At 69.1% G+C, this 57,671-nt stretch carries 51 protein-coding genes and 1 pseudogene (1 of these 52 running past the window's edge); 33 read left to right on the plus strand and 19 right to left on the minus strand.

Annotation, left to right across the window (positions count from 1 at the left end; genetic code table 11):
• Window positions 1–11: 11 nt before the first annotated feature.
• Window positions 12–1,949 (minus strand): TniQ family protein, encoded by a 1,938-nt coding sequence (locus OOK38_RS29780; protein WP_266755516.1) that lies wholly within the window; start codon window positions 1,947–1,949, stop codon window positions 12–14.
• Window positions 1,950–2,033: 84 nt separating this feature from the next.
• Between OOK38_RS29780 and OOK38_RS29785 the strand changes: the two genes are divergently transcribed.
• Complete coding sequence (locus tag OOK38_RS29785; RefSeq protein WP_266755514.1) at window positions 2,034–2,513, plus strand: hypothetical protein; 480 nt, start codon at window positions 2,034–2,036, stop codon at window positions 2,511–2,513.
• A 68-nt stretch (window positions 2,514–2,581) separates the two neighbouring features.
• Window positions 2,582–4,110: pseudogene (locus OOK38_RS29790) on the plus strand (UvrD-helicase domain-containing protein).
• Between the two features lie 188 nt (window positions 4,111–4,298).
• Here OOK38_RS29790 and OOK38_RS29795 read toward each other — a convergent pair.
• Window positions 4,299–5,327: a zinc-binding dehydrogenase gene (locus OOK38_RS29795; protein ID WP_266755512.1), complete on the minus strand. Its 1,029-nt coding sequence runs from the start codon at window positions 5,325–5,327 to the stop codon at window positions 4,299–4,301.
• Window positions 5,320–5,757, minus strand: coding sequence for a tautomerase family protein (locus OOK38_RS29800; protein ID WP_266755510.1), 438 nt, complete (start codon window positions 5,755–5,757; stop codon window positions 5,320–5,322). The genes OOK38_RS29795 and OOK38_RS29800 overlap by 8 nt, the downstream gene beginning before the upstream one ends.
• A 78-nt stretch (window positions 5,758–5,835) precedes the next feature.
• On the opposite strand from OOK38_RS29800, the gene OOK38_RS29805 reads away from it, so the two are divergent.
• Complete coding sequence (locus tag OOK38_RS29805) at window positions 5,836–6,420, plus strand: TetR/AcrR family transcriptional regulator (RefSeq protein WP_266848955.1); 585 nt, start codon at window positions 5,836–5,838, stop codon at window positions 6,418–6,420.
• A gap of 188 nt (window positions 6,421–6,608) precedes the next feature.
• Here OOK38_RS29805 and OOK38_RS29810 read toward each other — a convergent pair whose 3' ends face one another.
• From OOK38_RS29810 to OOK38_RS29855, 10 genes are all read right to left on the minus strand, one after another.
• Window positions 6,609–7,259, minus strand: coding sequence for a CoA transferase subunit B (locus OOK38_RS29810; RefSeq protein WP_266755507.1), 651 nt, complete (start codon window positions 7,257–7,259; stop codon window positions 6,609–6,611).
• Window positions 7,259–8,014, minus strand: a complete 756-nt coding sequence (locus OOK38_RS29815; protein ID WP_266755505.1) for a CoA transferase subunit A — start codon at window positions 8,012–8,014, stop codon at window positions 7,259–7,261. The genes OOK38_RS29810 and OOK38_RS29815 overlap by 1 nt, the downstream gene beginning before the upstream one ends.
• A gap of 11 nt (window positions 8,015–8,025) precedes the next feature.
• Window positions 8,026–8,805 carry an SDR family NAD(P)-dependent oxidoreductase gene (locus OOK38_RS29820; RefSeq protein ID WP_266755504.1) on the minus strand — a complete coding sequence of 260 codons (780 nt, stop codon included), beginning with the start codon at window positions 8,803–8,805 and terminating at the stop codon, window positions 8,026–8,028.
• Window positions 8,802–9,557, minus strand: a complete 756-nt coding sequence (locus tag OOK38_RS29825; protein ID WP_266755501.1) for an SDR family NAD(P)-dependent oxidoreductase — start codon at window positions 9,555–9,557, stop codon at window positions 8,802–8,804. The genes OOK38_RS29820 and OOK38_RS29825 overlap by 4 nt, the downstream gene beginning before the upstream one ends.
• Window positions 9,554–10,525: a fumarylacetoacetate hydrolase family protein gene (locus OOK38_RS29830; protein ID WP_266755500.1), complete on the minus strand. Its 972-nt coding sequence runs from the start codon at window positions 10,523–10,525 to the stop codon at window positions 9,554–9,556. Before OOK38_RS29830 ends, OOK38_RS29825 begins: the two co-directional genes overlap by 4 nt.
• 91 nt (window positions 10,526–10,616) lie before the next feature.
• Entirely contained in the window at window positions 10,617–11,555 is a 939-nt protein-coding gene (locus OOK38_RS29835; RefSeq protein WP_266755498.1) for a VOC family protein, read from the minus strand.
• A 12-nt stretch (window positions 11,556–11,567) separates the two neighbouring features.
• Entirely contained in the window at window positions 11,568–12,572 is a 1,005-nt protein-coding gene (locus OOK38_RS29840) for an amidohydrolase family protein (RefSeq protein ID WP_266848956.1), read from the minus strand.
• Entirely contained in the window at window positions 12,569–13,699 is a 1,131-nt protein-coding gene (locus tag OOK38_RS29845; protein WP_266755495.1) for an FAD-dependent oxidoreductase, read from the minus strand. The genes OOK38_RS29840 and OOK38_RS29845 overlap by 4 nt, the downstream gene beginning before the upstream one ends.
• 23 nt (window positions 13,700–13,722) lie before the next feature.
• Complete coding sequence (locus tag OOK38_RS29850) at window positions 13,723–14,688, minus strand: cyclase family protein (RefSeq protein ID WP_266755493.1); 966 nt, start codon at window positions 14,686–14,688, stop codon at window positions 13,723–13,725.
• Window positions 14,685–15,686: a fumarylacetoacetate hydrolase family protein gene (locus tag OOK38_RS29855; protein ID WP_266755491.1), complete on the minus strand. Its 1,002-nt coding sequence runs from the start codon at window positions 15,684–15,686 to the stop codon at window positions 14,685–14,687. The genes OOK38_RS29850 and OOK38_RS29855 overlap by 4 nt, the downstream gene beginning before the upstream one ends.
• A 126-nt stretch (window positions 15,687–15,812) precedes the next feature.
• On the opposite strand from OOK38_RS29855, the gene OOK38_RS29860 reads away from it, so the two are divergent.
• A complete protein-coding gene (locus OOK38_RS29860; RefSeq protein WP_266755489.1) occupies window positions 15,813–16,736 on the plus strand; it encodes a LysR family transcriptional regulator in 924 nt (307 codons plus the stop codon).
• A gap of 336 nt (window positions 16,737–17,072) precedes the next feature.
• Window positions 17,073–18,218, plus strand: a complete 1,146-nt coding sequence (locus OOK38_RS29865) for an MFS transporter (RefSeq protein ID WP_266765555.1) — start codon at window positions 17,073–17,075, stop codon at window positions 18,216–18,218.
• 10 nt (window positions 18,219–18,228) lie between these two features.
• Here OOK38_RS29865 and OOK38_RS29870 read toward each other — a convergent pair whose 3' ends face one another.
• Together OOK38_RS29870 and OOK38_RS29875 are read right to left on the minus strand one after the other, a co-directional pair.
• Window positions 18,229–19,320: a LacI family DNA-binding transcriptional regulator gene (locus tag OOK38_RS29870; RefSeq protein ID WP_266755487.1), complete on the minus strand. Its 1,092-nt coding sequence runs from the start codon at window positions 19,318–19,320 to the stop codon at window positions 18,229–18,231.
• A 15-nt stretch (window positions 19,321–19,335) separates the two neighbouring features.
• Window positions 19,336–20,349: a LacI family DNA-binding transcriptional regulator gene (locus OOK38_RS29875; protein WP_266755486.1), complete on the minus strand. Its 1,014-nt coding sequence runs from the start codon at window positions 20,347–20,349 to the stop codon at window positions 19,336–19,338.
• 296 nt (window positions 20,350–20,645) lie between these two features.
• Here OOK38_RS29875 and OOK38_RS29880 point away from each other — a divergent pair, with 296 nt between their 5' ends.
• The 16 genes from OOK38_RS29880 (at window position 20,646) to OOK38_RS29950 (ending at window position 39,350) form a co-directional block, all read left to right on the plus strand.
• Window positions 20,646–21,962: an ABC transporter substrate-binding protein gene (locus OOK38_RS29880; protein ID WP_266755485.1), complete on the plus strand. Its 1,317-nt coding sequence runs from the start codon at window positions 20,646–20,648 to the stop codon at window positions 21,960–21,962.
• A gap of 101 nt (window positions 21,963–22,063) precedes the next feature.
• Window positions 22,064–22,948, plus strand: coding sequence for a carbohydrate ABC transporter permease (locus OOK38_RS29885; protein WP_266755484.1), 885 nt, complete (start codon window positions 22,064–22,066; stop codon window positions 22,946–22,948).
• Window positions 22,949–22,953: 5 nt separating this feature from the next.
• Window positions 22,954–23,868: a carbohydrate ABC transporter permease gene (locus OOK38_RS29890; protein WP_266755482.1), complete on the plus strand. Its 915-nt coding sequence runs from the start codon at window positions 22,954–22,956 to the stop codon at window positions 23,866–23,868.
• Between the two features lie 44 nt (window positions 23,869–23,912).
• The gene (locus OOK38_RS29895; RefSeq protein ID WP_266755480.1) at window positions 23,913–26,510 is read left to right on the plus strand and encodes an alpha-L-rhamnosidase; all 2,598 of its coding nucleotides are present in this window, start codon (window positions 23,913–23,915) and stop codon (window positions 26,508–26,510) included.
• Window positions 26,511–27,010: 500 nt separating this feature from the next.
• Window positions 27,011–29,446 carry a glycoside hydrolase family 3 protein gene (locus OOK38_RS29900; RefSeq protein ID WP_266755478.1) on the plus strand — a complete coding sequence of 812 codons (2,436 nt, stop codon included), beginning with the start codon at window positions 27,011–27,013 and terminating at the stop codon, window positions 29,444–29,446.
• 167 nt (window positions 29,447–29,613) lie between these two features.
• Window positions 29,614–30,444: an ABC transporter substrate-binding protein gene (locus OOK38_RS29905; protein ID WP_266755476.1), complete on the plus strand. Its 831-nt coding sequence runs from the start codon at window positions 29,614–29,616 to the stop codon at window positions 30,442–30,444.
• Window positions 30,441–30,824 (plus strand): hypothetical protein, encoded by a 384-nt coding sequence (locus OOK38_RS29910; protein ID WP_266755475.1) that lies wholly within the window; start codon window positions 30,441–30,443, stop codon window positions 30,822–30,824. Before OOK38_RS29905 ends, OOK38_RS29910 begins: the two co-directional genes overlap by 4 nt.
• Window positions 30,825–30,875: 51 nt before the next feature.
• Entirely contained in the window at window positions 30,876–31,640 is a 765-nt protein-coding gene (locus tag OOK38_RS29915; RefSeq protein ID WP_266755473.1) for an IclR family transcriptional regulator, read from the plus strand.
• Window positions 31,641–31,824: 184 nt separating this feature from the next.
• On the plus strand, window positions 31,825–32,760 hold the full coding sequence (locus tag OOK38_RS29920; protein WP_266765554.1) for a PDR/VanB family oxidoreductase: 936 nt from the start codon (window positions 31,825–31,827) through the stop codon (window positions 32,758–32,760).
• A 44-nt stretch (window positions 32,761–32,804) separates the two neighbouring features.
• A complete protein-coding gene (locus OOK38_RS29925; protein ID WP_266755471.1) occupies window positions 32,805–34,022 on the plus strand; it encodes a cytochrome P450 in 1,218 nt (405 codons plus the stop codon).
• Window positions 34,023–34,081: 59 nt separating this feature from the next.
• Window positions 34,082–35,167, plus strand: a complete 1,086-nt coding sequence (locus OOK38_RS29930; RefSeq protein ID WP_266755470.1) for an S-(hydroxymethyl)mycothiol dehydrogenase — start codon at window positions 34,082–34,084, stop codon at window positions 35,165–35,167.
• Window positions 35,167–35,799 (plus strand): MBL fold metallo-hydrolase, encoded by a 633-nt coding sequence (locus OOK38_RS29935; RefSeq protein WP_266755468.1) that lies wholly within the window; start codon window positions 35,167–35,169, stop codon window positions 35,797–35,799. Before OOK38_RS29930 ends, OOK38_RS29935 begins: the two co-directional genes overlap by 1 nt.
• A 678-nt stretch (window positions 35,800–36,477) precedes the next feature.
• Window positions 36,478–36,678, plus strand: a complete 201-nt coding sequence (locus tag OOK38_RS34645) for a hypothetical protein (protein WP_354006130.1) — start codon at window positions 36,478–36,480, stop codon at window positions 36,676–36,678.
• Window positions 36,626–36,982 (plus strand): hypothetical protein, encoded by a 357-nt coding sequence (locus OOK38_RS29940; protein WP_266755466.1) that lies wholly within the window; start codon window positions 36,626–36,628, stop codon window positions 36,980–36,982. The genes OOK38_RS34645 and OOK38_RS29940 overlap by 53 nt, the downstream gene beginning before the upstream one ends.
• 13 nt (window positions 36,983–36,995) lie before the next feature.
• Window positions 36,996–37,739, plus strand: a complete 744-nt coding sequence (locus OOK38_RS29945; RefSeq protein ID WP_266755465.1) for a hypothetical protein — start codon at window positions 36,996–36,998, stop codon at window positions 37,737–37,739.
• 474 nt (window positions 37,740–38,213) lie between these two features.
• On the plus strand, window positions 38,214–39,350 hold the full coding sequence (locus OOK38_RS29950) for an FAD-dependent oxidoreductase (protein WP_266755464.1): 1,137 nt from the start codon (window positions 38,214–38,216) through the stop codon (window positions 39,348–39,350).
• A gap of 263 nt (window positions 39,351–39,613) precedes the next feature.
• On the opposite strand, the gene OOK38_RS29955 is transcribed toward OOK38_RS29950, so the two are convergent.
• Genes OOK38_RS29955 through OOK38_RS29965 form a run of 3 tightly spaced genes read right to left on the minus strand, consistent with a single transcriptional unit; the run spans window position 39,614 to window position 41,911 of the window.
• Window positions 39,614–40,447 carry a fumarylacetoacetate hydrolase family protein gene (locus OOK38_RS29955; protein ID WP_266848959.1) on the minus strand — a complete coding sequence of 278 codons (834 nt, stop codon included), beginning with the start codon at window positions 40,445–40,447 and terminating at the stop codon, window positions 39,614–39,616.
• Between the two features lie 10 nt (window positions 40,448–40,457).
• The gene (locus OOK38_RS29960) at window positions 40,458–41,339 is read right to left on the minus strand and encodes a fumarylacetoacetate hydrolase family protein (RefSeq protein WP_266848961.1); all 882 of its coding nucleotides are present in this window, start codon (window positions 41,337–41,339) and stop codon (window positions 40,458–40,460) included.
• The gene (locus OOK38_RS29965; RefSeq protein ID WP_266848962.1) at window positions 41,336–41,911 is read right to left on the minus strand and encodes a carboxymuconolactone decarboxylase family protein; all 576 of its coding nucleotides are present in this window, start codon (window positions 41,909–41,911) and stop codon (window positions 41,336–41,338) included. The genes OOK38_RS29960 and OOK38_RS29965 overlap by 4 nt, the downstream gene beginning before the upstream one ends.
• A 130-nt stretch (window positions 41,912–42,041) precedes the next feature.
• Here OOK38_RS29965 and OOK38_RS29970 point away from each other — a divergent pair, with 130 nt between their 5' ends.
• From OOK38_RS29970 to OOK38_RS30000, 7 genes are all read left to right on the plus strand, one after another.
• Entirely contained in the window at window positions 42,042–42,800 is a 759-nt protein-coding gene (locus OOK38_RS29970) for an SDR family NAD(P)-dependent oxidoreductase (RefSeq protein WP_266848963.1), read from the plus strand.
• 11 nt (window positions 42,801–42,811) lie between these two features.
• Complete coding sequence (locus OOK38_RS29975) at window positions 42,812–43,591, plus strand: SDR family NAD(P)-dependent oxidoreductase (protein ID WP_266848964.1); 780 nt, start codon at window positions 42,812–42,814, stop codon at window positions 43,589–43,591.
• A 1-nt stretch (window position 43,592) separates the two neighbouring features.
• The gene (locus tag OOK38_RS29980; protein WP_266848965.1) at window positions 43,593–44,876 is read left to right on the plus strand and encodes an amidohydrolase family protein; all 1,284 of its coding nucleotides are present in this window, start codon (window positions 43,593–43,595) and stop codon (window positions 44,874–44,876) included.
• Window positions 44,873–45,649, plus strand: a complete 777-nt coding sequence (locus OOK38_RS29985) for an alpha/beta hydrolase (protein ID WP_266848967.1) — start codon at window positions 44,873–44,875, stop codon at window positions 45,647–45,649. The genes OOK38_RS29980 and OOK38_RS29985 overlap by 4 nt, the downstream gene beginning before the upstream one ends.
• Window positions 45,646–47,118: a glycoside hydrolase family 43 protein gene (locus OOK38_RS29990; protein WP_266848969.1), complete on the plus strand. Its 1,473-nt coding sequence runs from the start codon at window positions 45,646–45,648 to the stop codon at window positions 47,116–47,118. Before OOK38_RS29985 ends, OOK38_RS29990 begins: the two co-directional genes overlap by 4 nt.
• An 82-nt stretch (window positions 47,119–47,200) precedes the next feature.
• Window positions 47,201–48,163: an alpha/beta hydrolase gene (locus OOK38_RS29995; RefSeq protein WP_266755447.1), complete on the plus strand. Its 963-nt coding sequence runs from the start codon at window positions 47,201–47,203 to the stop codon at window positions 48,161–48,163.
• Complete coding sequence (locus tag OOK38_RS30000) at window positions 48,160–50,760, plus strand: family 78 glycoside hydrolase catalytic domain (protein WP_266848970.1); 2,601 nt, start codon at window positions 48,160–48,162, stop codon at window positions 50,758–50,760. Before OOK38_RS29995 ends, OOK38_RS30000 begins: the two co-directional genes overlap by 4 nt.
• Here the strand turns inward: OOK38_RS30000 and OOK38_RS30005 are convergent.
• Entirely contained in the window at window positions 50,750–51,571 is an 822-nt protein-coding gene (locus OOK38_RS30005; RefSeq protein ID WP_266755443.1) for an IclR family transcriptional regulator, read from the minus strand. The genes OOK38_RS30000 and OOK38_RS30005 overlap by 11 nt on opposite strands.
• 129 nt (window positions 51,572–51,700) lie before the next feature.
• Here OOK38_RS30005 and OOK38_RS30010 point away from each other — a divergent pair, with 129 nt between their 5' ends.
• The 5 genes from OOK38_RS30010 to OOK38_RS30030 all read left to right on the plus strand — a co-directional run.
• Window positions 51,701–53,242, plus strand: a complete 1,542-nt coding sequence (locus OOK38_RS30010) for an ABC transporter substrate-binding protein (protein ID WP_266755441.1) — start codon at window positions 51,701–51,703, stop codon at window positions 53,240–53,242.
• Between the two features lie 95 nt (window positions 53,243–53,337).
• Window positions 53,338–54,279 carry an ABC transporter permease gene (locus tag OOK38_RS30015; RefSeq protein WP_266755439.1) on the plus strand — a complete coding sequence of 314 codons (942 nt, stop codon included), beginning with the start codon at window positions 53,338–53,340 and terminating at the stop codon, window positions 54,277–54,279.
• Window positions 54,276–56,237, plus strand: coding sequence for a dipeptide/oligopeptide/nickel ABC transporter permease/ATP-binding protein (locus OOK38_RS30020; RefSeq protein WP_266848971.1), 1,962 nt, complete (start codon window positions 54,276–54,278; stop codon window positions 56,235–56,237). Before OOK38_RS30015 ends, OOK38_RS30020 begins: the two co-directional genes overlap by 4 nt.
• A complete protein-coding gene (locus OOK38_RS30025) occupies window positions 56,234–57,217 on the plus strand; it encodes an ABC transporter ATP-binding protein (RefSeq protein WP_266848973.1) in 984 nt (327 codons plus the stop codon). Before OOK38_RS30020 ends, OOK38_RS30025 begins: the two co-directional genes overlap by 4 nt.
• Before the next feature lie 25 nt (window positions 57,218–57,242).
• Window positions 57,243–57,671, plus strand: the 5' end (the start) of a protein-coding gene (locus tag OOK38_RS30030; RefSeq protein WP_266848975.1) for a family 1 glycosylhydrolase. 807 nt of this gene lie beyond the right edge of the window; the window shows 429 of its 1,236 coding nt (coding positions 1–429); the start codon lies at window positions 57,243–57,245; the stop codon falls past the right edge of the window.

A 57,671-nucleotide genomic window follows, 5' to 3' on the forward strand; every position in this document is an offset into this window, starting at 1 on the left:
GTGCCCCGCTTCTACGGAGACGGGGCCTCGCGCAGGTGCGCCTCGAGGTCGCCTGTCTGCACCGAGGCAACGGGCCGGTCGCAGGCGGTGGCGAGGACGTCGGAGTACGTTTCGAGGCGGCGTAGCAGTTCGCGTTTGCCGCCCTTGCGGTTGGCTGGGGTGCGGAGCTGGTTGATCGATGCGACCAAGCGCTGGGTGCTGGAACCCGATTCCCTCAGGGCGCCGAGCATGGGGCTGTGAAGGTGATCGCCCTGGGTGACATGAGTCCAGATCAGCACGGTCGCGGTGTCACGGGTGGGAGAGGTGACACCCTGGCCGAACTGCTCCAGATCGAGGCAGAGTTCGGCCCAGTCGCCAGCCGGGATCTGCCAGGACGAAAGAAGTTCCCGGCGTCGCCCGTAGTGAACACGATCCGTGCCGCAGTCCAATTGGCTGGCTACACTTTCGACGGCCCGCTCAAAGTCCGGCCACAGATCCTGTGAATTCAACTCCTGCCTGATGACTTTGAGAGACTGCTGCGCGGTGTTCCACGGGATATGAAGAGCCTTTGCGCAATCGGGCCAGGTGCCACCGCCACTCATTTCCGCGAGCTTGAGCGCCGAAACGCGCCGCAGGTGCCGCACCTTCCAGGCGGTGCGCTGCGCCCACCGGGACAACATTTCGTTGAAGGGACCAGAGAGCCATACGTACGGCAGGAGAGCGGGTACATGGTCGATTCCGAAGTGGCTCTGACGCGAGGGAATGCGCTGCCGCGCGTGCCGGTGGCCGCCAGCACGGTAGAACCCCTGGGAACGACGCAGCAGGGCACGTGCCACCGCAGGGGAGGTGTCCATCCGTCGCAAAGAGGCGCCGATGTTGCCGGGAATGCGGCTGAACGTGGACGCAGCGAGCGGTCGGACGCGATCGGTGATCCCGGCGTCATCGCGTTCCTCGTGACCGAGGAGGGCGTCGGCGGCAACGAGCAGTGCCGCGCACTCGGTTGGATCTTCGGGGGCATCCCAGGCGATGGGCGCGCGTCCGTTGAGCTCAGGAGCGTGGTGGCGAGGGGCAGCAGTGGAAACGTGGTGGTCGATCAGGTCAGCCAGCGACGTCGAGGGCGCGTATTGCGCACCATCTGGCCAGCTGAGCCGGATCAGATGTGCAGCGACGATGAGATCGGGAAAGAAGTAGTGATCCAAGGCTGACTGTTCGGAATTGGCGGTCGATTGACCACACATCAGACGTTGATCTATGCGGCGCTGTAGAGCCAGCAGAATGGACAGATCTGCTTCGGGCACGCGCGCGATCTGGTGGTCGTGGTCCAGGCGGGCAGCGCAGGGGGAGGCCGGAGTGCCGTGAAGATCAGACACAAGGCGTCGGCATCGGGCCGGATGCAACCCGCTCGTAGCGCGATGCGTGATCAGTCCTTGACGCTCTGTGTTCGGCGGTCGATTCGGCGTGCCACCACAGCGCGGGCATGTATGGGAGAGCATGGTGCGGTGCGTGACGCAGGCGTACGAGACGGGAAGATGCCAGCGCAGTTTCCAGGGACCGCCATTGAGAGTTTGGATGGGACTTCCGTTCCCGGAAAGACAGGCGGCACAGTATCGACTGGAAATGCTGGCGGCCCACGACTTCCGCGCGGCAGTGGTGTTGCGGCTGCCGTCGATCCGTACGGATGCCAGTGGCGGGTAGACGGCAGCAAAGGACGACAGCGTCAGTGCGTTGGCTTCCTCCACGCTCAAGCGGGTAGTCGCGGCGAATGACCCGATCCGCTCGGCGGGCAAGGAGATCAGGTACTCGGCTGGTAGCCGATTTTGATGATGGATCAGTCCGCACAGGCGCGCAATCCTGGTGGGAGAGCGCTCCAAGCGGTAGGCCAGCCGCAGAAGCAGCTGCGTGCAGCACACCGCCACGTCCTCGGCCGCGGATCTGGCTGTCGCCGACTGGGAACCCTTCGACCCGCTCATCCACCACGAGCACATCCACAGCCGACTACCGGACCGCATCCGGCACCCCGGCCCAGCAGAGTGCGGACGGAAGGCGGCCCGGCCGTGACACGGCACCACGCCATCGAGATCATGCTGACCCGGCCCGCCACCGCCGCCGAACTACACCGCGCCCGCCGCGCAGTGCCACTGGCAACCAACGCGGAGCGCACCCGGCTGATGGCTGTACAGCGGGCCAAGAATCCCAGCCGCGCCCTACGGACGCTGCGCCACCAGCTCGACGCGCTGCTACCCATCGACGTCCTGACCACGCATTACCCGGACGAGCACGGCCAGGTCCGGCTCAACCTCACTCTCAGCCACGCTGCTCGCACAGCCGTCCGCCGGGCTGCAGCCACCCGGGGCCAACGGCCTCAGGACTTTCTCAGCCAGAGTGTGACGGCAGCCCTTGCCCGGCACGAACGACAACGAGCCCAGCGCCTGACGACACATCTGGAAGGCCTGCAGGCCCACTACTCCGCCGAGGAGGTACTGCTCAGTGCAGCCAGCGCCCTTCACTGTCGACGCGTACCACCGAACCGGTAGTGCTCCTAAGGCGCTCCACAGATCCGACCGCCAGCACGATTCCCTTCCTCACTTTCGCGGAGTCTCTGTTGCCCACCCCGACCGACGAACAGATCGATGCAGCAGACGCCTTCCGGGCAGGCCACCACCTTGTACTGCAAGCAGGCGCCGGCACCGGAAAGACCAGCACACTGAACCTGCTCGCCACCGACACCACACGCCGCGGCCGCTACCTCGCCTTCAACAAGGACATCGCCCGCGACGCCTCATCCCGTTTCCCCCGCACAGTGCTGTGCAGAACTGCCCACGCCACGGCCTACGCAGGACTCGGCCACCGTTATACCCACCGCCTGAACAGCCCCCGCCAGCCCGCATGGAAGACCGGCCAGGCTCTCGGCATCACACGAGCCATCCGCATCGGTGAACACCAGATCAGCCATCGGACCCTGTCCCACACCGTGCTACGGACCGTGACCCGCTACTGCTACTCCGCCGACCGCACCCTGACCCACCGCCACGTACCGCAACTGCGCGGCCTGAGAACCCCCGCCGAACAAGCCCAACTGGCAGCCGAAGTAGTGCCGTCGCAATGAGAGCCTGGGCCGACCTGCAGGACCCCGATCAGGGTGTCGTCCGATTCGAACACGACCACTACCTGAAAATGTGGGCCCTGACCGAACCGAAGATCGACGCAGACTTCGTCTTCCTCGATGAAGCCCAGGACACGAACCCGGTACTGGAGAACATCTTCGTCGCCCAACGCGACCACGCCCAGCTCGTGATGGTCGGCGACTCCGCCCAGGCCATCTACGGCTAGCGAGGCGCCCGCGACGTAATGACGGCCTTCGACGCTACGCCGCTCACCCTCACCCGTTCCTTCCGCTTCGGCCCCCGTCTGGCCGAGCAGGCCAACCGCTGGCTCGAACTCGCCGACGCGCCCATCCGCCTGACCGGCACCGAGAGCATCTCCACCGAGGTCGGCACCATCGCCCACCCCGACGCCGTGCTGTGCCGCACCAACATCGGAGCCATGAGCGAAGTCCTGAGCCTGCTTGCCGCGGGCCACCGCGTGGCGCTCACCCGCGGGGGAGACACCCTGTCCAGGCTGGCTCTTGCCGCGCGCGATCTCAAGGAGGGCCGCCGCACCAACCACCCCGAACTCGTCCTGTTCACCTCCTGGGGCGAAGTGCAGGACTATGCAACCTACGATCCCGCCGGAGGAGATCTCCAGCCCTTTGTCGACCTCGTCGACACACACGGACCTGATGCCATCCTTTCCGCCGTCGACGAACTCATCGACGAGAAACACGCCGACGTGACGGTCTCCACCGCGCACAAGGCCAAAGGCCGTGAATGGGCCGCCGTCAGAATTGCCGACGACTTTCCCCCGCCCAAGGACACCGACCAACACGATGCTCAAGGCCGCCCGGTCCCGGAACCGGTCTGCGACACGGATGCGCGCCTCGCGTACGTTGCCGTCACCCGCGCTCGCCGCCAACTCGATCTTGGCGGTCTAGCGTGGATTGACACGCATCTCACAACCTCGAACGAGCCCGAGCCCTCGCGATGTGTACCCCACGACAAACGTAGCCGGGAATCAGCGGTTGGTCCGGCGTAATCGAGTACGTAGAGCGTCTCGCTCATGCACAGCCGGTTGAGTCAGAGCCGCCTGCCAGGCCGGCGTCCGCGTGCCACGGCGGAAGCTGGCCTGGCTTTGAACTCCCCTCGCGGGGTGCCGCTTGTGACGGTGAGGGACGAGTTCATTAGGTGTCTCTGTATGTGTGGTTGCGGGCCGCCGTGCCGTGGTCAGGGTGCAGCCTGGGGCGGGGTGGAGTGGCGGACGAAGACGGGCTTGAGGTGCTTCTCGGGCAGGGCGTCGGGGAGTTGTTCCCAGTCGAGGACGTGGGAGACGACTCGGGCGGGGTCGACGGTGCCGGAGGCGGCGAGGTCGAGGGCGTCGGGGATGTGGGCGCGAACGTTGTCGCGGGCGATGCGCAGGGTGACGCCGGTGAGGTACATGTCGAGGAGTGGCAGTTCACCGGGGCGGAAGTGGTTGCCGGCTGATTCGCAGATGCCTTCGGGCGCGAGTGACTTGACGGCGAGGGTGAGCTGGTCGACGCGCCCGGTTGCCTCGACGGCGAGGTCGAAGCCGTGGCGGATCGCTTCGATCGATTCGGCGGTGCGGGCGCCGAAGCCCTCGGCGAGCTTGCGGTGCTCCGCGTCGGGGTCGACGTAGAGAACGTCGGAGGCGCCGAGGGCGCGGGCGATGTCGCAGACGTACAGGCCGATGCTCCCACGGGCGACGACCAGGACCCGGGCGCCGGGGCGGGCCTTGAGGTGGGGCGCGACCAGGCGCCAGGACAGCGACCAGTTGTCGCTCGCCGAGGCCATCGCGACCGGGTCGAGACCGGCGGGCAGGGGCACCAGCATGGCGTCCGCGTACGGGACGCGGACCAGGTCGGAGAAGAGGCCGCCCCAGTTGCCGCCGATCGGCGCGCCGTACATGGCCATGTGCGGGACCGAGGTGCAGTGGGCGGTGAGTCCGTTGCGGCAGTGGTCGCAGGTGCCGCAGCTGATGGACCAGGGTACGACGACGAGGTCGCCGGGGGCCACGGTGGTCACCGCGTCGCCGATGTCGGTGACGCGGGCGATGCACTCGTGGCCGAGGGCGAACGGCGGATCGATGAAGCCGTGCCCGGCCAAGATTGCCGAGTCCACGTCGCAGGAGGTCGCGGCGATCGGTGCGACGATCGCCTCCTGGTCGGACTGGAGCTCGGGGTCCGGGGCCTCGCGCCATTCGACCGTGCGGCGGGCGACGTATGTCAGTTCACGCATCCGCCTGCTCCTTGTTCTGCCGCGCCAGAGCGACCAAGTCGGCGTAGCGGATGACGGAGCCGCCCGCGCCCCAGGTTCCGTCCTGCTGCTCATGCACGAGCACCCACACTCGCAGCGCGTCGTCGGGGGAGAGGCCGGCGGCTGACAGAACGGTCTTCGTCGCGTCCTGGACCAGGCCGGCCTTGCGCCGCTCGGACAACGCCCCCCGCGGCACCGTCACCTCCACCAGGAAGCGGGGAGCGTCGTCCTCGGCGGTCCCTTGGGCGCGTTCGGGCAGCTCGACGAGGTAGCTCCACGCCTGGGCGCGGAAGAAGGCGGTGTCGGGCGCGCCCTCCCAGCGCAGCAGCACGGCCGCAAGGTCGCGCTGAACGGTGGTGCGGCCCTCTTTGGTGAGGGCTCCGGCAGGCACGGTCAACCGGATCATGGGCATGGCAGCTCCTATGACGATCGTTATAGACCTGGGTCACGGTAGGCTATGACGGTCGTTATAGCGAGAGGGGAGTGCGAGATGGCCAAAGGCGGTGCGCCGTCCCGTGAGCGGATCGTGGCCGGTGCCGCGGACATGATCAGTCGGCGCGGCCTGAGTGCGACGAGCATCCGGGAGATGGCCAAGCACGCCGAGGCGCCGCTCGGCTCGACGTACCACTACTTCCCCGAGGGCAAGCAGCAACTGGCCGCCGAGGCGGTCCGCTTCACGGGCGAGTGGGTCGCGCGGAGGCTGCGCAAGGAGCTGGAACCCGGGCCGGCGGCGGGGCTGCGGGCGTTTCTGGACCTGTGGCGGAGGATCGTCGTCGAGAGCGACTTCCATGCCGGCTGCCCCGTTCTGGCGGTAGCCATCGAGGAGCCCCCGGCCGACGAGGTGCCGCCCGCCCTGGTGGCCGCCGCTGAGGTGTTCGAGCAGTGGGAGAGCTTGCTGGCCGCATCGCTGCGGGAGCACGGCGCCGGGGCCGAGCAGGCTGCGCAGCTCGCCACGCTCATCGTCGCCGCCGTCGAGGGGACGGTGGCGATGTGCCGCGCCAAGCGCAGCACTCAGCCCCTCGATCAGGCCGCCGAACAGCTTCAGGCCCTCATCGCCACCGCAACCAGGGACTGAGCCGAGCCGGGCCCGGCCGACCGGTCTTTCGCCGGGTCGGCCCTCGCTACCAGGAAGGCGGGCGGGAGGAACGAAGGAGTGGGGGACTTTGACAACGCCGTGATTTCACGGCGTGACGTCGTCCAGGAGCCAGGAGCCAGGAGCCAGGAGCCAGGAGCCAGGAGACGATGGAGACGACGCAGCGCGGGTCAGCAGACGGTGGTGGTGCTGTCCACGCGGATGGGAGCAGTCGTGCGGGCAGTGATGTCCTCGATCGTGACGCCGGGGGCGGTTTCGACGAGGGCGAGGCCGTCTGGGGTGATGTCGAGGACGCCGAGGTCGGTGATGATGCGATGCACGCACTGTTCTCCCGTGAGCGGGAGGGTGCATTCTTTGAGGATCTTGGGGCTGCCGTCCTTGGCGGTGTGTTCCATGAGCACGATGACCCGGCGAGCGCCGTGGACGAGGTCCATGGCTCCGCCCATGCCTTTGACCATCCTGCCGGGGATCATCCAGTTGGCGAGGTCGCCCCGCGCCGAGACCTGCATGGCACCCAGCACGGCTGTGTCGATGTGGCCACCTCGGATCATGCCGAAGGAGAGGGCGGAGTCGAAGAAGCTCGCGCCGGGCAGTACGGTGACGGTCTCCTTGCCCGCGTTGATGAGGTCGGGATCGACCTCCGCTTCCGTGGGGTAGGGCCCCGTGCCGAGGATGCCGTTCTCGGAGTGCAGGACCACGTGCACGCCGGCCGGCAGGTGACCGGGGATCAGTGTCGGCAGGCCGATGCCCAGGTTGACGTAGGAGCCGTCGGTGAGTTCGGCGGCGGCGCGGGCCGCCATCTGCTCGCGTGTCCAGGCCATCAGGAACGTACCGTCCTCTTCTCGATCTTCTTGTCGGCGGCGTCCTCGGCAGTGAGCGCCACGATCCGCTGGATGTAGATGCCGGGCAGGTGGATCTCGTCGGGGGACAGCTCGCCCGGTTCGGCGAGTTCCTCGACCTCGGCGATCGTTGTGCGGCCGGACATCGCGGCCAGCGGGTTGAAGTTGGCGGCGGCTCTCCGGAAGACGAGATTGCCGTGGCGGTCGCCGCGCCAGGCCCGTACGAGGGCGAAGTCGGTGACGATGCCGTGCTCCAGGACGTGTGCGCGGCCCCCGAAGTCGCGGGTCTCCTTGGGCGGGGAGGCCACGGCGACCGAGCCGTCGGGCCCATGACGCCAGGGGAGTCCGCCCCGGGCGACCTGCGTTCCGACGCCGGCCGGGGTGTAGAAGGCCGGAATACCGGCGCCGCCGGCCCGCAGGCGCTCGGCCAGAGTGCCCTGGGGTACCAGTTCGACCTCGAGTTCTCCGGACAGGTATTGCCGGGAGAACTCCTTGTTCTCACCCACGTAGGAACCGGTGACTCGGCTGATGCGGCGCGCGGCGAGGAGAACGCCGAGGCCGCGGTCGTCGACGCCGCAGTTGTTGGAGATGACCTTCAGACCGCTCGTGCCGTGCGCGTGCAGGGCGCGGATGAGGACTTCGGGTACGCCACTGAGGCCGAAGCCGCCAACGGCCAGCGAGGCGCCGTCGGGGATGTCGGCGACCGCTTCAGTGGCGCTCGCTCGGACCTTGTTCATTCGAAGTCCTTTCAGGGGCTCGTGCCGGGCACGACGGCGGACCAGTCGCCGTCGACGACGAGGTCGGCTCCCGTGATGTGGGCGGCTTCGTCGGAGGCGAGGAGGACGGCGGCGTCGACGACGTCGTCGGGGCCTCCAGCGCGGCCGAGCGGGATCGGGCGGGCGACGGCGCGCACCGGGTGGTCTTCGCAGAGGAGAGTGGCCCGGGAACCGGCAGTGCCGACTGCACCAGGGCTGACACAGTTCGCGCGGATACCGTACGGGGCGCCCTCAGCGGCGAGTTGGCGGGTCAGCGCGATGACGGCGCCCCGGGAGGCGGAGTGCGCGGTTGTCCGGTTGGTGAGCGAGCCGGTGAGTCCCGCGGTGGAGCCGAGGGTGAGGATGCAGCCACGGCTGCGCCGCAGGTGCGGCCAGGCGGATCGGACGGTCAGCCGTACCGAGTCCAGCTCGGCTCGCATGGTGAAGGCGAAGTCCCGGTAGGGCCGGCTGTCGACCGGTCCGAAGCGGACGGCGCCTGCGTTGGCGTAGACGATGTCGATGCCGCCGAAGGCGTCCACGGCTTCGTGTACCCAGGAGGAGACGGACTGCTCGTCGGTGACGTCCAGGGGCCCGGGGGTCAGGGCGGTCCCGCCTTCGCGGGCGATGAGCCGCTGCGTGTCGAGTGCCTGCTCGTGCAGCAGGTCGCCTCCCACGACGAGCGCGCCCTCGGCGGCGAAACGGCGTGCCACGGCTCGGCCCTGGCCGCCGGCGGTGCCGGAGATCAAGGCAACCTTGCCGTCGAGTCGCCTCACGCGCCGGCCTCCCCAAGGAGGGCGTCCGACACGGACTTCACGCCGCCGTGCGCGGTCAGGCCGCCGTCGACGGCGATCTCCGCGCCGGTGATGAAGGAGGATTCGTTCGACAGGAGGAAGACGACCAGCGGGGCCACCTCGGCTGCGGTGCCGGTGCGCCCGAGCGGGGTCTCGCGGATGTTGGCTTCGCGGAAGGCCGGTGCGGCGGAGGCGGTCATCTCGGTCTCGATGTAGCCGGGGTGGATCGTGTTGACGCGGATGCCGCGCGGGCCGAGTTCCGTGGCCGCGGTCTTCGACAGGCCGCGCAGGGCCCATTTGCTGGTCGTGTAGGCGACCGGATAGTGAGCGGTGAGGGCCGCCGAGGAACCGACGTTCACGATCGATGAGCCGGGCGGCATGAGCGGGACGAGGTGCTGAATGCCGATCAACGGGCCGGCCACGTTGACCGCGTGGACCCGTGCCAGGTCGTCTGGGCGCACGTCGCCGATGCGGGCCCGCCAGGTGATGCCGGCGTTGTTCACCAGGCCGTGGACCTGCCCGTACGCCTCCTTGAGTTCGGCGGCCAGTTCCTCCCAGTCCTTCTCGCTGGTGACGTCGAGGCGACGACAGTCCTCGGCGGATGCGACGTCGGTGGCGATGACGCGGGCTCCCTCCCGCACCAGTGCCTCGGCCTCGGCGGCCCCCTGGCCCCGGGCCGCTCCGGTGACCACGACGACCTTGCCGAGCAGCCTCTTGGGGTGCGGGTCGCTCACGGCCGCTCCCGGGAGCGGCGTCGGCCGGCGGGGAGTGCGATGGGTTCAGTGCCGGGAGCGACGGTGTTGGACACGGTGCCGATGCCCTCGACCGTGAGCGTGACGGTGTCGCCGGGCTTGAGCGGCGGAGGGGTCCGTTCTCCGCGTATGCCCCACAGTTCGGCGAGGCAGCCGCCGTTTCCGCAGGTGCCGGAGCCGAGCACGTCGCCCGGGACGACCCGGGTGCCGCGGGAGGCGTACGCGACCATTTCCTCGAACGTCCAGCTCATGTTGGACAGCAGATCCCTGCCGACGACCTCGCCGTTGACTTCGGCGGTGAGGGCCAGTCTCAGGAAGCCGTCGTCGTCCCGATGGCGCTCGAGCTCGTCGGCGGTGACCAGGTACGGGCCGAGGGTGGTGGCGGTGTCCTTTCCCTTGCACGGGCCGAGACCCACCTTCATCTCGGCGGACTGAAGGTCCCGTGCGGACCAGTCGTTGAAGACCGTGTAGCCGATGATGTGGTCGCGTGCCTGGTCGGGAGTGAGGTCGCGGCCTTCGCGGCCGATGACCGCGGCAACCTCCAGCTCGAAGTCCAGGACCGCGGAGCCCGGCGGCATCGGAATGTCGTCGCCGGACGCGTAGATCGCGTGCGGGTTGGTGAAATAGAAGGTGGGCGCGGTGTACCACTGTTCGGGCACGCCGCCTGTTCCCTCCACCGAGCGGCGTACGCCCTCGACATGCTCCTCGAACGTGACGAAGTCCCGCACGGAGGCGGGCTGAAGCGGTGGCAGCAGGCGCACCTGGGAGACGTGTGGGCCGGCCGGGACGTCGAGGGTGGCGGCACCGAGATCGAGGAGTGCGGGGAGACCGTCCCCGGCGCTGATGACCTCGGTCAACGAGCGGAGGCCGGGCACGGGATACAGCACGCCATCGGCGTCGACCACGGCGACGCGGGTTTGATGCTGGTGTTCGTAGGCGGCGAAGCGCATGAGCAGCTCCTGGCTGGGGCTGGGCCCGAGGCGCGGCGCCGTGTGTCAGGGCAGGTGACAGGCTGCCGCGCCCCGGGAGTTCGGAGAGGGATCAGACCGGCGGGGCGACGAAGCAGCCGCGGTCGGGGTCGTTGAAGGACTCCTTTGCGACCAGCTCGTTCATCGGGTTGGCGGTGCCCCACTGGTCGGTGACCTCGGGCTGGGAGAAGTCGTAGACGTGCGGGTGCCAGGTGTCCTCGTCCAGGCATTCCAGCTCGGTCGTGTACTCGACGGTGTTGCCGTGCGGGTCGAGGAAGTACGTGAAGGTGTTGTCGCCGGCCATGTGACGGCCGGGGCCCCAGATCTTCTTGAAGCCGGCGCGGATCACACGGCCGGAGCCGCGCATGTACTCGTCGATGCCGCGCATTTCGAACGACACGTGGTGCAGGGAGGCGTGCGGTCCCTTCGCCAGTGCCATCGAGTGGTGCTGGTTGGAGATCCGCATGAAGTGCATGACCTCGCCCATGTGCGGCGAGCTCAGGGTGTCGGAGAGCCGGAAGCCGAGGTGCCGCTCGTACCACTCCTTCGTCCGGTCCAGATCCGGGGAGTTGAGCACGACGTGGGACAGCTTGACCGGGATCGACTCCTTCTCCTCGATCTTGCGGTGCTGCCGTACCGTCACGTCGGCAGAGACCTCGATGGTCCGGCCGTCCACGTCGAAGAAGCGGAAGCCGTAACCCCCGCCGGGTGTGTCCACCTTGCCCGGCTGCGTGATCAACCGCACGCCACCGGAGAGGAGTTGCTCTGCGAGAGTGTCCACGTCAGCCGGCGAAGCGGCACCGTAGGAGACGAGGTCGAGGCGCTTCTCCTCGGCCTTGCGCAGCCTGATGACGTACTGCTCGGGGGAGCCCTCGGCGGCGAGGAAAGAGATCTCGGAGTCCTCGGCGACCTTGGTCAGACCCCAGACACCCGCGTAGAAGTCGAGCTGCTTGTCGTAGTCGGGCACGGCCAGGTCGACGTGCCGCAGATGGGTGAGCAGTCGTGCGCTCATGAGGGTTCCTCCTCAGGACAGGGTCAGATTGAGCAGGGCGGAGGCGGTACCGCCCCGGATGGCCTCGAAGTCGGCCTCGGGGACACGTGCGGCGCGCAGAGCGCCCACGGGGTCCTTCGTGCCCATGTCGAAGGGGAAGTCGGAGCCGAGCAGGACACGGTCGGGCCCGGCGACCCGGATCAGCTCCCGCAGGACGGACGGGTCGTGGACGAGCGAGTCGAAGTACAGGCGCTTCAGATAGCTGCTGGGCGGATGAGCGCAGCCGGAAGCCGCGTCGGTGCGGGCGGACCAGGCGTGGTCGGAGCGGCCGATGTGAGTCGGCAGATAGCCACCGCCGTGGGCGGCGATCACCTTCAGCCCCGGGTGACGGTCGAGCACTCCCGAGAAGATCAGGTGCGACAGTGCCACGGCGTTCTCCGTGGGCTGGCCCACGGTGTTGGACAGGTACCACTGGTCCAGGCGCTCGTCCAGCGTGCATCCGAAGGGGTGCAGGAAGATGACGGCGCCGGTCTCCTCCGCTCGCGACCAGAACGGCTCGTAGGCCGGGTCGGACAGTTCCAGGCCCGGAGCGTGGCTCGAGATCTCCACCCCGGCCAGGCCCTGTTCCAGCGCGTGATCGAGCGCCCCCACCGTGTGGTCCGGGTGCTGGAGCGGCACCAACCCGAGGCCGCGCAGCCTGTTCGGAGCGGCTGAACAGTGCCTGGCTGTTGCCTCGTTGGCCAGCCGGTACAGCTTCTCGGCCGTCTCCTCGTCCGTCCAGTAGTGGTAGTGCGAGGGTGAGGGGCTGACGAGCTGGACGTCCACGCCCTGTGCGTCCATCGCGGCCAGCCGTGCGGCCGGGTCGGTGAGCCGCGGGATGCGCTCGCGCACCATGGGGCCGCTGACCGCGAGGGCCGCGGGGCCGTTGCGCCGGGCATCCAGCGCTCGCGCCATCGCCAGTCCGGGCAGGCCGTCGACGAGGGAGTCGACTTCGGGCAGCAGCACGTGAGCGTGGACGTCGACGGTCCGTGAGGTCACGGCAGCTCCCTGAGCATCGTCATCGTGCGGCCCATCAGACCGGGTACGTCCGCGTCGCGTACGCCGTCGAGCTGCCACTGCCCGATCTGCACGGACGCCTCAACCACCGGACGGACGCGGGCGATACGCCGGTCGTAGTACGCCTGGAAGAGCGCGTCGTCCCAGACCTCGGTGCTGGTCAGCAGACGCGAGAGCACCCACGCGTCCTCCAGGGACAGGGCGGCGCCCTGCGCGAGAGTGGGCGGACAGCAGTGGGCGGCGTCGCCGACGAGGACCACACGGCCCCGGTGCCAGGAGCCCTCGACCAGCATCCGGTCGAACCAGGTGTAGTTGACCTTCGCCGGATCGGTGATGTGCTCGGTGATCTCCGGCCAGAATCCTCCGTAGGCGGCGGCGAGGCCGCGCATCTCGTCGGCGTAGGACTCCGGCGGGATCGACGCCCGGTCGCGATGGGCCTCGACCACGTAGGCGTAGATCGTGGTGTCGCTCGTCGGACAGTAACCGGCGATGTAGGCCGGACCGCCGTAGGCGAGATCCGTGCGGGTGACGTCGGCCGGCCGGGGGACGGCGACGCGCCAGATGGCCATGCCGGTGGGTTCCGGCTTGGCGGTGATGCCGATGGCCGCGCGGGTGGTGGAACCCAGTCCGTCGGCGGCGATCACCAGGTCGTAGCGGCCCTCGGTGCCGTCGGTGAAGCGCGCGCTCACCCCTGTGCCGTCCTGCTCCAGCTGCTCGACCCGGGTGCCGAGGCGCACCGATGCGCCGCTGGCACGGACGGCGTCGATCAGGATGCGCTGCAGCCGGGGGCGCTGCATGCCGACGGTGGCGGGCAGGTCGTCGCCGCCGGTTCGAATGTCGCGTGCGACGTGCAGGACCGTTCCGTCGGGAGCGGTGATGCCGACGGATCCGAAACCGAAACCGGACGCGCTGACCTCCTCCCACACGCCCAGTTCGCGCAGCACACGCAAGGCGTTGCCCTGCAGGGTGATGCCTGAACCGGCGGTGGCGTTCCAGTCGTCCTTCGCCTCGATCAGGTCAACGGTCAGACCGGCCCGGCGCAGCAGAATGGTCATGGCGTTTCCGGCAGCGCCACCACCGATCACCAGGACCGTGCGGGCTGTGCTCATGGAGGACTCCCTTGCTGAGCGCGTCACTTGATCGCGATCGGGTTGACGGGGGAACCGACAGCGCCGGTGATGCGCAGGGGCGCGGCGGCGAGCAGGAACTCGTACACCCCGTCCGCCGCGCAGTCCTCGGCCAGGGCTTCCAGGTCCCACATCTCACCGATGAGGAGGCCGATATTGGGTATCGCGACCTGGTGCAGGGGCTGGAAGGCGTTCTCGAACTCGTTGGGACGGACCTCGAAGCCCCAGGTGTCCGTGGCGATCGCCGCGATCTCGGTGCCGTGGAGCCAGCCGGCCGTGGTGAAGGAAAGCCCCGGCGCGGGTCCGCCGGCGTAGTCGCCCCACCCGTCTCGGCGTACCCGGGTCAGCTGACCGGTACGTATCAGCACGATGTCACCGCGTCCCACGCTCACGCCGTGCGCTTCCGCTGTGGCGGACAGGTGCTCCTCGGTGATGGCGAATCCGTCGGGCAACTCGCCGGCGATGCCCACGACCCGTCCCACGTCCAGGAGCACGCCGCGTCCGGCGACATGGGGAGCCATGTGCTCGATGCCGGTGACCAGGTCGCCGTCGGAGGTGACGACCTTCTCGGCCGCGCGACCGTTCCACGCCTTGCCGTGGTCGAAGATGTGCCCGAGCCCGTCCCATTGCGTGGAGCACTGGAGCGGCATGGCGATCACGTCGTCGGCGCCGCCGATGCCGTGCGGGAAGCCCTGGTGGCCGAGCGCGGCGTCGGTGCCGGTGTCCAGCATCGTGTGCACCGGGTTGGTGCGCCGCCGCCAGCCCTTCTGCGGGCCGTTCATGTCGAAGGACTGCGACAGGGAGAAGCTGGTCCCGCGCCGGACGAGACCGGCACCTTCGCGTCGCTTTCCCTCGTCCAGGAAGTTCAGTGTGCCGAGCCGGTCGTCCTCGCCCCAGCGGCCCCAGTTGGAGTACGTCTTGGCCGCCAGCGCGATCGCGCCTTCCGGATCGCGGGGATCGACGGCCGTCATGCCTTCGCCTCCGCCACACATCGGGTGCTCTGGACGCCGAGCCCGGTGACCGAGCCCTCCATCACATCGCCGTCGCGCAGAAGGCGGCCCCAGTGCATGCCGTTGCCGGCCGGGCTGCCCGTGAGCACAAGATCACCCGGGAGGAGATGGGCCGTCCGCGAGGCGTACGACACCATCCGCGCGACCTTGAAGATCATGTCCTTGGTGGACTCGTCCTGCATGGTTTCGCCGTTGAGCTTCAGCGTCACACGCAGGTCGTCAGGGTCGGCGATGGACTCGGCGGGCACGATCCACGGGCCGAGCGGTGTGAAGCCGGGCGCGTTCTTGCTGCGCAGCCAGTCGGTGCCGATCTGCGGCATGTCCCTGCGGAAGACGGTCGACCGGTCGGTCAGATCGTTGGCGATCGTGTAGCCCGCGATGTGCGCGGATGCCTCCGCGACGGACACCTGGTACGCGGGGCGGCCGATCACGACCGCCAGTTCCAGTTCCCAGTCCGGCTTCTCGGCCCAGGCGGGCAGCACGACGTCGTCGTAGGGACCCGTGATCGCACTGGGCAGGCCGATGAACACGTACGGCAGGTCCTCGGTAGCCCGCCGGTCCATGATCTCGGCCGCTTCCGCTCGCCGTTCGGCCTCGGAGCGGTCATCGCCGGGGGCGCGGTGGGCGACGTGCAGGTCGATCACGTGCTGCCGGTAGTTCGCACCTGACTGGAAGACCTGGCGCGGTTCGACCGGGGCGTGCACGTGAAGGTCCGTGATCGGCGTGCGGCTGACGCCGGTGTCGGCGGCCAGGGTACGCAGCTGCGGCAGGGTCTTGTCCCAGCGATCCAGCAGGCTCAGCACGGTCAGCTGTTCGTCACCCAGTGCGGCCCGAAGGTCGAGGGCGTTGCCGTCCGGCGTGACGAGAGCGGGAAAGCGGGGCCCGTCGGGGGCCGAGAGAGTCGCGAGGGCGAACGGTCCGGCGAAGAGTGCGGACGCGGATTCAGGTTTCACGGACATGTCCTCCTGATTGCGGTGGGACTAATCTGGACCCCGCACCACCGATCAGGGAAATCGATTCTATGGATGCAATGCATCCATCTCGTGGATTGCTCCGGGTCGGCATCGCTCTGCAGAGGAACTTTCATGAACCTGGCCCGCTTGGATCTCAACCTCGTCGTCGCTCTGCGCGCCCTGCTGGAGGAGCGCAACGTCACCCGTGCCGGGCAGCGTGTCGGCCTCAGCCAGCCTGCGATGAGCGCTGCCCTCTCCCGGCTGCGCCGGCACTTCGACGACGACCTGCTCGCCCGAGTCGGCGGCCACTACGAGCTGACCGCGCTGGGGCAGGTCCTTCTGGACCGCACCTCGACCGCCTATGACGTGCTGGAACGCCTCTTCGCCAGCCAGGCCTACTTCGACCCGGCCAAGGAGAACCGGGAATTCAAGCTGATGGCGTCCGACTACGCCGTGGCGATCTTCGGCACCGAGCTGGCTCGCGTGATCCATGAGGAAGCTCCCGGGATCCGGCTGCGCTTCTCCCAGACCCCGACGACCGTGGTGGACGACACCGCCACCCTGCTGAGCGCCAGCGACGGTCTGTTCATGCCGCACGGCGTCATCAGCGACTTCCCCGCCACCGACCTCTATGACGACCGCTGGGTCTTCCTCGTCGCGCGGGACCACCCGAGCGTCGACGACCGGCTCACCCGCAAGGACCTGGCCCGGCTTCCCTGGGTGACGTACCAGCGAACGTACGACGCCCCAGCAGTACGCCAGCTCGGCATGCTGGGCATCGAACCGCGGGTCGAAGTCTCCGTCGACAGCTTCCAGTCGCTGCCGCTGCTGGTCGCAGGCACCCGGCGCATCGCGCTGGTCCAGGCGCGTATGGCCCGGATGATGGAACCCATCGCCGCCGTCAAGGTGGTGGAGCCGCCCTATGAAGCCGTACCGCTGAGAGAGGCACTGTGGTGGCACCCGGTGCACACGCATGACGCGGCACACATCTGGCTGCGTGATACCGCCGCGCGCGTCGGAGCCCGTCTGGCCCCCGGAGCTGAGCGGCACCTCTGACCCACCTGCTGTAACGGCCCATTGGGCGGGAGGTCGCTGAAGCCCGGCGCAGCCAATGACATCACCATCCACACGATGGATCGAGGGCATCGGCAACTTGGATGACGTGAGGGGTGGGCAGGCCGAGACCCGGAACGCATAGTCGTGGGACACCACCGCGCCCGTGAGCCGACTGCGGGGGCCGCCCGCACAGCCCGTCCGGCCCGGTCCGCTACACGGCGCTCCTCCCTTCCTCACGTCCCACGGAGTGCCGCCATGCCCGCTTCCGCTGCCCTGCCCGCTCACGGACGTACGGGGGACCCGGCCGTCTGGGGCAGGCTGCCCGCCGTGCTGCTGATGGCCGGCAGCTGCCTGCCGATCCTGGGAGCTGTCCTCATCGCTCCGGTCCTGCCACGCATGCAGGACGCCTTCCAGCACGTCCCGGGCAGCGCCGCTCTCGTCCCGCTCGTGCTCACCGTCCCGGCCCTCTCCCTGGCCGTGCTCGCCCCGTTCGCCGGTGTCCTCGTCGACCGGCTCGGCCGCAAGCGCCTGCTGGTCGTAGCCACGGTGCTGTACGCGCTGTTCGGCACCGCACCCCTGTGGCTGGGCTCGCTCGTAGGCATCCTGCTCAGCCGTGTCCTGGTGGGTGTCGCCGAAGCGGCCATCATGACGTGCTGCACCACGCTGATCGGCGACTACTACAGCGGACGGACCCGTGACCGGTACCTCGCCCTGCAGACCATGTGCGCATCGGCGTCCGCCACACTCTTCTTCGTCCTTGGCGGAGCCCTCGGCTCGATCGGCTGGAGGGCGCCCTTCTGGCTGTACGCCGTCGGCCTGCTGCTCGCTCCGGCCATGGCCAGGGTGCTGCCCACTCCGAATCCGACGGCCGAGCCGGCAACAGCCGGCCAACACCCCTTCCCACTGCGGCGCATGGCGGGGATCTGTCTGCTGACCGTCTTCGGCGCGATGGTCTTCTACACCGTGCCCGTGGAGATGTCGTATCTCATGGACGACCTGGGCGTGCGGTCCACCGGAGTGGTGGGTGCGGTCACGGCGCTGGCCAGCGCGGCCACCGTCCTGGGCTCGGTGCTCTTCACCAGGCTCACCGATCGGCCACGCCGCCGTATGCCGGCCCTCTTCCTCCTGTGCGCCGTGGGCTTTCTGCTGATGGGGGCGACGGACCACGTCGCCCTTGTCATCGTCGGCGCCGTCGTCAACTGCGTCGGTACGGGGCTGCTTCTTCCCTCCCTGCTGACGCTGGCGCTGTCCCGGCTCGATTTCGCCGATCGCGGGCGTGGCACCGGTCTGTGGACGGCGGCTTTCTTCCTGGGTGAATTCGCCTGCCCGCTCGCCCTGCTGGCCGCCAAGGGCATGCTGGGCACGCTGGCCTCGGCCGTCGTGCTGCTCGGCCTGCTCACGATGCTGGTCTCGGCCGCGCTGCTTCCCCTGACCCGCCGATCACCGAAGACGCTGCCCCGGCATGTTCCCGAAAGCATCTGACTCTGACAGGTCACCGCGCCGGCGTCCGCATGGTCGACCGGCGCACGACCAGTTCCGGCTGCAGCACCACGTGGGTGTGTTCGTGCGTGGCGGCTTCGGCCGTGTCCTCGAGGAGCAGCCGGCCTGCCTCGCGGCCCAAGGTGAGGGCCGGGCGTCGTACCGAAGTGAGCGGAACGACGGCGGACGCGGCGAATTCGATGTCGTCGTATCCCACCACTCCGATGTCTTCCGGCACCCGCAGACCGGCCTCGTACAGCGCCTGCATCACGCCGAGTGCAAGCAGGTCGTTCGCGCAGAAGACGGCGGTGGGGCGCTTTCTGAGGCCGAGGATCCTGTGCCCGGCGTCCCTGCCGGCGCCCACGGTGAGCGCCGGGCACGGCAGATCCCGAAGAGACTCCGCCGGAAGACCTGCCATGTTGACCGCGATGACCGCTCCCCGGCGCCGGTCCCGAACCTGCTGGAGACAGTCGGGTCCGCTGACGTAGCCGATCGACCGGTGTCCCTGCTGGATCAGGTGGCGCACGGCGGCCTGTCCTCCCGCGACGTCGTCGATGCCGACCGAACAGGCCCCCGGCTGAGGGGCGTTCTGGTCCGCGATGACGAACGGCACCCCGTTGCGGCGGAAGCCCGCCACCCTGCGCCCCGTGCCGTCTCCGGAGGCCAGGACGGCGCCGCGGACCTGGTGCGAGGTGATCAGCGAAAGGTGGCGGGCCTCGTCGGCCGGTCCTCGGCCGGCCGTGCACACCATGACCCCGAGGTCGGCCTCGAGCGCTGCCTGTTCCACGCCGGCGGCCAGCGCGGTGAAGAAGGGATTGGCCAGGTCGAGGACCAAGACGGCCACGAGCCGGGAAGCGAAGCCGCGCAACTGGCGCGCGCCGTCCGAACGTACGTATCCCAGGGCGTCGATGACGTCCAGGACCCGCTGCCGGGTCGGCGCGGCGACGATGTCGGGGCGGTTGAGGACGTTGGACACCGTGCCGAGCGAGACGCCGGCTTCCCGCGCCACGTCCTTGATGCCCACTCTGCGCCGGGCTCTGGCTTCCCGGGCGGCTGCTGTGTGGTGGCGCGGTGGCTCGCGCCGGACCACGGGCACGGTGGGCATCGTCCGTTCCACGGTCTACCGGCCTCCTGGCGTTGCCGTGCTCTTCCGCACGACCAGGCGCGGAGTCATGGTGGTGCGGATCGCCCGGTCGCGGCGGCCTTCGACTCTCTCGATGAGAAGGCGTGCGGCTGTCGAGCCCATGGTGTGTCCGGCCTGGTCGACGCTGGTCAGCTGGACCGGGGCCAGGGCCGCGAGGGCCGTGTTGTTGTAGCCGACGAGGGAGAGATCGTCGGGGATGCGCAGGCCGAGTTCGTGGGCGGCGCGGTAGATGCCCAGGGCCGCGACATCGGCGCCGGTCATGATGGCTGTGGGTGCGCGTTCCGCGGTCAACAAGGTCATACCGGCTTTGAAACCACCATCGTCGGAGTACGCGCCATGGTGCACCTGGGCGTGGTCAGCGAGGCCGTGCCGTCGCATGGCCTCCATGTAGCCGGAGGCGAGCACGATCTCGGGTGTTCTCTTCCACCGGCCCGTCTTGGCTCCAGGCGCCGAGACAAGGGCGATGTCGCGGTGGCCGAGGGAGACCAGGTGGTCCACCACCAGGCCGGCGCCGACATCGTCGGCGTCGACGACCGAATCGTGGCTGTCCGCGGCGTCGTCGTGGCCGATCACGACCGTGGGCGTCGACGCAGCGGTGGCGAGGACCTCCGGGCGGGGCGTGCTCGGCGCGATGAGGACCAGGCCGTCCATCTGGCGGTCCACCATGGAACGGATGGTGCGGGCCTGGTCCTGCGCGTCGAACCCGGCCGCTCCGATCAGCACGGTGTAATCGGAGCTGCGCAGCTCGTCCTGGATGCCGTCCAGGATGTCGGCGAAGAAGGCGTTGCGGACGTTGTCCAGCAGGACGCCGATGGTGTAGGTCCGCCCGCGCATGCCACGGGCGGCGGCGTGCGGGCGGTAGTCGAGTGCGGTGATCGCGGCCTGCACCTTCTCGTGCATGGCAGGGCTCACCCCGTAGGCGTTGTTGAGCACCTTGGACACGGCCGCAATGGACACGCCTGCGTGCCGGGCGACATCGGTGATCGTCACGCGCTTGTTCTGCCTGGGTTCTGCAGCGCCGTCCATCGCCCGCACTCCGGTTCTCGTGGTCGTTGGTGTAACGGTTTACAGGATGTCACACGCCCAGCGTCAAGTCTCTGATTGAAATCCCTGGTGTTACAGCTCCGTGTCTTGACGGAGTAGGGCGACGGGTGCAGGGTGTTGCCCACTCGACATGGAGAACGTTTTACGAACTCCAGCGTGGCGCGGCCGCCTGTCGCTCTCGGCGCCGTCCTTCCGCCTTCCGCCTCACATCTCGCTTCTTCTCCAACCCCTGGGAGTCACCCGTGTCCCTTCGCACGTTCCGCGCTCGGCGCACACGTCTGGGTCTGTTCACGGCCGGCGCGGCCTCAATGGCCCTGCTCGCCACCGCCTGCGGCGGCAGCGGGAGCGGTACCGCGGCGGCGCCGAAGAACTTCAGCTACCTCAGCGTCACCGAGAACACCACCGTCAAGACGGCCCTGACCAGCCTCTCCGAGGGCTCGTGCAAGTCCGCGAACGACGCGCTGCCCCTGAAGGTGGAGACCGTTCCCCAGGCGAGCCTCGACCAGAAGCTGCAACTGCTCGCCGGGCAGGGCGCCCTGCCGGTGCAGTTCGCCGCGGGCAACGCCCCCGCGCTCACCCAGAAGCTCGCCAAGTCGGGGAAGATCGCCGACCTGGAAGCCAAGCTGAAGGAGCTGGGAGTCGACGACCAGCTGGAGCCGGCCGCCGTGTCGACGATCAAGGCACTGTACGGCGGCAAGCTGGAGGTACTGCCGTACGAGTACAACATCGAGGGAGTCTTCTACAACAAGAAGATCTTCGAGGCCAACGGCCTGAAGGTCCCCGGCACTTGGGACGAGCTGGTCGCTTCAGCGGCCAAGCTCCAGGCCAAGGGCATCCAGCCCTTCTCCGCCTCCGGTCAGCAGGGCTGGCCGCTCACCCGTCTCCTCAGCGGCTACCTCTACCGCAGCCTCGGCCCGGACGCGCTCAAGGACGTCGCCGACGGCAAGGCGAAGCTGACCGACCCGCAGTACGTCAAGGCCGCCGCCGAGATCGCCGCCCTCGGCAAGAAGGGCTACTTCGGCAAGGGCGTCGGCTCCATCGACTACGACACCGCCATGAACCAGTTCCTCACCGGCAAGGCCGCCATGCTCTACATGGGCAGCTGGGCACTGGCGAACATCTCGGACGCCAAGCAGGACAAGATCGGCGCGGACAACGTCGGCTTCATGCCCTTCCCGGCCGTCTCCGGCGGCAAGGGCTCCATCGACCAGTACCCGTCCAACGTCGGCCTCGGCATCACCCTGGGCGCCAAGTCCTTCGACAAGAACACCGGCGCCTGGGTCTCCTGCATCGCCAAGAACTACGGCAGCAAGGCGCTCAAGGACCACGGCTCGATCTCCGGTTTCAAGGTCAACACCCCGGTCACCGACGCCAACGAGGTCACTACCCAGGTGCGCGAAACCATCAGTGCCTCCAAGCAGAACGTCCTGTGGTTCGAGGCCCTGTTCGGCACCAAGGCCACCACGATCAGCCAGACCAACGCCGCTGGCCTGGTCAGCGGAAGCGTGAGCCCCGAGCAGTTCATGCAGACCGTCCAGGACGCGCTGTCCGCTCAGTGAGCCGACCGGGGCGGCGTGCCTGACGCCGCACGCGCCTTCCGCGCGCCGCCCCGGCGCCTGCTCGGCACAACTCCTCATCGTCATCGAAGTGGATACCACTCATGCACCGCGTACTCGGTGACCGCAGGGCCATCGCGATCCTGCTCGGTCCCGCACTCGTCGTCTATTCCCTGATCATGCTCGTCCCGATGGTGTGGTCGCTCGGCTACTCCTTCACCAAGGGCAACTCCATCGACGGCTTCACCGGCAACGGCGTCGCCAACTTCTCCCGCCTTCTCGATGATCCGGCCGTCCGCCACGCCCTGTGGTTCACCCTCAAGTACGCCGTCGTCGTCACCGCCGGCCAGGTGGTCGCGGGCTACCTCCTGGCCCTGCTCTACGTCTTCTTCCTCAAGCGCGCCTCCGCGCTCGTGCGAACCCTCGTGTTCTTCCCCGTAGTACTGCCCACGGTCGCCGTCGGCCTGCTCTTCCAGAAGTTCTTCCAGGTCGCCCCGCAGACCGGCCCCGTCAACTCGCTGCTGAACGCGGTGGGCATCGACTCCATCGACTTCTTCGGCAGCTCTTCGAGCGCCTTCTGGGTCCTCGTCGTCATGGACATCTGGCGCTCCATGGGCTTCTACGCCGTCCTGCTCTTCGCCGGTCTCGTCGACATCCCTGAGGAAGTCCTGGAGTCCGCGCGCCTCGACGGAGCGACAGGCCTGCGACTGGTGCGCCACATCGTGCTGCCGCTGTCCCTGCCCGTGCTCATGTCCTCTCTGATCTTCAGTATCAACGGCACGCTGAAGGCCTTCGACTCCATCGTCGCGCTCACCAACGGCGGCCCGGGCAACGACACCACACCACTGACCCTGTACATGTTCCAGACGTCGTTCACCTACGGCGACTACGGCTACGGCAGCACCATCGCCGTGCTGCTCACCGTGGTGTGCCTGCTGGTGAGCCTGGTCGTCTTCCGCGTCTCACGGCGCGACCTCACGGAAGGCTGACAACCATGGCCATCGACACCCCTGTGAAGGCCACCGCCCATCAGGCGAGCCGCGGACCGTCCGCTGCTTCCGGACGGTCCCGTTCCCGGCGGCGCGTCCGGGTCAGCAAGATGTGGGTGAAGATCGTCGTCACCCTGCTGCTGGTCGTCGAGATCTACCCGCTCGTCTGGATGTTCCTGACCTCACTGAAGTCCAACAGCGACTACCTCAACCACTCGACCTGGAGCCTGCCCACCACGTGGGAGTGGGGCAACTACACCGAAGCGTGGACCACCGGCCACATCGGCTTGTACGTCCGCAACAGCCTGCTCGCCGTCGTCCCGGCGCTTGCCCTGATCCTGCTGCTGGGAGCGGCAGCCGGTTTCGCGCTCCAGGTCATGGTGTGGAAGGGCCGCAACCTGACCTTGCTGGTCTTTCTGGCCGGCATGATGGTGCCGCCGCAGATGATCCTGCTTCCCCTGTTCACGGTGTACTTCCAGACCGGTCTGTCCGGCACGCTGTGGCCGCTGATCCTCACCTACACCGGCACAGGCCTGCCGCTGACCGTCTTCATGATGGCCACCTACTACAAGTCCGTCCCCCGTGAACTCTTCGAGGCCGCCACGATCGACGGCGCCGGGATCCTGCGCTCCTTCTGGACCATCAGTGTCCCGATGGTCCGCAACGCGCTCCTGACGGTCGGCCTGGTCGAGTTCTTCTTCATCTGGAACGACCTGCTGATCGCCCTCACCTTCACCAACAGCCAGGACCTGCGCACCGTCCAGGTCGGCCTGCTCAACTTCACCGGCGACTTCGGCGCCACCCAGTACGGCCCCCTGTTCGCCGCCATCTGCCTCAACGTCTTCGGCACCCTCCTGATCTACCTCTTCCTCAACCAGAAGGTCATGAAGGGCCTCACTTCCGGAGCGCTCAAGGGCTGAACCTCCGAAGCCCAACCGCTCCCGCACGTGAAGAAAGGTTCCCCTTGTCGACCCCCCAACCCGCCCCGGTCTCCTTCGAACACCTCCCGGACGGCCTCGGTATCGGTACGGCCACCCCACGGCTGACCTGGAAGCTTCCCCCCGGCTCCGGCAGCCAGCAGGCCTACGAGGTCCGGCTCGAACGTTCCGGCCGTGAGCACAGAACCGGCCGGATCGAAGGAAGCGACCAGCTACTGGTGCCCTGGCCCGGTGAACCGCTGGCCTCACGCGAGAGCGTGACCGTCCGAGTCCGGGTCTGGACAGCCGGAGCCGCGGCTTCTTCCGCATGGAGCGAGCCCAGCGTGGTGGAAGCCGGGCTGCTCGACCCGGCGGACTGGAGTGCGATACCGGTCGGCGGCGGATGGACCGAGGATCCGGCCGCCGAACGCCAACCGGCCCGGGTACGCAAAGACTTCGACCTGGATCGCCCGATCACCCGAGGCCGCCTCTACGTCACCGCTCACGGCCTGTACGAGGTGGAGATCAACGGACTCCGCGTGGGCAGCGAGATCCTCGCCCCGGGCTGGACGGTCTACCCCCGCCGCCTGCGCTACCGCACCCATGACGTCACCGCCCACCTCGCCACAGGCACCAACGTCATCGGTGCCTGGCTCGGCGACGGCTGGTACCGCGGCAAGTACGGATTCGACGGCGGCACCCGCAACATCTACGGCACCGACCAAGCCCTCATCGCCCAGCTGGAAGTGACCTACGACGACGGCACCACCGCAGTCATCGCCACGGACGCCACCTGGACAGCGGCCACGGGGCCCATCGCCAGTAGTGGCCTCTACGAAGGCGAGCACTTCGACGCCCGACTCGACGACCCCTATTGGGCGACCCGCACGCCTGAGCAGTACGCAGAATGGACCCCCGTTCGGCTCGGCAACCGGAACCCGCGCACACTCGTCGCCCCCCAGGGCCCGCCCGTGCGCTGCACCCAGGAGATGGCCCCTGTCGCCATCACGCGAACGGCCGACGGCCGTCACCTCCTCGACTTCGGCCAGAACCTCGTCGGCCGGCTCCGCCTCACCGCAGACGGCCCCGCCGGCACCACCATCACCGTCCGGCACGCCGAAGTGCTCCAGGACGGAGAACTGGCCACCCAGCCCCTGCGCGAGGCGTACTCCACCGACACCCTGATTCTGTCCGGACGTGGTCCGTACACGTGGGAGCCCCGGTTCACCCTGCACGGCTTCCGCTACGCCGAAATCAGCGGCTGGCCAGGGGAGTTGACGCAGGAGTCGGTGACGGCCCGTGTCTATCACACAGACATGCGACGTACGGGCTGGTTCGAGTGCAGCGACCCGCTGATCAACCGGCTCCACGAAAATGTCGTATGGAGCATGCGCGGCAACTTCGTCGACATCCCCACCGACTGTCCCCAGCGCGACGAACGCCTCGGCTGGACGGGCGACCTTCAGGTCTTCGCCCCGACCGCGAGCTTCCTCTACGACTGCGCCGGCATGCTGGACTCCTGGCTCACCGACGTCGCTCTGGAGCAGCTTCCCGACGGCACCATCCCCTGGTACGTGCCCGTCATCCCCGGCAAGCCGATGTGGACGCCGATCCAGCCCGGTGCCGCCTGGGGAGACGTCGCCACGCTCACCCCCTGGACCCTGTACCGGCGCTTCGGCGACCTGCAGATCCTGCGCCGCAACTACGCCATGGCCAAGGCGTGGGTGGACCTCGTCGAACGGCTCGCCGGCCCCGATCGCCTCTGGGACACCGGATTCCAGCTCGGTGACTGGCTCGACCCCGCCGCCCCGCCGGACGACCCGGCTGCCGGCTGCACCGACCGCTACCTGGTGGCCACGGGCTACTTCGCGTATTCCGCCCGTCACCTGTCCCTGGCCGCGGCCGAACTGGGCATGGAACAGGACGCCGCGCGGTACGCCGCACTGGCCGCAGAGGTGGCGGCCGCCTTCCGCCGCCGGTACGTACTGCCCGTCGGCTGCATGACCAGCGACAGCCCCACCGCCTACGCACTCGGTATCGCCTTCGACCTCCTCACCGAGCCGCAACGACGCGCAGCCGGCGACCGGTTGGCCGAATTGGTCCTCGCCGACGAAGCCCGTATCGCCACAGGATTCGTCGGGACTCCGGTGATCTGTGACGCCCTCACCGACACCGGCCACCTGGACGTCGCCTACCGCCTGCTGACCCAGACCGAATGTCCTTCCTGGCTCTATCCGGTCACGCAAGGGGCAACCACCATCTGGGAGCGGTGGGACAGCCTTCGCCCCGACGGCACCCTCAATCCCGGCGGTATGACCTCCTTCAACCACTACGCTCTCGGAGCCGTCGCCGACTGGCTGCACCGCGTCGTCGGAGGCATGGCCGAGTCCATGCCCGGCTATCGGCAGCTTGTCTTCCAGCCCCGGCCCGGCGGCGGCATCACCTGGGCACGGACACGCCACGAAACGCCCTACGGCGCAGCCGAGTCGTCGTGGGAGACAACCGCCGACGGCCGGATGCGCATCCATGTCGTCGTGCCCGACGGCTGCTCCGGCGTCGTGCGGCTCCCAGGGTGTCCGCCGGTCCATGTGGAGCCGGGGGAGCATGAGCTCGACTCCTGGGAACTCCTGGAGAAATCAGCCTGAGAAACATTCACCGATTTCAAACAGTCCGGCGCTGATCACGGCGCCGGACTGTTTGTTTTCGGCATCCTCTGCGGCTTTGCCATTCGGCCTGTCGATGACGCCTATCGATACGGTTTATAGTCAGTCACGCTGCCTGCTGGTTTCAATTGAAATTTCACGCACACTTTTCAATGTGAGTATCAAACTGGCTGGTCAACGGCCTTTTGTTGCACGGCTGCCGAAAGGGTTGACCCTGCTGGGCGGGTCCTCTAGTTTTTCCGTTCAACAAGCGTACGCCGCATGGAAATCTCCATTCCCTCACTGCTCTGCTGCCGCGGGACTCGGTAGGCGAGCAGGTGAGTCCGGGAACACCGCAGGGATCCGTTTCCCTCCCCGAGTTGGGGCCGGCCGTGAACCTGACCCCTCGGCCGGCCCCTTTTTCCATAAGCGTAGATCCGCCCCCCTTTCGGAGAGCCGCCGTGAAAAGAAGATCATTTCTGTCTGCCGCCACCCTCACCGCAATGAGCCTGAGCATGGCTCCCCTGATGACCGAAGCGGCAGCCGCCGCACGGTCCGAGGCACCGCAGGATCAGGCGGACGCGATGCTCGGCCGTATGACAGCGGCTGAGAAGGAAGCGCTCGTCCGGTGCGACTTCGCGACCGTCGCTCACCTGGGTATACCGGCTCTGACCATGGTGGACGCCTCGGCCGGTCTGCGCGGCGAGCAAGGCGTGACCGCATTCCCGGTTCCGGTCGCGCAGGCGGCGACGTTCGACGAGAACCTGGCGGCACGTATCGGCCGCGCGATCGGCGCGGAGGGCCGTGGCAAGGGTTACAACAACCTCCTCGGCCCCACCATCGATCTCACCCGGACCTGGCACTCCGGCCGACAGTCCGAAGGCATGGGCGAGGACCCGTTGCTCGCCGGCCAGTTGGGCGCGGCTCTCACCACTGGCATACAGAGCCAGAACGTCGCAGCCACGGTCAAGCACTTCGCCGCCTACACGCAGGAGACCAACCGCTTCTCCACAGACACCAAGGTCTCCGACCGTGCGCTGCACGAACTCCACGAAGCACCGTTCCGTCGCGTGGTCACCGCCGCCCCGACCACTTCGGTCATGATGGCCTACCCGAAGATCAACGGAACCTTCGCGACACAGAGTTCGGCTCTCTTCGACGACTTGAAGAAGGCCATCGGACTGCAGGGCTACACCGTGCCGGACTTCTGGGCGGGTGACGACCAGGTCGCCGCCGCGCGAGCCGGCATGGACCTCGCCGGGCTCGGACCCTACGCAGTCAAGATCCCCGCCGGAGCACTCACGGGCGGTGCGATACCGAGCACCCGGCTCGACGACGCAGCCCGACGCATCCTCGTCACGATGTACGCGAACGGTCTCTTCGACCATCCTGTACCCACTCCGGCGGCCGACGTCAGCACCCAGGCCCACCAGGACCTCGCCCATGAGACCGCCGTCGCCTCCCTGGTGCTTCTGGCCAACCGCTCCGCAGCACTCCCTCTGCCGGCCACCCTGAAATCCCTGGCCGTCATCGGCCCGGCCGGCACCGACGTCCTCACCGGCGTGGGCGGCTCCACCTACGTCGACCCGGGTACATGGACGACGCCCCTGAACGCCATCCGCGCCCGCGCCGGCAGCGGAGTCACGGTCACGCACGCACAGGGCACCAAGGGAGATCTTCCCCTGACCGCGGTTCCCTCCACCGTGCTGCGCAGCGGCGCCGGGACCCCCGGCCTGTCCGCCACCTACTACTCAGGGGCAGAGGCCTCCGGCACCCCGCTCACCACCCGCACCGACGCCACCGTCGACTTCACCGCTGCTCCCGTGGACAACCTGCCCGACGTGTGGTCGGCGAAATGGACCGGCACCCTGGTGCCGACGACCACGGGCCTGCACCGGTTCTCCCTGCTCACCGCCGGAACCGCCACCTTGAAGGTCAACGGCACCACGGTCGCCACCGGCACCCGGCACAGCCGCCGATTCTTCCTCGGCCCCTACGACTACCCCCTCCAGGGCGCCACCGCGCTGACCTCCGGAAAGGCCGTCACCATCGAGGTGACCTACACCAACGCGACCACCGACCCCGGCACCTGCGGGCTCACCCTCGGATGGCAGCCCGAATCCCTGATCCCCGCCGCTGTCGACGCGGCGCGCGCCGCGGACGCCGCCATCGTCTTCGTCAACCGGGTCGCTGGCGAGGACATGGATCACCTGGCACTCGGTCTGCCTGGTGATCAGGAACAGCTCATCGCCGCCGTGGCAGCGGTCAACCCACGCACCACCGTCGTCCTCAACACCGACGGTCCCGTGACGATGCCCTGGCTCGGCGACGTCGAGGCCGTGCTCCAAGCCTGGTACGGGGGTCGCGGCATGGGCACGGCGCTGGCCGCTGTCCTCTTCGGAGACAGCGACCCTTCCGGCCGCCTGCCCGTCACCTTCCCCGCCGACGCCACCCAGGGGCCGGGCACCACACCCGCGACCTACCCCGGCAGCAACGGAGCCGTCTCCTACGACGAGGGCATCTCCATCGGCTACCGCTACTACGACAGCAAGGGGCAGCAGCCGCGCTTCCCCTTCGGCCACGGCCTGTCGTACGCCACCTTCGCCCACGGCTCCCTCGAAGCCGCATACGACAAGAGAGCCAAGACAGTGACGGTGGGCGTGACCGTCACCAACACCAGCTCACGCAAGGGCACGGAACTCGTGCAGTTCTACGCCGCACTGCCGAGCGCCGCCGCCGCCGAGCCGCAGCGGCTCGTCGCGTTCCGCAAACTCACCCTGGCCCCCGCGGGCTCCCAGCGGCTCACGGTCACCATTCCCGTGGACAACCTCACCATCTGGAAGGCAGGTGCCTGGGCACTTGTCCCCGGCAGGTACGCCTTTGCCACAGCGCACAGTTCCCGCGACCTGACCGCGCAGCGAGCCGTTCCCATCAGCTGACCGCAATCCCGGCCGGCGCGTCACGCCGTCCGCCTCCTCGCCACGGCGTGACGCGCCTCAGCCATTCCCGTCCGGCTCGTCGAACCTCCGCCTCCACCACCGCATGGAGCCCGCCAGTGTCCCGCAGACCGAGACCCCTTCGCTTCGCCGCATCCCTTGCGTTGAGCATGACGCTTCTGACCGGCTGCTCCGTCATCGGAGCCGGCAGTGACACGTCGGACACCGAGGTGTCCGTCAGGGCCAACATCACCGACAAGGCTTCGATGCAGGCCGTCGTCGCGGCCTTCCGCCGAGCCCGTCCCGGCATCCACGTCAACGTCAGCTACGCCGACACCAACACCCTGCAGAAGGAGCTTCCGCAGCAGCTTCGGGCAGGCAAGGCACCGGACGTCTTCACCGTCTGGCCCGGCAGCGGCAACCCTGCCTCCGTCCTGGCCTTGGAAGAGGACGACTTCCTGGAAGCACTCAGCCTGCGCTTCTTCGCCGGCCGGATACCGGACAGCATGCGGCCGGTCACCGACGGCGGCGTCGGTACGTACCTGGTACCCGTCACCTTCAGTGCTGTCGGCGCGATCTACTCGGCGGAAACGCTCAAGGCCATCGGCGGAACCCGGCCCACCACCTACAGCACCCTTCTCGCCCTGTGCGACACCGCCCGCCGGCACGGGAAGGTGCTCTTCGCACTGGGCAACCAGACCCCGTGGGTCACCCAGCTCGTCGACTACGCACTGGTCGCCACCACGGTGTACGCCCACGACCCCGGCTTCGACACGCAGATGGAGTCCGGCAAGGAGAGCTTCGCCCGGTCGGGATGGCGCCAAGCCATGGCCAAGTACCTGGAGATGCGCGATCGTGGCTGCTTCAGCACTGCTCCGCTCAAACCAGTTACGAGGACGCCCTCGACCAAGTGGCCGACGGGCGAGCAGTGGGAGTGGTCCAGGTCGCCGGCACTCTCGCCGCTCTGCGTTCCGCGGCCCCAGGAATGCACTTCCGGATGACGGCCCTGCCGGCCACGGATCAGCCGAACGAAACCCGGATTCCCGGAGCCGTCTCCGCCGCCTACGGGCTCAACGCCAAGGCCCCCCACCGCAAAGCGGCACTGGCGTTCGTGGACTTCCTGGGATCAGTACGGGGCCAGAACCTGTACAACCGGTCCGGAGCGACGCTGCCCGCGCTGCCCAGCAACTCCTTCTCCGTCGATCCCGCCGTCGCGGAGGTGGCACGGCGGCAGAAGGACGGAACGACGGTACCGTTCATGGATCAGCGATGGCCCAACTCAGAGGTGCAGCAGACGCACTTCGAGCAGGTGCGTGCCCTCTTCGCGGGCACCACGGACATCGCTCACGCACTGGCTGCCATGGACAGTGCGTACGAGTAGACGCAGAGACGGACACCGCCCCGGCTGGGAGAACCAGCAGAACGGTTCGCCATGCACACACCTCATCGGGAGTCGGTGCTGTCCAGGGCAGCTCGCATTCTCGAAGCGTTCAGCCAGGACGAGCCGGCGCTGACGGTCTCCGAGATCGCCCGTCGAACCGGCCTGCACGTGGCCACGGTCTCTCGCCTCGTGGCCGAGCTCGTGGCGCACGGTTTCCTGAGCCGGGACTCCGACCGCAAAGTACGCATCGGCGTGCGGCTGTGGGAGCTGGTAACGCGTGCTTCCCCCACTCTCTCCCTGCGTGATCACGCAATGCCGTTCATGGAAGGCGTCCACGACGTCGTGGGCCACCACGTGCAGATCGGCGTCCTCGACGGCGACGACGTGCTCTTCCTCGAACGGCTCTCGGCACCACAGGCGGTGATCAACTACACCCGGATCGCCGGGCGGCTTCCTCTGTACGCCTCCTCCAGCGGTCTGGTGCTCCTCGCCCACGGCCCCAGTGACCTCAAGCAAAGGATCCTGGACAGCCCGCTGACCGCGTACACACCGGCCACACCGGCCACACCGGCACAACTGCGCGCGACCTTGGCCGAGATCCGGCAGCAGGGTTATGCGTACTGCCCCGGCTACGTCCACGCGGAGGCCCTGGGCGTAGCCGCGCCCGTCCGCGGTGCGGACGGCACGGTGATCGCGGCGCTGTCGGTCATCGTGCCCAATGAGGTCGGCGCCCAGGCCGTGGTCCCCGTCGTACGGACCGCCGCCCGGGGCGTCTCCCGCGCGCTGGCCGGACGCGGGACACAGGACACTCCATAGGCATGTGACGGCGATGCGACGGCCACATGACATCTCTGCGAAGTCGGTCTCTCGCTGAATGAGAATGCCGTCGCGGTCCGACGGTGCCCGCGCGCATGCTTCCTGCATTCCAAAGACGGGAGGCGACAACGTGGTCGTACACAACCTGCTGCCCACCGCTCCGCTGCAGCAGAACCTCTCCACCGTGACGTTGCAGGTGCAGGACAAGGACCCTGTCGCCGACGGCGTCGTGTCACTCACCCTCGCGCATCCCGACGGCACACGGCTGCCGGACTGGACGCCCGGCTCGCACATCGACCTCATCCTGCCGAGCGGAGTGACTCGCCAGTACTCCCTGTGCGGCGACCGATGGGACCCGTACACCTACCGCATCGCTGTCCTTCGCGAAGCCCCTGGCAGGGGCGGCTCCGCCTACGTCCATGATCAGCTCATGCCCGGGAACCTCGTGGAGGTCGGAGGTCCGCGCAACCACTTCCCCCTGGCGCCTGCCGAGCGGTACCTGTTCATCGCGGGCGGCATCGGCATCACCCCGCTGCTGCCGATGATGCATCAAGCCGACGTGACCGGAGCCGACTGGCAGCTGCTGTACGGAGGCCGCAGCCGGGTCTCCATGGCCTTCCTCGAGGAACTCACAGCCTCCTACGGCGATCGCGTACACATCAGCCCCCAGGACGAGGTCGGCCTGCTCGACCTGGAGGCCTGGCTGAGCGAACCAGACGCGGGAACCAAGGTGTACTGCTGCGGACCGGGTCCTTTGCTCGCCGCTGTCGAGGCAGCATCTTCCCAGTGGCCGCCGTACAGCCTGCGGACCGAGCGATTCACAGCCAAGGCCCTGACAGAGCCGGTGCATCGCGGACCCTTCGAGGTGGAACTGTGCCGCAGCGGGCGGACAGTGACCATCACCCCCGACGTCACCGTCCTTCAAGCCGTTCGGCAGGCAGGTGCCGACGTGCTGTCCTCCTGTGAGCACGGCACCTGCGGCACCTGCCTCACCCCGGTCGTGGAAGGTACCCCGGACCACCGGGACTCGGTGCTGGCCGAACACGAACGCGCCGCCAACGACTGCATGCTGCCCTGCGTTTCACGTTCCCGTTCGGCCCGCCTGGTCCTGGATCTCTGAGCCACGACCCGCCCCTTCCCGAGCCGCACTTCGCTGGAGCCGCCATGTCCGAAGCACCCGCCGTTGCCGTCGAACCGCCCACGAGCGACGCCGACCCGTTCGCCACCGAACACCTCACGACGCCCGAACCCCTGCACCACGCCCTCCGGGAAGCAGGTCCCGTCGTGCGGCTGTCCCGCTACGACGTCTACGCGCTCGCCCGATACCGCGACGTGCACGCGGCCCTCGTCGACTGGCAGACATTCCAGTCCGCCGCCGGCGTGGGACTGGCCAACTTCCGCCATTCGAAGCCCTGGCGGCCTCCGAGCCTGCTGCTGGAGGCCGACCCGCCGCACCACGACGCACCGCGCCGCGTCCTGCGCGAGATACTCGCCCCACCAGCACTGCGCCGACTGCGTGCGGCATGGCAGCCGATAGCCGACGACCTGGTCGACACCGTCCTGGCCACCCAGGGAACCGACTTCGACGCGTTCGAAGCCCTGGCCAAAGCATTCCCGCTGCGCGTCTTCCCAGACGCTGTGGGACTGGGACCCGACGGCCGCGACAACCTCCTGCCCTACGGCAACATGGCTTTCAATGCCTTCGGCCCCGTCAACGCCCTCGTGCAGGCAGACGCTGCCAGGGCCGCCGACCTGTCCGCCTGGGTGAACGCCCAGTGCGCCCGCCAAGCCCTCACCGATGACGGATTCGGCGCCCGTATCTGGGCCGCTGCCGACCGCGGCGACCTCACCCACGAGCAGGCACCGCTGGTCGTACGCTCCCTTCTCACCGCCGGCGTCGACACCACAGTGCATGGCCTGGCCGCCACCCTCTACGCCCTCGCCGGCCACCCCGGCGAATGGCAGCGGCTCCGCGAACGCCCCGACCTGGCCCGCGTGGCATTCGATGAGGCAGTGCGCTGGCAGTCACCCGTCCAGACCTTCTTCCGCACCGCCACGACCGACGTCGCGATCGCAGGATCCCTCATCCCCGAGGGATCCAAGATCCTCATGTTCCTCGGCGCGGCGAACCGCGACCCGGCCCGCTGGAACGACCCGGACTGCTACGACCTCACCCGCGATCCATCCGGACACGTCGGCTTCGGCATGGGCATCCACCAATGCGTAGGCCAGCACGTGGCCCGCCTGGAAGCCGAGGCACTCCTCACCGCCCTGGCCCGACGGGTGGAACGCATCGAGCTCGCAGGCGAACCGCGCCGGCATCTCAACAACACCCTGCGCTCCTTCGCAGCGCTCCCCGTACGCGTGCGTCCCGCGAGCTGACCACCGTCCGTCGGAAACCCGAGCCTCACTTTCATACGGACAGTCGAGAGGATCCATCCATGCCTCAGCACGTACGCGGCGTCGTCGCCCGCGCCAAAGGCGAGCCGGTGCGCGTCGAGACGATCGTCGTGCCCGATCCAGGGCCGGGCGAGGCGGTGGTAAAAGTGCAGGCCTGCGGCGTCTGCCACACCGACCTGCACTACCGAGAAGGCGGCATCAACGACGACTTCCCGTTCCTTCTCGGACACGAGGCGGCGGGCATCGTGGAGTCGGTCGGCACCGGAGTCACCGACTTGGTGCCGGGCGACTTCGTCGTCCTGAACTGGCGGGCGGTCTGCGGCCGTTGTCGCGCATGCCGACGTGGACGCCCGCAGTACTGCTTCGATACGCACAACGCGCGCCAGAAGATGACCCTCACCGACGGCACCGAACTGTCACCCGCCCTCGGCATCGGCGCCTTCGCCGAAAAGACCCTCGTCGCCGCCGGCCAGTGCACGAAGGTCGATCCGGCCGCCTCACCAGCCGCCGCCGGCCTGCTCGGCTGCGGGGTCATGGCAGGCATCGGTGCGGCGATCAACACAGGAGGAGTAGGCCGAGGCGACACCGTCGCTGTCATCGGCTGCGGAGGCGTCGGCAACGCAGCCGTCGTCGGCGCCCGGCTGGCCGGCGCCGCGAAGATCATCGCCGTGGACATCGACGACCTCAAGCTCGAGACAGCTCGGACGATGGGCGCCACGGACACCGTGAACGCGCGCGACACCGACCCGGTCGAGGCGATCCGCGAGCTGACCAGCGGATTCGGCGCCGACATCGTCATCGAAGCCGTCGGGCGGCCGGAGACCTACCGACAGGCGTTCTACGCCCGTGACCTGGCCGGCACCGTCGTCCTCGTGGGCGTCCCCACCCCCGACATGCAACTCGACCTGCCGCTACTGGACGTCTTCGGACGAGGCGGCACGCTCAAGTCCTCCTGGTACGGCGACTGCCTCCCGTCCCGCGACTTCCCCATGCTCATCGACCTCTACCTCCAAGGCCGCCTGGACCTCGACTCCTTCGTCACCGAGACGATCACCTTGGACGAGGTCGAAGACGCCTTCGCCCGCATGCACAAGGGCGATGTCCTCCGCTCGGTGGTGATCTTCTGATGACCGGGGTCCGCGTCGAACGCCTCACAACCTCAGGCACCTTCAGCCTGGACGGCGGCCTCTGGGACGTCGAGAACAACGTCTGGATCGTCGGTGACGACCACGAGGCGATCGTGATCGACGCTGCCCACGACGCCGATGCCATCGCGGCAGCCGTAGGCGACCGGTGCCTGACCGCCATCGTGTGCACCCACGCCCACAACGACCACATCAACGCAGCCCCGGCGCTCGCCGAAGCCACCGGAGCTCCCATCCTCCTGCACCTGGACGACCGACTGCTGTGGAAGCACACCCATCCCGAGCACAGCCCTGACGGCTACCTGTCCCATGACCAGCGCATCGACGTCGCGGGGACGGAATTGCGGGTGATACACACCCCCGGCCACACACCGGGATCGATCTGCCTGTACGCATCGACGCTCGGCACCGTATTCACCGGCGACACTCTGTTCGCGGGCGGCCCCGGAGCAACTGGGCGCTCGTACTCGGACTTTCCCACCATCATCCGCTCGATCCGTTACCGACTCCTCACACTGCCGCCCGGCACACAGGTCTGCACCGGGCACGGCAGCGATACGAGCGTCCGGACGGAAGCTCCCCATCTGGAGGATTGGATAGCCTCCGGTCACTGAACGGAGTCGGTGATGGAGTCGGCGCACTCGTCCTCGACCACCTGCGGTGCGGACATACCTACGCCCAGCCTCATGAGTAGATGGCGGCACCCCTTGTGACCTGCGCTGTACCAAAGTGCCAACTATCTCGCTGATTCCGGACCTCTGGTTGCTGAAGCCGGTTGGCATCAGCGCAGGTTGCGAACGTCGCATGGTGCCAACTACCGAGCCTGGTCACAGCGACGTGACGAAGCTCTTTAGTTGGCATAAAAGCGGGTAGCCGGCATCGACCGAGGGCGCGGACCGGAGCGTACGGGTTCGACGCCTGCGGGCGGGAGACCGAGCGGGGGCTGCCCGGCGGCGTCACGCTCGACCAGTCCTGGGACACCGCGGGCCGGCTCGGCGCCCAGCACCTGGTCCGCGGTTCCGCGGGGGCGGACACGCTCCTCCAGCGGCGTGAGTACACCTACCGGCCCGACGGCATCCCGACCGGCATCGAGGAACTTACCGGGGGAGAGAAGCGGTTCGGCCTCGATCCGCGGAGCCGCGTCACGGCGGTCGACGGACGAGGTTGGACCGAGCGCTACCGGTACGACGAGGCGGGCAACGTCAGCCGCGCGCTCCCGGGGACGGACGACACCGACGCGCACCGCGGCCGCACCCGGTACGAGCGGGACGGCGAGGCCGCGTCGTGGCTCCGTGCTGCGCCTCCTCAACGGGCAGCAGAGGACGCAGACGTACACGTGGAACAGCCGCAACAGGCTGACCGGGACGACGACCCGGGACGGCGAGAGCTGGACGTACCTGTACGACTCCGTCGGGCGGCGCGTGGCGAAGCAGCGACTACATGGTCGAGAACTACACCGACGAGGGCCGGGCGCTCGGAGGAGTACCGCGTGACGCGAACGATGTGAGAGTCCCGCGCGATCAGCTCACCTGGCGCAACGGCAACGACGAGCTGATCTGGGACCGGACCGGCGAGAACCCGAAGCCCTTCAACCGGACGGTGACCTACGAGCATCTGGACCCGGTGGTCCAGCACTGGAACCGCGAGGGACGCTTCAGCGACAGGGCGGCGCGCAACGGCTTCTGCAACAACACGGATCATATGGAACCGATGGACTGGAGCGAGAACTCACGCGGCGGTGGCCGTATGACGGACACCTGCATCCAGGAAGTCGGAGAGGGCTCCTCATACACCTGATCGTGGAGGAATCATGGACATCCGTGCCGTAGTGAGCGGCTTCCGCGATGTGGAGCCGCTTCCCGGCCCGGCGGACGCCTGGCACTGGTCACCCGCTCCGGGGATCGACTTCGCGGGCGCGCTCTCCGCGGACGGCCGGCGGCTGCTCCAGCTCAGTGCCCGCAATTCGTACGACCAGGAACTGGCTGTCGCCACACTGGAGTTCGCGCGGGAGCACGAGGAGGACATCTTCGCGGGCCATCCCCATCTGGGCACGGCCGGCGGATTCGCGGCGCCCGGGGGAAGGCGGTTCGACGTGGTGGCGGGGGTGGGGCCGCAGGTGCACGGCTTCTACCGGGTCGAGAATCCCGACCTCACTCCGCACGTCCGCCTGACGTTTCCCGCCCATTCCTGCGAGTTCTCCGGAGACGAGACCCTCGAAGAGGCCGTCTCCCGGTACCGCATGCTCAAGATGAACAACTTCGACTGCGAGCCTCTCCCCTTTCTCAAGATGCGCTACACCAATACGCGCACCCGGGGCCGGAGCGGCAACCCCGGACGCGGCCTTACCGAACCGAAGCGCCTGCTGGAGGAGCTTCGGCTGATGGAGGGCGGTGAGGGCAGCTTCGTCGAGTTCGAGAACCGTCACGGCAAGGTGTGGCGGGTCGAGTGGCACGGAGCGTGGTTCATCGCGGAATGGGAGACACCGGACGGCCGGCCCCGCGAGATCGGGGGCGACGACCTCCTGTTGTTCGCACAGAGCCGGTTGACCGAGTAGGCCGTGCCGAATCCCCCGGGCCGCCGCTTCCCTTTCCCGCACACTGCTTCCTCGGGCGTGCGCTCGCGCGGTATCACGGAACTGCGGCCAGAGCCGGTTTCCACGAGTGCCATCACCCCGTCGGACGCTTGGAGTTGAGATCGCCGGCGGCCCAGTTGGAATGCGCCTCTCGCTGCCGGGGGAGAAGCCCGGCGGTCAGGGCGAAGAGGTACATCGAGCCGACCGCGACATCAGCCCCTGGCGACAACGTATGGGCCTTGCGGTCCGCATGGCCGTGGTTCACTCGCGAACCAGCCTGGAAAAGGAGAGTTGGAGCACGGTCGAGCGTGTCGACGGGCACAGGGGGCGGGCGGCGGCGACCCGGCCGGTTCGCTCCGGGCTGACGGCTGATAGAAAGTTGCAGGTCACACCGGAAAACCTCGGGGCGTCCGGTTGCCCGGTCGGTCCGGATCGTTCACCAAAGGATCGAGCATCGTGTCTTCTCGTCGAGTCGTCGTCATCGGTGGCGGGGTCATGGGCTCGTCCGCCGCGTGGCGGCTCGCTGCCCAGGGTGACCGCGTCACCCTGCTGGAGCGCTTCCCGCCCGGCCACGACCGGGGCAGCTCGCACGGCACCTCGAGGATCTTCCGGCTGGCCTACACGGACCCCTTCTACGTCGGTCTCGCCGTGCGGTCGCTGCCGCTGTGGCGGCGGCTGGAGCAGGAGACGGGACGGCAGGTGCTCACCCTCACCGGAGCCGTCGACCACGGCCCGGCCGCCACGACCGAGGCACTGTACGAGGCGCTGACCGTCGCCGGACACCCTGCCGAGCGGCTGGCCCCGGAGGAGGTCGCCGAGCGCTGGCCGGGGCTGCGCGCCGACACCGGTGCGGTCTTCCACCCGGAGGCCGGACGCCTGCACGCCGACGAGGCGGTCACCGCCTTCCAGCAGGCGGCGCGGGCGCACGGCGCGGAGGTCCGGCACGGCGTCCGGGTGACCGGGCTGTCGGTGCACGGCGACGCCGAGGTCCGGGTGGTCACGGACACGGAGGAGGAACTGCGCGCCGATGCGGTCGTGGTCGCGGTCGGCGGCTGGGCGCCCGGAATGCTGGGCGGCGGTACCGCTCCGCTGGTCGGCGGCGTACCGGTGCTGCGTGTTACCCAGGAGCAGCCCGCGCACTTCCCCGCGGCGGACGCGCTCACCTGGCCCAGCTACATTCACCACCCGGGCGCCGCGCTGCCCATGGACGGCCTCACCGTGGACGGGGTGTACGGACTCGGCAGCACCGACGGCGTCAAGGCGGGCTTCCACGGCGTCGGCCCGGTCGTCGACCCCGACCGGCGCGACCGCACCCCGGACGCCGCGATCCTGCGGGAGCTGGCGGCGTACGCCGAGCGCTGGCTCCCCGGCGTGGACCACACCGCGCCCGAGGCCGTGACCTGCCTGTACACCACCACCCCTGACCATGACTTCGTCATCGACCGGCAGGGCCCGGTCACCGTGCTGGGAGGGTTCTCCGGGCACGGCTTCAAGTTCGCGTCGGTCATCGGCGAGCTGGCGGCCGTGCTGGTACGCGGAGAGCCCGGACCGAGCCGGTTCGCGCTCGGACGCCCGCGTCCCACGAGTCACTGAGCCGTCCCCGAAGAAGGGGCACTCCCCACCAATTTTCACCGGCGTAGGGCCGGACGACCCGGCCGCTTGTCCCGTCCCGCCGCGGGATTTCATGCGGCCAGCCGCTCAAGCTACTTGGCATCGGTGCAGGTCACGAACGTGACTTGGTTCCAACTATCGAGCCTGGTCACAGCGATGCGACCCTGCGTGTCGTGGCCGCGGTCCGGGTCATGACGAAGCGGACCCGCGCCGGCCCCCTGGGTGGCGGTCGGCGCGGGCCGCGTTCATCGGAAGGTCTGGCGCATCTCGCCCAGGCCGTCGATCCGGCTGACCAGGACGTCGTCGGGGCCGAGGAACCGCTGCGGAACGCGACGGTTGCCCACCCCGGCCGGGGTCCCGGTGAAGATCAGGTCGCCGGGGTAGAGCGGGCAGACCGCACTGATGAACTCCACCAGCTGCGGAACGGAGAAGATCATCTCGCTGGTGCGTGCCGCCTGGACGCTCTCGCCGTTCAGCAGGCATTCGATCGCGATGTCGTCCCGGTCCGGCAGCTCGTCGAGGGTCACCAGCGCCGGACCGGTCGGACCGAAGCCCGGATACGACTTGCCCAGCGAGAACTGCGGCGGTTTGCCGGTGAGTTGGAGGACGCGCTCGGAGAGATCCTGCCCCACGGTGAGTCCGGCCACGGCCTCCCAGCCTTCGCTCGCCGGCACCCGATGGCAGGGCGCACCGATGACGGCGACCATCTCGAGCTCCCAGTCGACATTGCCCTTGGGCAGTTCGACCTCCGCGGCCGGGCCGACGATGCAGCTCGGGAACTTGGTGAAGAGCAGCGGGATCTCGGGCGGGACATGGCCGGCTTCGGCGGCGTGCGGACGGTAGTTCAGCGCCACCGCGAAGACCTGGCGTGGCCGCGGGACCGGCGCGTCCAGATCGGCGGTCAGGTACGGGCGCGCCGCGGGCAGCTCGACGCTCTCGGCCCAGGCCCGGAACTCGGTCCAGTCGGTCAGGACGTCCATGGGGTCCGGGCCGAAGCGTCCCGAAGAGGCGTCGGCGATGTCGACCGCGCCGTCCTCGGTGAGCAGGACGGCGCGGTCGGCCAGCGTGGCTGTGCGCATCTGCTCGGCCTCAGTTCGCCGGGCCGTAGAGGTCGATGGAGAACGGCTCGGTGTCGTGCGCGTCCTTCCAGCCGACCACGTGGTTCCGCAGCGTGCCGACGCCCTCGATCTCCGCCTCGATACGGTCACCCGGCTGGAGATAGAAGTCGAACGGATTCGGCTGCACGGCGGCGACGCCCGAGATGGTGCCGGTGGTGATGATGTCGCCGGCCGTGTAGCCCTGGGCCGAGTGGTAGGCGACCAGGTGCGGGATCGAGATGATCATCTTCTCGGTGTTGCCGGTCTGACGCCGCTCACCGTTGACCCGGAGCTCCATCGCGAGCGCGTGCGGGTGGGGAATCTCGTCCTTCGTGATGATCCAGGGGCCGATGGGGCAGAAGGTGTCGATCCCCTTCGAGAAGGAGAAGACGCCCGACTGCATCTCGCGGCGCTGGATGTCACGCGCGGTGATGTCGTTGAAGACCGTGTAGCCGGCGATGTAGTCCTCGGCCTCCTCCGGGCCGAAGAACTTGCCGCTCTTGCCGATCACGATGGCCAGTTCGAGTTCGTAGTCGAGCTCCTTGGTGAGCCCCTCGGGGTACACGATCGGCTGGTCGGGACCGATGATCGCGTCGACGTTCTGGAAGAAGACGATCCCCTTGTGCACCGGGTGCGACCAGTCGACGGCGGTCAGCTCGTCGTGGTGGTCGGTGAAGTTGCCGGCGGTGTGGAAGAACTTCTTCGGCACGATCGGCGCCTGCAGGGTGACCTCCCCGAGGGGGAACCGGCGCCCGGTCTCCCCGGCCTTCCCTTCCCGTTCGAAGTAGTCGCGCATCGACGGGACGTCGAGCTCGACGACGGCCTCGCCGTCGACGTAGCCGACCCGGCCGTCGTTGAAGGTCACGAGTTTCATGCGGAGTCTCCTGGTGGTCCGACGCGGAAGACGCGCAACTGCAGCGCGAGCGTCACGTAGTAGCCCACCAGGGTGGTGAGCTCCACCACCGCCTCGATGCCGTTCAATGAAACGGCCCGGTCGAAGACGGCGTCGTCGGCGTCACCACGCGCGACCAGGACCCGCACGAGTTCCAGGGCGGCGGCTTCGGCAGGGTCAGAGAGCTCAGGTGCCGTGCCGGCGTTCACCGCGGCGATCTCGGCGTCGGTCAGACCCGCTGCCCGGCCGATCGGCTCGTGGGCGTAGCGCTCGAAGGCCGAGTCCCACTGGGCCGCGACCGCCAGGACGGCGAGTTCGCGGATCCGATCGCTGAGCGAGGTCCGGTAACGGATCGCCGAGCCCAGCTCCTGGAGGGCCGCCCCGACCCTGGGTGCGAACAGCATCGCGTTGAAGGGGCCGTTGAGTCTTCCCTGCGCGTCGGTGAGAGCGAAGAGCTGGGGACCGCCGGCGCGTGGCCCTCCGGTGATCGCGTCGTAGAGGGGGCGTTGGCCGAGGTCGAGCTCACCTGGGGTGAGGCGGGGCAACCGAGTCATGGCGCCGAGTGTCGTGCGCGCACCGGTGCACAGGCAGTGCTGTGCCAATAAATGGCATCGCACTTCCGCACGTTCCAATGATTGAAACGAACGTAGTGCGGATCACACGCCATCGCCTTTCATCCCTCGCATGGATGACTGGCTCGGACTCGAACATCGCGCGGCCCTCGTGGCCGGTGCCGGCGGCATCGGTGCGGCCGCGGCCCTCGGACTCGCCCGACACGGGGCCCGCGTGACCGTCACGGACGTCGACGAGGAGCGACTCGCCGCCCTCGCCGAGCAGGCGGTGGAGGCCGGACTCTCGATCGCGACCCGCGCGGCCGACCTCACCGACCCGCGAAGCGCTCGTGCCGCGGTCGACGAGAGCGCCGGGACGATGGGCGGCCTCGACGTCTTCGTGCACGCGGTCGGCATCAACGACCGCCGCCCGGTGCTCGAGACGCCCGACGACGTCTGGGAGCGGATCATCGACGTCAACCTCAAGAGCGCCGTGTGGAGCGCTCAGGCGGCCGGCGCCCTGATGGTGTCCGGCGGCTACGGCCGGATCGTCCTGCTGTCCTCTGTCTCCGGGCTGCTGGCGCACGCCAACCACGCTCCGTATGCCGCCACCAAGGGCGGTGTCAACCAGCTCTGCCGCGTCATGGCTCGCGAGTGGGCGCCGCACGGCGTCACGGTCAATGCCATCGCGCCCGGTTACACCGAGACCGACCTCACGCGCGCCTACCTCGACAGGCCCGGCATGCGCGAAGGCATGGTCGGCCTCGTTCCGGCCGGCCGGCTCGGCACCGCCGACGACGTCGTCGCACCCCTGCTCTTCCTCTGCTCCACGCAGTCCGCGTTCGTGACGGGCCACGTCATGTACGTCGACGGCGGTCGCACCCTCGTCTGAAAGGCAGACCCATGAATCTTCCGCAGCGCTTCACCGACAAGGTCGTCCTGGTCACCGGTGCCGGCACCGGCCTCGGCGCCGAGATCGCCGTACGGGCGGCCCAGGAGGGTGCCGACGTGGCGATCCACTACCGCAGCTCGCGGGCGGGCGCACGCCGTACGGCCGACCGGGTCGAGGCCGAGGGGCGCAAGGCCTTCCTCGTCCAGGCCGACATCGTCGAATGGGCGCAGATCACGCGCATGGCCGACGAGGTGTGGGGCCACTTCGGCCGGGTCGACGTGGCGATCAACAACGTGGGCGACATGGCCAGTGACCAGATGTCGTGGCGTGAGATCACCGAAGAGTCCATCGACCACACACTCGCCGTCGACCTCAAGGGCACCTTGGTGTGCACCCACGAGTTCGGCTCCCGGATGCTCGAGCAGCCCGACGGCGGCTCGATCGTCAACGTGGGTTCCACGGTCGTGGTCCGCGGCAGCGCAAGGGCACCGCAGTACGCTGCGGCGAAGTACGGCATCCTCGGCATCACCAAGTCCTACGCCCAGGCGTTCGCGCCCAAGGTCCGGGTGAACACCTTCGCTCCCGGTTTCATGGAGACCGAGCGCATGCTCAACCGTGAGGACTACAAGAACGGACGCGGCGAGAAGCTGCGGGAGATGACCCCGATGCACCACATCCCGAAGCCCGAGGAGATCGCCGGCACGGCGCTCCTCCTCGCGACCGCGGACGCCCAGCACATCACCGGCAGCTACTTCGTCGCCGACGGTGGCTACAACATGATCGGAGCCTGACATGTCCGATCAGCGCATCCTCTTCGTCGACGGCAACGTCTTCGACGGCTCGGGCGCCCCGGCCGTCCGTGCCGATGTGGTCGTCCGCGGCGAGACGATCGAGGCGGTCGTCGTCGGCGGTGGCGTACAGGCGCAACCGGGTGACCAGACAGTCGACTGCACCGGCAGGACGGTCATGCCGGGCATGATCGAGTCGCACTGCCACCTGACCTTCCCCTCGGCCGTCGGTCACATCGACACCTCCTTCAACCCGCCGCTGGACGTCAGCTTCTTCCATCACATGCCGACGCCGGACGAGCACCTCGAGATCGCGAAGCGCAACGCGCGCATCCTGCTCGACCACGGCTTCACCAGCTCCTACTCGGCCGGCTCGCTGACCCCTGTGCCGACCGAGGTGATCCTCCGCGATCAGATCAAGGCCGGCGCCGCGGTGGGGCCGCGGATGCGTGCCGCGTCGTTCGAGCGCGACAACAACCCGGTGCGGATGGGCCCCGACGGCCCGCGCGAGCAGAAAACGGGGCCGGACGCGGTGCGCGCGTTCATACGCGAGCAGGCCGCGATCGGCTTCGACAGCGTCAAGCTGCTGATGAGCAACGACGACGTCTTCTTCGAGGGCGGGTCCATGGTGACGCAGTACAGCCGCGAAGAGGCACAGGCCGCCGGCCAGCAGGCGCGCGAGTCCGGTGTCTGGCTCAACTGCCATGCCCAGAATCCCGAGTCGATCAAACGGGCGGTCACCAGCGGCTTCCGCTCGATCTATCACTGTTCCTACGCGGACCAGGAGGCGATCGACCTGCTCGAAGAGGCGAAGGACTCGGTCTTCCTCTCGCCGGCTGTCGGCATCATGTGGGCCAACGTCCACGAAGGCGAGGAGTTCGGCATCGACACCGCGATGGCCCGGAAGATGGGCTCGGTGAAGGCGCTCGAGGCGATGACGAAGCTCTACCCCGAGCTCCGCAGGCGCGGCCTGCGCGTGCTGCCGGGCGGCGACTACGGCTTCCCCAACAACCCGATAGGCCGCAACGCCCGCGACCTCGAACTCTTCGTCAGGCTCTTCGGGTACAGCACGCTCGAGGCACTCAAGGCGGCCACCTTCCACGGAGGTCAGGTCCTCGACTTCCCGGTCGGCCTCCTGGCGCCGGAATATCTGGCCGACATCCTCGTGGTGGACGGAGACCCGACGCGGGACGTGACCGTGCTGCAGGACGCCGGGAACCTCGTCGCCATCGTGCAGGGCGGCCGGTTCCACAAGGGCGCCGAGCAGCTCACGCGCGGTGCGGCATGAGGCGGTTCGACGACGTCGAGTACGCCGTGATCCCGGGCTTCCGCCCGCTCGAACTCGACCTGTACCTGCCCGACGCGGTATCCGCGGCGGGCGCCGTCGAGGTACCGGTCATCGTCCACGTGCACGGCGGTGGATGGCGACGCGGTTCGCGTCGTCACCCGCTGCCGCGCCTGGGGGAGGACTTCTACCCCGCGATGGTGCGGGCGGGCTTCGCGGTGGCGGCGATCGACTACCGGCTCAGTGGCGAGGCGGCCTACCCGGCCGCGGCCGACGACGTCCGCGCCGCGGTCGCGGCCATCGCCGAGGTCATGGCGCCCCATGGGGTCGGCGCGGGGCAGGTGTTCCTCTGGGGCGACTCCGCCGGCGCGCACCTCGCCCTGCTGGCCGCTTTGACCGGCTCCGCCGTGGCCGGCGTGGTCGCGTGGTTCCCGGTCACGGACCTGACCGCCATGCCCGACCCCGTCGATCCCGGGACGCGCGAGGCGCTCTTCCTGGGAGCGCCGGCCGCAAAGATCCCGGACCTCGCCCGCGAGGCCAGCCCGATCAGCCACGTGCGTGCCGACGCGCCGCCCACGCTGGTCATGCACGGCGACAGCGACACGATGGTGCCGACCGCGCAGAGCGTCGACTTCGCCGCCGCCCTGACCGCGGCGGGAGGGTCCGCGCGGTTGGTGCTCGTGCCCGGCGCGAGCCACTTCTGGGAGGGCGCCGCGGATGTGACCGCCCTGCAACAGCGGTCGCTCGCCTTCCTGCGGACGCTCGTCACGTCATGACCCGTCCGGTGATCCCAGGATTCAACCCGGACCCCAGCGTGGTGCGCGTCGGTGACGACTACTACCTCGTCACCTCGTCGTTCGAATACCTGCCGGGCCTGCCGGTCTACCACAGCACCGATCTGCGGGACTGGCGTCAGATCGGTCATGTGGCGACCAGGCCGGAGCAGGTCGAGGTCGAGCTGATTCCGACGCCCGGCGGAGTCTGGGCCCCGACGCTGCGCTACCGCGACGGCCTCTTCCATCTCATCGTCACCGTCTTCCTCGGCGGCCGGGGCTGCGTCGTCTTCACGGCGACCGATCCGGCCGGCCCGTGGAGCGACGGCGTGAGCATCCCCGCCGTCGACGGGATCGACCCCGATCTCGCCTGGGACGACGACGGCACCGCGATCGTCACGTTCGCCCGCCATCCCGACCCGATCCAGCAGGTCCGCGTCGACCTGACGACCGGCCGGGCCCTCGACACGCCCCGTCCGGTCTGGGCCGGCAGCGGCGGCTATTCCCCCGAGGGCCCGCACCTCTACCGCCGTGGCGCATGGTGGTACCTGGTGGTGGCCGAAGGCGGCACGGACCGAGGCCACGCCGTCACCGTGGCCCGCGCTCGAAGGCCGGACGGACCGTTCGAGAGCTGCCCGGGGAATCCGGTCCTCACCGCCGCCGGCACCGGCCGGCCGGAGCAGAACCTCGGCCACGCCGACCTGGTCGAGACCGACTCGGGGACGGCGCTCGTCTGCCTCGGGGTCCGGCCGGTGGGGCTGGCGCAGTCGTTCTCGCCCCTCGGCCGCGAGACCTTCCTGGCCGACGTCGACTGGGCCGACGACTGGCCGAGCGCGCGGCTGACCGAGCTGCCGCCGGCGCCGGCCGAGGAGGTCACCTACGACCTCGGCGCGCCGGACGCGCTGACCGACCCGGTCTGGATCGCCGTACGCCAGTTGCCGGCCGCGGTCGCCACTCCCACGCCCGACGGTCTCCTCATCCGCCGCACTCCCGGTCACACCGGACTGGACGGCCCACGACCGGCCTTCGTCGGGCGACGGCAGCGGCACCTGGGCGCCGTGGTGAGCGCTGTCCTCGACGTTCGGGCGGGCAGCGGGGGCCTCGCGTTCCGCAACGCGGAGGACAACCTGGTGGCGCTCGAGGCCCGCTCCACCGGAACCGGGGTCGAGATCGAGGCGCGGGTGGTCGTGGCGGGATTCGACCGGACCTGGCACGCCACCCTGCCGTGCGGAGACGTCGAGCTCACCATCGCGACGGCGCCGCCGCCGGCCGACTTCGCCGCCGGTGCGGTCGGGGGCGACCGGATCCGGTTGACGGCCCGGGTGGGCGACGAGGACGTGACGCTTGTCGAACTGGACGGCCGGCACTGGTGCTTCGAGACCGCCAAGGCGTTCACGGGCCGGGTCGTCGGGCCGTTCGCGACCGAGGGCGCGGTCCGGGTCCGCCGCCTCCGGTACTCCGGCCGGTCCTGACGTTCTCATCAGTCGGTCCTGACGTTCCATTCAATGGAGCGGCCGGGTGACGTGGATCAGCGCGACCGGAACGCTGCGACGCATGCCGATTCATCCTGAGACCCTCCAGCGCTTCGCGTACATCGAGGGTGTTCCCAGCATGCAAGCCTTCTTCGAGGACCCCCAGTACGCCGAGCGGCGGGCCGCGTTCGAGTCCTGGCCGGACTACGAAGTCCCCGACGTCGCGGTTCGCGCGGCACAGGCGCCCGGGCCGCACGGTCCGGTGCCGGTACGGGTCTACGGCGAACGTCCAGGAGCGACCGGGCGGCCCGCTCTGGTGTGGATGCACGGCGGCGCCTTCATGATGGGCGACCTGGACATGCCCGAGGCGGACTGGACCTCGCGGGAGGTGGCGCGGCGTGCCGACGCGGTCGTCGTCTCGGTCGACTACAGGCTGTGCCAGAACGGCGTGCACTACCCGGTGCCCCACGACGACGTCGTGGCCGCGGTGCGCTGGGTCCGCGAGAACGCGGCCGATCTGGGTGTCGACCCGGCGGGGATCTCGGTCGGCGGGGCCAGTGCCGGAGCCAACCTCGCCGCGGGAGCCGCCCTGAAGCTGCGCGACGAGGACAACCAGCGCCCCGCCCACCTGATCTTCGCCTACGGCGTCGCCCACGCCGTGCTCCCGCCGCTCGGTCCCGAGCTGGCCGAGCTGATGAGCCACGTGCCCCAAGTGCTGCATTTCCCGCCGGAGATGCACGGCTTCTTCAATCACAACTATCTCGGTGGCCCACTCAGCAAGGCCGACGGATATGCCTTCCCGATCCTGGCCGACCTGCGGGGGATGTGCCCGACGCTGGTGCTCAACGCCGAGTACGACGACCTGAGGGTCTCCGGCGAGGCCTTCGCGGCGGCGCTCGCGGCCGCGGGCGTGGACGTGCGCCAGGTGATGGTGCGCTCGATGATGCACGGCTACCTCAATCTCCCGGCCACGTTGGGGCCGACCGCCGCCGCGCTGGACCTGATCGCAGCCACGATCGGCCGGCCCGTGGCGCTCGGCGCATGAGCGCGCCGACCGCTCTGGCCGTCGAACACCTCGGTTCTCCGCTCGGGCTCGGTGAACCCGCGCCCCGGCTGTCGTGGCGGCTCCCGGAGGGCACGCGCACCCAGACGGCGTACCGGATCCGCGCGGAGTTCGGTGGCGCGGTGCACGACTCGGACTGGGTCGAGTCCGCCGGGAGTGTCCTTGAGGCATGGCCTTTCGATCCGGTCGGGTCTGCGCAGCCGGTGAGCTGGCGGGTGCGGGCGCGGACCGATCGAGGGGAGTCCGGCTGGTCGGCCGCGGCGAGCTTCGAGACGGGCCTGCTCGCCGCCGGCGACTGGACCGCTTCGTGGATCCGCCCCGGCGAACCGAACCCGCTCCCACAAGCCCCGCGCCCCGCCTATGAGTTGCGCGGACGCCTGATCATCCGTCAGCCGGTACGCCGCGCCCGGCTCTACGCGACGGCGCACGGTCTCTACGAGACCTTCCTCGACGGGGTCCGGGTCGGCGATCTCGAATTGACCCCCGGGTACACGCACTACTCCGCCCGCGTGCCGGTTCAGGCCTATGACGTCACCCCGCTGCTCCGGCCGGGGTCGGTCACCTGGACGGCGCTGTCCAGCGACGGCTGGTTCCGCGGTCAGGTCGGGATCTTCCGTGCGGTCGATCAGTGGGGCGAACGCACGGCGTTCCTCGCGCAGTTGCGCGTGGAGTACGCCGACGGCACCACCGAGGTGTTCGGCACCGACGCGGGCTGGGAGTCACGGCCGTCGAGCCTCGTCCGCGCCGACCTGATCGACGGCGTGTCCGACGACCGGCGTGCCACCGACGCGGCCGGATGGCGCCCTGTGGAACCGGTCGGCCTGGGGTACGAGACCCTGTTCTGGTCGCCGGCGCCACCGACGCGTCGTATCGAAGAGCTACGGCCGAGCTCGGTCGTACGACGCGGCGACGACCGGCAACTGGTCGACCTGGGCCAGAACATCAACGGCTGGGTCCGTCTGAGCAACCTCGGCCCGGCGGGCGGCGAGGTGACGCTCGTACACGGTGAGGCGCTCGACAAGGATGGCGATCTCACCACCGACCACCTCAGACCCGCGGTGCCGTTCCTGCCCGCGCCGCTTCCCGCCGGGCAGGTCGACCGCGTCATCTCCGCCGGTCGGCCCGGTGACGTGTTCGAGCCGCGGCACACGACCCACGGCTTCCGGTACGTCAGCGTCGAGGGTCACCCCGACGATCTGACGCCGGAGGATGTCAGGGGCGTCGTGGTGCACAGCGATCTGCGCCGCACGGGATGGTTCTCGTGCAGCGACGAGCGGATCGACCGGCTGCACGAGGCCGCCGTGTGGAGCTTCCGCGACAACGCCTGCGAGATCCCCACCGACTGCCCCCACCGGGAGCGGGCGGGGTGGACCGGCGACTGGCAGCTCTACGTACCGACGGCCGCGTTCCTGTACGACGTCGCCGGATTCTCGGCCAAATGGCTGGGCGACGTCGCGATCGAGCAATGGCCCGACGGCACGATCGCCAACATCTCGCCGCACGGCCCGGCAGAGGGCCCGCACGGTCCCACCGGGCCGTTGCAGGGTTCGGCCGGCTGGGGTGATGCCGTCGTCATCGTGCCCTGGGAGCTCTACCGCGCGTACGGCGACGAGCGGATCCTGGCCGATCTGTGGCCGAACATGGTGCGCTGGGTCGGCCGTGCCGAGCGGATGGCCGCCACCGGCCGGCACCCCGGTCGCACCGGCCCCGAGGCGGCGCACGAGCGCTACCTGTGGGACACGGGCTTCCACTGGGGTGAGTGGCTGGAGCCGGGCAACGAGGTCGACGACTTCGGCGCGTTCGTCGCCGGCGACAAGAGCGATGTCGCCACGGCGTACTTCGCGCATTCGGCGGGGCTGATGGCCCGTATCGCCGAGGTGCTCGACAGGCCGGAGGAGTCGGCGCGGTACGCCGAGCTCGCCGACCGCGTCACCGCCGCCTGGCGCACCGAGTTCCTCGCCGCCGACGGTACGGCGCGCCCGGCCACACAGGCCAACCTCGCGCGGGCGCTGGCCTTCGGGCTCATCCCGGAGGAGGCCGTGCCGAACGCCGTGGCGCAACTCGTCGGCCTCGTCCGGGCCGCGGGCACCCATGTCGGCACCGGCTTCCTGGCGACGCCCTTCCTCCTGCCGGTGCTGGCAGAACACGGCGAGGCGGATCTCGCCTACGAACTCCTGTTCCAGGACGGTCCGCCGTCCTGGCTGCACATGATCGACCGCGGTGCGACCACGGTCTGGGAGCGCTGGAACGGGATCGCGGACGACGGCACGCCCCACGAGTCGCTCAACCACTACTCGAAGGGGGCGGTGATCAGCTTCCTCCACCGTCACACCGCGGGGCTGCGGCCGCTCGAACCGGCGTACCGCCGCTTCCGGGTGGCCCCGCTTCCGGGCGGCGGTCTCACCGCGGCCTCCGCGGCGCTCGAGTCGCCCCATGGACGCATCGAGTCGGCGTGGCAGCTCACAGGCGGCCGGCTGCTTCTCGAGGTCGTCGTGCCACCGGGCACGACCGCCGAGGTCGTCATGCCGAACGGTGGGGTGGATGTGGTCGGCCCCGGCCGGCACACCTTCACGTCCTGAGCGCCGCCGGTGGCAGGGCCGCGCTGGGCGCGCCGAGGGCGCGCGAGATGCCCTGCGCGGCGATGCGCACCGCGTAGGTGAGCCGGCGTGGCTGCGCCTCGCGTTCGGGGAGCAGCACGCCGATCGCGGCGACCGCCTCGTCGCGCTCGTCGAAGACCGGCGCGGCCACCGCCACCAGCGTCTCCAGCTCGGTGCGACGGAAGATGGCCACCCGCTCCCTGCGCACCTCGGCGAGCGTGCGCCGCATCGCCGCGGCCGGAATCAACACCTTGTCCGGCTCGCTGTGCAGCGGCCGCGCGAGCAGTTCGTCCTGCACCTCGGCGGGTGCGAAGGCGAGGAGTGCCAGCCCCATGCCGGTCGCGTGCAGGGGCATCTTGCCGCCGACCCGGTAGCGCACCTGGACCGCTTTGTGCGCTGAGAGACGTTCGACCAGCGTCGCCTCAAGACCGTCGCGGACCGCGAGCTGCACGTGCTGATGCGTGACCGCTCCCAGGTCGCTCATGAAGGGCAGAGCCGTCTGGCGCAGACCGTGACCGCGCGGGGCGAGCGAGGCGACCTCCAGCAGCCGCAGGCCGATCGAGTACCGGCCGGCTTCGTCCCGCTCGAGAGCACCCCAGGCGAGCAACCGGTTGGCCAGCCGCAACGTCGTGCTGACCGGAATGTTGCTGAGCCCGCTCAGCTCGCGCAACGTCAGATGCCGCCGCGTCGCGTCGAACGCCTCGAGCAGCGACAGCGCCCGGTCGATGACGGGTTCTCCCTGCGGTGGGCGCTTGCCCCGGCGTGGGCTCGGGGCGGCAGCCGTTTCGCTCACAAATAGCACCTTCCGGTTAAGCGCGCGTTTCAATCAATGGCAATCATTGCTGACTTGTGTGACTGGCGCCACTCATTGTTCTCCCCAAGTCGGGCCAAGACCCCGACCCGGACAACCCGAGAGGCTTCGATGACCGGCTTCACCTTCAAGCGTCTGGGAGTCAGCACACTGGCTCTGGCGGTAGCCACCGTCTCTCTGGCGGCGTGCGGCTCTTCGACGAACAGCGCTGGTCGCTCTTCGAGCACCACACTCACCATCGGCTACGACTCCGACCCGGCACCGCAGGGCTACGACCCGCTGCTCTACGGCGGTGGCCAGCGACTCTTCTACGAGTCGGCCTACCAGTCGCTCTTCGCGGAGGGCGCCGACGGTCAGCCCGTCCCCGAGCTCGTCACGAGCTTCAGCTACAACAAGGCCAAGACCCGCATGACGCTGAAGCTCAAGTCCGGTGTCACCTTCACCGACGGCTCCAAGCTCACCGCTCAGCTGGTCAAGCAGAACCTCGACCGTCGCAGCAACTCCAAGCTTCAGGCCTACTCCGGCTTCGCCAAGGGCGGCTCGACCGAGATCAAGGACGTCAAGGCCCCGAGCGCGGACACCGTGGTGCTCACCTTCCCCACCGCGCAGGGGTCGTTCCAGACGAACCTCGCGGGCGTCCCCGGGACGATCGTCGGAGCGAAGGCGATCAGCGACCCGAGCCTGCTCAATCAGGGCCCGGACGGCTCGGGCCCGTACAAGATGCGCACCGCGGTCAAGGGCAGCAGCTACACGATGAGCCGCCAGCCCGGCACTAACACGGGCACCTACCCGTTCCGGACGATCGTCTACAAGCCGTACCTGGACAAAACAGCCCGTCTGAACGCGCAGATCTCCGGCCAGACGGACGCGTCGATCATCGACACGTCCACCCAGCGCACGGCAGCGTCCAACGGCGTCTCGCTGGTCAGGAACGGCGGCACGATGCTGGACCTGCTGGTCTTCGACAAGACCGGGGTCACCTCGAAGCCGTTCGCCGACAAGGACGTTCGCCGGGCACTGAGCTACGCGATCGACCGGGACGCCTTCGTCAAGACCGTGGCCAAGGGCGCCGAGCCGACAGCCAACGCCTTCCCCAAGTCCTCGCCCGGCTACGACCCCGCGCTGAACTCCCGGTACGCCTATGACGTCGCCAAGGCGAAGCGGACGCTGAGCAAGGCCGGCTACCCGAACGGGTTCTCGTTCACCATCACCGCCAGCCCGACCATTCAGGCCGCGCTGGAGTTCCTGCAGAACGAGTTCAAGGCGATCGGCGTCGACATGAAGATCGACGTCACCACCTCGACCGGCCAGCTCTTCGCCGCGGTCAACACCCAGCCGCTCGGCTTCATCCCGCTGACGATGAGCAACGAGATCGGCGTCACCGCAGGGGTTCTCGTGGGCGGCTTCGCGAATCCGCACAAGACGCAGGACCCGGTGATCGGGGCTGCGCTGGGAGCGGCGTCGAACGCCTCCGGCCCGGACCACCCCGCCGCGCTGAAGAAGCTGAACGGCGCGCTGATCGACGAGGGCTGGCTGATCCCGGTCGCCGAGCAGTACGCGTACGTCGGCTACAACGCCAAGGTGCTCAAGACGCCGACCTATCCCGGCACCGACGGCTATCCGCTGCTGAGCTCTTTCAAGCCGGTCGCCTGACCGTTCCCCCGCGGTCGGCCGGCGGTCCTCAGGACCGTCGGCCGACCGACGGGACAGCGCGCTCGGTGCCGTGATCTCGGAAAGGAACTCATGCCATGTTCACCTACGTCGCCCGTCGTGTCGGGCTCGGTGTCGTCACCGTTCTGGTGGCGTCCGCCCTGAGCTTCCTCCTGGTGCACGCCTCCGGCGGCAGCCCGGGAGCCATCACCGCCGGGGAGGGGGCGACCAGGGCCCAGATCGCGGCGGAGAACGTCCGGCTCGGCTGGGACCGTCCGCTCGTCGCTCAGTACGCGAGCTGGCTCGGACACGCGGTCCGCAGCGACCTCGGGGTCTCGTTGATCGACGGCCACGGCATCTGGCCGGACCTGATGCAGCGCGTACCGGTCACCGCTTCGATGGCCGTCTTCGCGACCCTGTTCAGCGCGATCCTGGGGATCCTGGCCGGAGTCGTGGCGGCGGTGCGCCCCGGCAGACTCGATCGCCTGATCACGGTGACCAGCGGGATCATGCTCTCCCTGCCGCAGTTCTGGCTCGGCATCCTGCTGGTGTACGTCTTCTCGGTGAAGGCGCATCTGCTGCCCGCCACCGGCTACATCGGGTTCATGACCTCGCCGGCGCAGTACGTCCAGAGTCTGGTTCTCCCGGTGCTCGCGCTGGGGCTGACCGGAGCCGCGATCATCGCCCGCACGACCAGGGCCGGCATGGCGGACGCGCTGCGGCAGGAGCACATCCGCACCCTGCGGGCCCTCGGCACGCCGGTCTGGCGGATCCGCTACCTGCACGCACTCCGCTTCGCCGGTGCGCCGGTGGTGTCGGTGATCGGCATCCAGTTCATCGCCCTCTTCGGCGGCTCGGTCATCATCGAGCAGCTCTTCGCGCTGCCCGGCCTAGGCCAGGCCGCACAGGGCGCGATCAACACCCACGACTTCCCCGCGGTCCAGGGCGTCGTCGTCATCGCCACCGTGGTCGTGGTCGTCACCAACCTGGCCCTCGACCTCGTCCTCGCCGCCCTCGACCCGAAGGTGCGTGCCGCGTGAACGTCTTCACCGAAACCGTCCAGGTGCCCGCGGCGTCCGAGCCGACGTCCGGTCGGCGCCGACCGCCGGGCCCGCTGCGCCGCCCCGTCACCGTGCTCGCGATCGCATGGCTGGCCGCGATCGTGATCGCCTCGGCGACCGCGCACTGGTGGGTGCCGTTCCAGGTCGGCGAGCAGGACCTCGCTCACGCCCTGGCAGGCCCTTCGCGCGGGCACTGGCTCGGCACCGACGAACTGGGCCGCGACATCTTCTCCCGGATCGTCACCGGCGGCTGGATCTCGATCGGCCCGGCACTGCTGGCCGTGGCGGTGGCCTTCTGCGTCGGCGTGCCGATGGCGCTGCTCGCGGCCGAGCACGGTCGCAGGGTCGAAGGGCCCCTCAGCCGCGTCGCCGAACTGCTCCTGGCACTGCCGACCACCGTGATCCTGCTCGCCTTCGTCGGCGCGGTGGGGGTCCACGTCTGGGCCATCATGGCCGTTCTCGGACTTCTGCTCGCGGCGCCGGTGTACCGGATCCTGCTCGCGCTGGCCCAGTCGCTGCGCACCCGCCTCCATGTCGACGCGGCGAAGGTGAACGGCGTCGGCTCCCTCTTGGTGAACGTGCGTCACGTGCTGCCCGGAATGGCGACCACGATCGCCGTCCAGGCGGCGCAGCTCTTCGCGCTCGGCATCCTGATCGAGGCCGGCCTGGCCTTCATGGGCTACGGGCCGGCCATACCGGCGCCGAGCTGGGGCGGCCTCATCGGGGATGCTCAGCAGCACATCTACGACGACGCCTGGATGATGGTTCCCACCGGTGTCGTGCTCGCGCTGACCGTGCTCGCGGCCAACCAGATCGCCGACGCCCTGGCCGGTGAGCGGGAGCGGACCGCCCCTGCTCGACGCCCCGTGCGACAAGCGGGTCGACCTGTGGCAGCGGCTCCGGCCGGGGGCGAGGCATCCCCTCGGACCGATGGAGCCCTGCTCGAGGTGCGCGATCTGCACGTCGGCGTCGTGGAGGGCACGGAACTGGTCACCGGTGTCTCGGTGTCGGTCCGGCCCGGCACCGTGCTCGGCCTGGTCGGCGAGTCCGGGTGCGGCAAGACGATGACCGCACGGTCGCTGATGGGACTGCTACCCGACGGCGTCGAGGTCAGCGGCGGGTCCATCCTCTTCGAGGGCCGGGAACTGGTCGGGCTCTCCGACAAGCAGTACCAGGCCGTCCGCGGGCGGGACATCGCGATGATCTCGCAGGAGCCGATGGTCGCGCTCGACCCGATGTTCTCCATCGGCCATCAGCTCACCCGGCCCATCCGCCGCTTCCGCGGGGTCGGCCGCAACGAGGCCCGCCGCATCGCGCTCGACCTGCTCGCCCAGGTCGGCATCGTCGACCCCGAGCGCATCCTGCGCAGCCACCCTCACGCACTGTCCGGCGGCATGGCCCAGCGCGTCTGCATCGCCCTCGCGCTCACCGGCTCGCCGAAGCTCCTGATCGCCGACGAGCCGACCACCGCTCTGGACGTGACCGTGCAGGCGGAGATCCTCAGCCTGCTGCGCTCACTGGTGCGCGGCACCGGCCTGTCGGTCGTCCTGGTCAGCCACGACCTCGGTGTGGTGGCGGACCTGTGCGACGACGTCGCCGTCATGTACGCCGGTCAAGTGGTCGAGTCCGGGACCGTGACCGAGGTCCTGGACCAGCCCGCGCATCCCTACACGAGCGCGCTGCTGAGCGCGAACCCCCACATCCCGCAGGGGGAGACGGTCCCGGACCGGCTGCCCTCGATTCCAGGCACGGTGCCGGCGCCGAAGGACTGGCCCACCGGCTGCCGGTTCGCGAGCCGGTGTCCCCTGGTCACCGCCGAATGCCACGAGCCGATCGCGGCGGCGCCGGCACACGGCGCGGGTACCGCGCGCTGCATCCATCCGCTGACCCTGGCGCCGAGCACGGCCACGCCGAACGAATCCGGAGTCGTCCGATGAACCAGCCAGCCCTCCGCGTGCGGGATCTCGTCGTCCACTACGGACGTCGTCACCGGACGCCTCCCGCCGTCGACGGGGTCAGCTTCGACATCGCGCCGGGCGAGACCCTCGGGCTGGTCGGTGAGTCGGGCTCCGGCAAGTCGACCATCGGCAAGGCGATCCTGGGACTTCAGGCGGCGAGTTCCGGGTCGATCACGCTGAACGGGACGGACATCACCACGGCCTCGCTGCGACAGCGTCGGGTCAGTGCGATCGACCTGCGCGCGGTCTTCCAGGACCCCTACTCCTCGCTCAACCCGGTCCAGACCATCGGCCAGACCCTGGTGGAGCCGCTACGAGTGCTGCGCGTCCCGAAGCCGGAGCAGTGGCAGCGGGCCCGGGAGGCGCTCGATGCGGTGGGTCTGCCGAGCGATGCGATCGACCGCTCTCCCGCGCAGCTCTCCGGCGGTCAGCGTCAGCGAGTGGCGATCGCGCGCGCCCTGGTCTGCGACCCGAGGGTGATCGTGCTCGACGAGCCGGTCAGCGCTCTCGATCTCTCCACCCAGGCGCAGGTGTTGAACCTGCTGGCCGATCTGCGAGACCGGCGACAACTCGCGCTGCTCTTCATCGCGCACGACCTGGGCGTCGTCCGGTTCCTCTCCCAGCGGGTCGTGGTTCTCTACCGCGGCCAGGTGATGGAGCAGGGTGATGTCGAATCGGTGACCCAGGAACCGCGCCACCCCTACACCGTGGCGCTGACCGCGGCGGCACCCGTGCCTCATCCGGCCGAGCAGGCGCTCCGTCGCGCCACGCGCGAAGCACTGGGCATAGGCGCGGCCGGGACAGCCGCGGCGGCACCGACGGGCTGTCCGTTCGTGAACCGGTGCCCGCTCGCGGGGGACCTCTGCCGCACCGAGCGGCCGCCTCTCACCGGATCCGGTGACACCTCCGCGGCCTGCCATCGCCTCGATGAGGTCGCCGCGCTTCGTGCGACCCACTGACACCCGCACCACCTAGGGAGATCCCATGCACCAGTTCCCCGACGGCTTCCTCTGGGGAGTGGCCAGTGCCGGCCACCAGACCGAGGGCGACAACATGACCAGTGACTGCTGGTTCGCCGAGAACGTGACACCGACCGTCTTCAAAGAGCGCTCGGGCAAGGCGTGCAACGGTTGGGAACGCTGGCGCGAGGATGTCGACCTGGCCGCCGCCATGAACCTCGACGCCTACCGCTTCTCCGTCGAGTGGGCGCGCGCCGAGCCCGTCGAAGGCGAGTTCTCCGCCGCCGCGCTGGCCCACTACGAGGCGATCGTCGACCACTGCGTCGAGCGGGGTCTGGCGCCGGTCGTCACGTTCCACCACTTCGTCGCCCCGCACTGGTTCGCCGCGCGCGGCGGATGGCTGGACGCCGAAGCCCCGGAACGATTCGCGCGCTTCTGCGACCGGATCATGACG

The sequence above is a fragment of the Streptomyces sp. NBC_00568 genome (assembly GCF_026341855.1).
GTDB lineage: Bacteria > Actinomycetota > Actinomycetes > Streptomycetales > Streptomycetaceae > Streptomyces.

Coding starts and splice junctions, on each gene's coding strand:
- OOK38_RS29780 (WP_266755516.1), bottom strand. CDS start 1,949: ATGAGCGGGTCGAAGGGTTCCCAGTCGGCGACAGCCAGATCCGCGGCC.
- OOK38_RS29795 (WP_266755512.1), bottom strand. CDS start 5,327: ATGCGTGAACTGACATACGTCGCCCGCCGCACGGTCGAATGGCGCGAG.
- OOK38_RS29800 (WP_266755510.1), bottom strand. CDS start 5,757: ATGCCCATGATCCGGTTGACCGTGCCTGCCGGAGCCCTCACCAAAGAG.
- OOK38_RS29805 (WP_266848955.1), top strand. CDS start 5,836: ATGGCCAAAGGCGGTGCGCCGTCCCGTGAGCGGATCGTGGCCGGTGCC.
- OOK38_RS29810 (WP_266755507.1), bottom strand. CDS start 7,259: ATGGCCTGGACACGCGAGCAGATGGCGGCCCGCGCCGCCGCCGAACTC.
- OOK38_RS29815 (WP_266755505.1), bottom strand. CDS start 8,014: ATGAACAAGGTCCGAGCGAGCGCCACTGAAGCGGTCGCCGACATCCCC.
- OOK38_RS29830 (WP_266755500.1), bottom strand. CDS start 10,525: ATGCGCTTCGCCGCCTACGAACACCAGCATCAAACCCGCGTCGCCGTG.
- OOK38_RS29835 (WP_266755498.1), bottom strand. CDS start 11,555: ATGAGCGCACGACTGCTCACCCATCTGCGGCACGTCGACCTGGCCGTG.
- OOK38_RS29845 (WP_266755495.1), bottom strand. CDS start 13,699: ATGAGCACAGCCCGCACGGTCCTGGTGATCGGTGGTGGCGCTGCCGGA.
- OOK38_RS29850 (WP_266755493.1), bottom strand. CDS start 14,688: ATGACGGCCGTCGATCCCCGCGATCCGGAAGGCGCGATCGCGCTGGCG.
- OOK38_RS29855 (WP_266755491.1), bottom strand. CDS start 15,686: ATGTCCGTGAAACCTGAATCCGCGTCCGCACTCTTCGCCGGACCGTTC.
- OOK38_RS29860 (WP_266755489.1), top strand. CDS start 15,813: ATGAACCTGGCCCGCTTGGATCTCAACCTCGTCGTCGCTCTGCGCGCC.
- OOK38_RS29865 (WP_266765555.1), top strand. CDS start 17,073: ATGGCCGGCAGCTGCCTGCCGATCCTGGGAGCTGTCCTCATCGCTCCG.
- OOK38_RS29870 (WP_266755487.1), bottom strand. CDS start 19,320: ATGCCCACCGTGCCCGTGGTCCGGCGCGAGCCACCGCGCCACCACACA.
- OOK38_RS29885 (WP_266755484.1), top strand. CDS start 22,064: ATGCACCGCGTACTCGGTGACCGCAGGGCCATCGCGATCCTGCTCGGT.
- OOK38_RS29890 (WP_266755482.1), top strand. CDS start 22,954: ATGGCCATCGACACCCCTGTGAAGGCCACCGCCCATCAGGCGAGCCGC.
- OOK38_RS29900 (WP_266755478.1), top strand. CDS start 27,011: ATGAGCCTGAGCATGGCTCCCCTGATGACCGAAGCGGCAGCCGCCGCA.
- OOK38_RS29905 (WP_266755476.1), top strand. CDS start 29,614: ATGACGCTTCTGACCGGCTGCTCCGTCATCGGAGCCGGCAGTGACACG.
- OOK38_RS29910 (WP_266755475.1), top strand. CDS start 30,441: ATGACGGCCCTGCCGGCCACGGATCAGCCGAACGAAACCCGGATTCCC.
- OOK38_RS29915 (WP_266755473.1), top strand. CDS start 30,876: ATGCACACACCTCATCGGGAGTCGGTGCTGTCCAGGGCAGCTCGCATT.
- OOK38_RS29925 (WP_266755471.1), top strand. CDS start 32,805: ATGTCCGAAGCACCCGCCGTTGCCGTCGAACCGCCCACGAGCGACGCC.
- OOK38_RS29930 (WP_266755470.1), top strand. CDS start 34,082: ATGCCTCAGCACGTACGCGGCGTCGTCGCCCGCGCCAAAGGCGAGCCG.
- OOK38_RS29935 (WP_266755468.1), top strand. CDS start 35,167: ATGACCGGGGTCCGCGTCGAACGCCTCACAACCTCAGGCACCTTCAGC.
- OOK38_RS29940 (WP_266755466.1), top strand. CDS start 36,626: ATGGTCGAGAACTACACCGACGAGGGCCGGGCGCTCGGAGGAGTACCG.
- OOK38_RS29945 (WP_266755465.1), top strand. CDS start 36,996: ATGGACATCCGTGCCGTAGTGAGCGGCTTCCGCGATGTGGAGCCGCTT.
- OOK38_RS29955 (WP_266848959.1), bottom strand. CDS start 40,447: ATGCGCACAGCCACGCTGGCCGACCGCGCCGTCCTGCTCACCGAGGAC.
- OOK38_RS29960 (WP_266848961.1), bottom strand. CDS start 41,339: ATGAAACTCGTGACCTTCAACGACGGCCGGGTCGGCTACGTCGACGGC.
- OOK38_RS29965 (WP_266848962.1), bottom strand. CDS start 41,911: ATGACTCGGTTGCCCCGCCTCACCCCAGGTGAGCTCGACCTCGGCCAA.
- OOK38_RS29970 (WP_266848963.1), top strand. CDS start 42,042: ATGGATGACTGGCTCGGACTCGAACATCGCGCGGCCCTCGTGGCCGGT.
- OOK38_RS29975 (WP_266848964.1), top strand. CDS start 42,812: ATGAATCTTCCGCAGCGCTTCACCGACAAGGTCGTCCTGGTCACCGGT.
- OOK38_RS29980 (WP_266848965.1), top strand. CDS start 43,593: ATGTCCGATCAGCGCATCCTCTTCGTCGACGGCAACGTCTTCGACGGC.
- OOK38_RS29985 (WP_266848967.1), top strand. CDS start 44,873: ATGAGGCGGTTCGACGACGTCGAGTACGCCGTGATCCCGGGCTTCCGC.
- OOK38_RS29990 (WP_266848969.1), top strand. CDS start 45,646: ATGACCCGTCCGGTGATCCCAGGATTCAACCCGGACCCCAGCGTGGTG.
- OOK38_RS29995 (WP_266755447.1), top strand. CDS start 47,201: ATGCCGATTCATCCTGAGACCCTCCAGCGCTTCGCGTACATCGAGGGT.
- OOK38_RS30000 (WP_266848970.1), top strand. CDS start 48,160: ATGAGCGCGCCGACCGCTCTGGCCGTCGAACACCTCGGTTCTCCGCTC.
- OOK38_RS30010 (WP_266755441.1), top strand. CDS start 51,701: ATGACCGGCTTCACCTTCAAGCGTCTGGGAGTCAGCACACTGGCTCTG.
- OOK38_RS30015 (WP_266755439.1), top strand. CDS start 53,338: ATGTTCACCTACGTCGCCCGTCGTGTCGGGCTCGGTGTCGTCACCGTT.
- OOK38_RS30025 (WP_266848973.1), top strand. CDS start 56,234: ATGAACCAGCCAGCCCTCCGCGTGCGGGATCTCGTCGTCCACTACGGA.